This window comes from Bacillus sp. AFS073361 (genome assembly GCF_002567005.1).
Lineage (GTDB): Bacteria > Bacillota > Bacilli > Bacillales > Cytobacillaceae > Neobacillus.
Window position 1 is genome coordinate 1 of sequence record NZ_NUZU01000039.1, and the last position, 57,671, is coordinate 57,671.

The following is a 57,671-nucleotide window of genomic DNA, read 5'->3' on the forward strand; positions in this document are numbered from 1 at the left end:
GCAATCCCGTGTCCGCCATTTGCAAACATAGCGGCGTAAACCAATGATGTTTCTTCCAATTCCGTGATGCCTTCGCTGTCTCGTAATAGATCCATCAACATTTGAATACCGGCATTACTTACACGTGCCGCCCGCTTCATGGATGCAATTTCTGCTTCATTTTTCACTGACTTTAATTGCTCAATAATTGTAGAACGCTGAACATCTGCATCACCGAATGCATTATTTATTGGGAACCAGAATTCTAAATCCATATACGTATAGCCACTAATACCAATTTTCTTTGGTTTGTCTTTCGCCGCACGTTCTTTTAGGAATGGAGCCCATTCAGAACGAATTTCCCGGATATCGCCTCCCATAACACTCATGGCTGAACTACCATGTGCAGAAGGAATTTCGCTGCTTGGAAGGAAGAAAACAGGATCACGGTCAGGCACCAAGTACATTAACATCGGCTGCGGATAAACCCCATCGATTGTTCGATAATTTACCAGCCAGCGGATATTGGACATGCGGTAACAATCCCCGAATACGATTAAAGCATCTAGACCTTCATCCACAATTTTTTGTTTTGCAATTTCAACTCGGGCTTTGTATTCTTCATTCGTGATCGTTTCACCTGGTCCCTGGAACTCTCCATAACGGATTAATTCTTCAAATCTATCAGGCAACCATTTTAACGCTTTTTCTGAAATCATTTTGTTTATTCCCCTCTCAATATTTTTTTAATTATTCAGTGATTCTTTCGTTATTAAGAGACCCTGTTTTATTTAAATTCTGATTTAAGTGCCCACGCTGTGTAGGCTTCAACGGCATCTACATTTGTTTTGTCAACAACAACAGTCGGAACATTCTGAATTTTATCGATGCTATATCCTAATATTTTAGTCATGAAAACCGATTTAATAAACTCACGTCCCATGTCAACAGGACCAACATTAACTGTAGCTGTCAACTTTCCTTCACGGATAGAATCAAAACCTGATTGAAGACCGTCAGCTCCGATAACCATAATACCCTTTTTACCATCCCAGAATTTCAAGCCGCGTGCTTCCACTGCTTGTACGGCTCCAAGAGCCATTTCCTCATTTTCTCCATAAATCAAATCCACATTAGGATGTGCTTGGATCAAATTCTCTGCAGCCTGCATTCCTTTGTCGCGAACATAATCACCACGCTGTTCTCCCACAACTTTCATATCAGGATATTTCTTTATAGCCTCGAGAAAACCAGCTTTACGTGAGGTGGACCAATGCCCTGGCAATCCCCAAACCAGTAGAATTTTTCCTTTTCCTTTAAGTTTTTTTGCTGCATACTGCCCTACTAGGTATCCAGCCTGATAATGATTGTTATAGCTGATTACCGATGTCGCTTTTAAATCTTTTTCATCCCACATCTCTGCTGGCATATTGAACATAAAGATGGATGTTCCCTGTTTCATTGCTTTCTCATAGACAGCATTCATGGAGTCAAAATCACCAGAAGAACTAACTAAAATCGCATCAAACCCTTTAGAAGTCCAGTTTTCAATGGTTGCAACTTGAGATTCCACGGATTGATGCTCACTTGGTGCTGACATCTCAAATTCAATTTTCACACCGAATCGATCACTTAATTCATTCATCATGGTGTTAGCCCCATGCTGTATAATATCGTAAAATTCTGAAGCTGCTGGAGGTGTAAATCCAATTTTGAGTGTTTTTCCTTTTGCTTGTTCCCTCACAAACTTCTCAAAATTCCCATCGCCCCATTGATAAGCGGTACCGCTAGAAGCTGTACCCGATGAGGAAGCGGTCTCATTTTTACTTTTACAACCTGACATAATCAGAGATGCAATGAGGACGAAGATGATTAAAAGTTTCATTGACATTTTTCTAAATGACATGTGCTTGAACCTCCCCTAAATTTTCTAAAGCATTATTTGTCAAGTATTCACTATAATTTCATGACTAAGAATAGACACTATTCACCTCCTTTAAATCAAGCATTTTTATAATTTCCTTTAGGTTTAAGAACTTTTTTCTCCTTTTCCACCCAATGTATTAATTGTTACAGCTACAAGAATAATGGCACCAATAACCATCGTTTCCCAATATGGATCTACATTTAATAGATTCAAAGAATTATTGATTAGAGATAAAATAATAGCCCCGAATACCGTTCCAATTAGACTTCCTTTACCGCCTGTCAAACTTGTACCTCCGATGATTGCAGCAGCAATGGCTGTTAACTCGTAGTTCTTTCCCATTTCCGGGTGAACAGTGGCCAGACGGGAAGCAAGGATAATACCTACAATGGCAGCGATTAATCCAGATAAGGCATAAACCTTAATCCGTAATAAATCTACTTTAATACCAGATACCCTTACCGCTTCCTCACTACTTCCAAGCGCAAGCACGTGACGACCAAACCGCATCTTCCGATAGACAAATAGAAGAGCAATGAATAGGATTAATGCAAGTATGATAGGAAACTGCACATTCAAGATTCGCCCTTGTCCCAGAAATTCGAAACCACTTTTCATATAATTTCTGAATGGTATCGCCTCAGTCCAAACATAAAGAATACCTCTGACAATAACCATCATGGATAGTGTCGCAATAAATGGCGAAACGCTTAATTTGGTTATGACGAGTCCGTTCACGATGCCAATAATTAGACCGAGCAATAAACCGCCTATTATTGCAAAAACGATGTTTACGTCATTAAAAAGTAAACACGCTGTCATACCGCCAGAAATCCCGACGATCGATCCAACTGATAAATCAATACCACCTGTAGATAGAACATATGTCATACCAAAAGCCAATATCATGACGAATGCGGATTGCTGAAGTACATTCGTTAGATTGATATAGCTTAAAAATCGGTCAGAGGCAAATGACATGACGATAATGATGATCGCTAAGAAAGCAATAAGCCCGATGATTTGTCGATCCATTCCCAATTTCCTATGAGAAATTGGAGATATGCCTGGCTGAGAATGGATAATTGGTTCTTGACCATTATTTGCCAATTTCGTACCCTCCTTCATTAAGTGCTACTTTATTTATTGGTTAACTCGGATTAATATTAATGTGTTTTCGCCGATGTAAAGCGTTCTGCCCCTACTGCTGTGACGATAATCAAGCCTGTGATGATCAAACGATAGAACTGATTTACGGCTAAAAGATCCAATCCATTGGATACAAGGGCAAGGATAATGGCACCTCCGGCGACACCAACTACATTCCCTTTCCCTCCAAACATACTGGTTCCACCAATTACTGCAGCAGCGATGGCATCCAATTCATAAGAAGTACCCATTAGCGGCTGTACAGAAGTAAGACGTGAAGTTAACAAAATACCAGCAACCGCAGCAAGTAAGCCTGATAGCGCGTATACGCGAATTTTGATACTTTCAGTATGGATCCCCGAAAGATGTGATGCTTCTCTGTTAGATCCGGTAGCGATAACTTTTCGTCCAAAGGCGGTTGAATGAAAAACAAAATGACAGATAATAAAAACTATAACCGTTATCAAAACAGCCATCGGTATTCCTGCAAAACTTCCCTGGGCCAGAAACTTAAATCCAGGTGAGGTCAAATTTCTAATTGGCTCATCAGACGTTAACAGAAATAATAGTCCGCGAGCTATATAGAGCATAGCGAAGGTGGCCAAAAACGGTGATATGCGAAGTCTCGTGATGATAAAACCGTTAAATGCACCGATTAATGCACCCATGATTAATCCGGCCAAAATAGCGATAAACGCGTTTGTACCGTGCATCATCAACCATCCCGTAATCCCTCCGCAAAGACCCAGAACGGATCCCACCGAGAGATCGATGCCTCCCATCGATAGAACAAACATAGTTCCAAAAGCAACAATCATGACAAATACAGATTGCAAAAGTAGATTTGAAATATTCTCAGCTGTAAGGAAGGTCGGGGATGTAATAGATAAAAAGATAAACATTAGTAAAAGAATTAATAATACTCCGATACCTTCGAGTTTAAAAAATGATAGCGGTTTCTTTGATATAACCAAATCTTTAGTACTCATCCTGTATGACCTCCCGAAGCGTACATCATAATATTCTCTTCTGTAGCTTCCTCACGTGAAAACTCTTTAACAAATTGGCCTTTGTGCATGACATAGATGCGATCACACAGCCCCATCAGCTCTGGTAGTTCGGAAGAAACCAGGAGAACCCCTCCTCCATTTTCAACAAATTCCGATATGAGGTTGTAAACTTCCACTTTTGCCCCAACATCAATACCTTGGGTTGGTTCATCAAAGATTAACACCTTTGGTTGTGTGAAGAGCCATTTTGCCAGAATGACTTTCTGCTGGTTCCCACCACTCAAAAACTTTACCTTTTGTGTATCTGTAGGCGTTTTTATCCGCAGACGCTGAATATAATCTTTGGCAATTTCTGATTCTTTCTTTTTCTTAAGCACAAACTTATTGGCTAAAACTCGTTCCATAGATGCCATTGTAATGTTATGCTTCACCGAAAGGTCAATTAACGCACCGTGTGTTTTTCGATTTTCAGGAAGAAGACCAATACCAGCTTTTATGGCATCCTTTGGAGAACGTATTCTGTAAGACGTTCCTTCCACTTCCACTTTCCCTGAATTGATTGGATCTGCACCTACAACAGCCCTTACTGTCTCCGTCCTGCCTGAACCGGCAAGTCCAGCGATCCCGACAATTTCTCCTTTGCGGAGATTGAAGGTAATATCTTTCAGTATACCTTCCCGATATAAATCGGTAACGCGCAATACTTCCTCACCGAATGGCACTTTCTTTTTAACAATATAATTGTCTACCTCTCGGCCAACCATCATCGCAACGATTTCATCAATATTTGTATCGCTCTTGTTCACGGTGGCAACATTTTTTCCATCACGCATGATGGTCATGCGATCAGCAAGCAGGAACAACTCACGCAAGTGGTGGGAGACGTATATGACTGAAACACCCTGTTCTTTCAAATTTCGAATGAAGTCAAATAATACTTCCCTTTCATGATCAGCAAGTTGAGCGGTTGGCTCATCCATAATGACCACTGAAGCCTGAACTGAAATCGCTTTAACAATTTCGATTACCCGGTTTTTCAAAGCACCAAGTTCTCTAACTGGCTTATGAAGATCCTCTACCGTTGGAAAGAATTTTCGGTATAGCTTTTCAGTTTCCTCATACATGGCTTTTTCATCCATTGATTTAACTCCAGCTCCCTTAACGATTTCCTTACCAAGGTATAGATTCTGAACTGCAGTTAAATCAGGTGCGAGAGTTGGCTCCTGAAAGATAGTGCTGATTCCAAGTTCCTGAGCATGTTTTATGTCTTTTATTTCAACGACTTTTCCCTTTACTCGAATCTCTCCGCTTGTCTTTTGGTATAACCCAGAAAGAATCTTAATGAGAGTGGATTTACCAGCACCATTTTCTCCAACTAAAGCAAGCACTTCTCCTTTGCGTACATCTAGAGAAACTCCATCGAGGGCCTTAACGCCTGGAAATTCTTTAGTGATTCCAGTTAAAGAAATTAGCACTTGATCGTCTTTCACTACCATCTGTATTCTCACTCCTATCTAATAATAGATTTACCTCTAAAAACCAGGGTGCAATATTAATCTTAAAAGCACTATTTTTTCATTGTTCAATATTTCTTTTAAGTAATCCCCTTCTTTCTAAAAACAAACAAGATGATTTTTTTGTTTATCCCATTTCTTGTTTATTTTTGTGTTATTAATATTTGCTTGTTTAAAATATATCCCATAATGAAAGCCCTAACAAGGTGACGATATTTAGGTTAGGGGGGTAATATTCTGTTAAGTTATAAGGGTGAAAAATATAAATGAATATAAACTACTAAGTTACCATAAATACAAAAAAGGAATCCCTCACCTAATATGAGGGATCCCTGAATCGGCTACACTTAACTGGACAAAAAAGATAAGGGCAAGTAGATTTCGGATTAAATCTGGACATACTGCTATTAATCTCAAGAGGAACCGTCTAGAAACTTTATGTGGAGAGGCGGGTATGCTAGCCTTGTTGGGCGGAGCCAGGTATTTTTATTAGCTGGCTTTCTGGGCGGGAAAAGCATGCCCGCAGAGGCTTCATGTCAAATTTCGGCATTATCCCACTATTTTGGTAGTCTACTACATCTTATTCAGTTAAGGAGAGAATAAAAGATAAACAAAGTCAAATATCGGGTTCATTTAAAGAAAAAGACAACAGAACCCCAGAAGAAAATGAATTGATTCAACTTCGTAAAGAAAACCAGCGTTTATTGATAGAGAATGATATTTTAAAGCAAGCTGCGCTGATACTAGGACGAAAGTAAATGTGATCAATAACAATCGACACAAATACTCGATATCAGCATGTGCGACGTCCTACAACTCCCAAGAAGCACCTACTATTATGAAGCAAAACAGCAATCCAACTCAGAGGATGTACTTACGGCTGCCATTATATAAATCTTTCTTAAAATCCGTCAGAACTATGGTACACGTAAAATTAAACACGAGTTGAAAAAACTTGGTATTATGGCATCCAGACGACGTATTGGCAGAATCATGAATGAAAATGGGCTATTATCAAGATATACAGTTGCCAAGTTTAAGCCTCATGTTGATAAATGCAATGAATCCGAAGTTAAAAATGAGTTGAATAGGAAATTCGATCAACAGAAGCAATTATCTGTTGTTGTAGTAAGTGGTTTAACATACGTAAGAGTCGAAAATCGATGGCATTACATATGTTTATTTGTCGATCTTTACAATCGTGAAATTATCGGTCATAGTGCAGGTATTCATAAAGATGCAGAACTTGTTTATCAAACGTTATCAACAATTAAAGCCGATTTAACGCAGATACAACTATTCCATACAGATCGAGGTAATGAATTTAAAAATAAAACAATTGATGAGGCTCTGGGCACGTTCGAAATCAAACAGTCATTAAGCATGAAAGGCTGTCCATATGATAACGCAGTTGCCGAAGCAACTTTTAAAATAATAAAAACGGAGTTTGTAAAATGGCAGTATTTTGAAAGTTTAGAACAGTTGAAGCTAGAATTGGATGATTATGTGCATTGGTTTAATCATATTAGAATTCACGGAACTCTAGGTTATTTAAGTCCTATTGAGTATAAAAAGGAGCACCTTAAAAAAGTTGTCTAGTTTAGTGTTGACATACCACCCTTTATAATAAGTTTATAATAAATGATAAGTTCCTAATGCTAATATTAGTAGCCAGTTTTACCTTTATAAAAGGCAACATTTTCTATCGTTATTAAAGGTGCATCTAATTCGATATAATCAGGGATTTTTTCCCCCGCTAAAGTTTTTGCGGCCGCAAAGATTCCCATTGGCATTACGATTGGATACGCAACGGTTGCATCAATTTCACCAGATTCAATTGCTTCTAATGCTTTTTTTTGTCCGTCAACACTGACTACTATTATTTCATTTTCTCTACCAGCAGCCTTAATTGCCTTTATCGCACCCATAGTCATTACGTCAGCATGCGAAACGACGGCATCTATTTGTCCTTTAGGAGTCCGCTGTAAAATGCCCTCCATCATTTGTTCGGCTTTATCTGTGGAGAAATCAGCGTGTATACTATCTATAATTTGAATATCGTTATAACCTTTAAAAGCTTCTAAAATCCCTTTGTGCCTATCAATAGTTGTAGTAGAAAAAGCAGTACCTTTCAATTCAATTACATTGCCTTGCCCTTTTAACAAATTGACAATATGCTGCCCGGCTTTTCTGCCAACTTCAACATCATCAGCCTTTATGAGTGATAATACATCAACAGGAGTCCATCGATCGATTGTAATAATCGGTATTCCAGCAGCTCTAGCCCGCTCTAGCGCTGGATTTACGGCATCTTTTTCTACTAAATCAATTACAATGACATCTACTTTTTTGGAAATGAAATCATCTACAATGGAGGATTGGATAACAGGGTTACTATCTCCGTTTCCAATGACTAATTCCATTTTAGGAAAATACTTTCTTACTGTTTCTGCAGCCATTATTCTCGTCCCTAATCCATATGGAAAGAAACCAGAAACAATGAGCCCTACTTTACCATTAATAGATTCCCCAGGTGCCTGTAATGTCAATGATTCCTGACATATGTCTCCACAAAACATGCCAAAGTCTATGGGTTCTTCGCTCTTTTTTGGGGAATGATTATATTTCACTTTCGTTTCTGTCTCGTTATATACTGGAGAATCTTTTCTCTTTACATTTCTCTCACAAGTCGATACGAATAATAAAGCAATTACTAAAATTAAAAACGTATAGCCTCTTAATGATTTCACTACTCTTTTCTCCCTTTTGTTTATTCCAAAGCTATTTATAATTATTAATTTGGAAAATGGTGCTCAACAACTGATAATATGAGGATTGTCCCCCTTATCCGAATACTGCAACCTTGAGGCGGTGAGTAATTTAAAGTAAATTAAGAATAACTAAAGGAATTTACGTTTTAATGGATAGCTTTATATTTCTTCTTAAATTCCGAAGGCAGACTTCCCCACCTTTGCTTAAATAAGCGGCTAAAGTGTTTAGGATCTTGATACCCTACTAACTGGGCGATATCAATAACTTTTAAGTCTTGTTCGAAAAGCAATTCCTTAGCTGTTTCCAAACGAAGATCTGTAATGTAATCAAATACGGTTTTGCCAGTTTGCTTCTTAAAATACTGACAAAAATAAGTGGGATTCATATAAATATAATCAGATATGTCTTGAAGGGTAATCTTTTTACTAAGATTCTCGTTTATCCATTTTTTCGCCTTCATGATTGGAGTAAGTGCAGGATCTTGGTTATAATCAAGTTGTTTTTGATGAATGTTGATAAAAGTTTGTTTTACTAATTTTTCTAGTTTATTCATATTAGACTCAGTTTTTATAGCTTGTAATATTTCATCAAAATCTTTTAGGCTTAATCCCGCTTCAGTTTCTTCCATATTTACTTTGAACATAAAAATGATCAAGTACTCTATTGCATGTTGGATTACAATCGGGGAACGTAACTTTTTAATTTTATTAAATAACTCGCTTATTTCCTTATCTATTTTATGTGTGTCTGACCGTCCAAGCATTGTTGTAAGTTTACTTGCGAATTCCTTCATGTTATTAGCGGCAACCAAATGATGATCATCAGTGCCTTTCAATTTGTGAAGTAAGCGAAAGGAATAAACTTGGTTCCCACCATAAATCATTCTCATCCGAATTAAAGAGTGTAGTTGTCTTTTCATTTCTGGCAGTACAAATAAATCTTCGAAGAGACTACTTTGAGCAATTGAAAAGCTAAAAGGAGTATAATTATTTAGGCATAATTTCAGTTTTCTAGAAAAAGTATCTCCTGCTACAATAAAATCAGTATACTCTTTACTAGAACTGTAAAGCAGCACCCAAAAATGTAATCCTCCCTCTCTCCACCACCATCCCAACTGTTTATGTTGTGAATTTTTATATTCCTTTACTACTTCATCTATAATATTTTCAGTCGCAAAGGCAAAAGCTCCCCAGTCTTCCTTAGAGTATTCATTTGATTTAGAGGGAAACTCATCAACACTAATAAAAAAAGCCTGATATAACCCATTGGGGAAATCCTTTATCCAATACATAGTGGCAATGTCTTCTGTTTCAGATGATATGGATTCACTTAAAAGCTGCGTCTGTTTTGTTAAGGTCAGCATTTCGGATTGCTTTATTAATTCTTTCAATTTATGATTAGTTGTTCTCTTCTCATCAATACGTTTTTTTACTTTTTGAAGCACTTCAAAAAATTGTTTGCGGTCAATCGGTTTTAAAATATAATCAAGCGCTCCCTCTCGTATAGCAGATTGCACAAACTGAAAATCATCGTAACCGCTTACAATAATAGATAAAAAATTATTATCCCTGTTCATATTTTTGATATCATTTATTAGTGTGAGACCATCCTTTTCTGGCATTTTTACATCTGTAATCAACAAATCAAATTCCATTCGATTTCCCTTTAAAAATTCAATAACTTCAATACCATCGGAAAATATCCCAACAATATCCCATTGGTCTCCGTCCCTTTGTAGTAATCGTTCCAAACCATTACGAATTTTTGCTTCGTCATCTACAATAATTGTTTTTATTTTATTCATGGAAGTAATCATCCTCTCTTCTTTCGTATTTTATAACTGCTTCAGCCCCTTCTATAACTGGAAAACGAATGATAATATTAGTTCCATTACCACTCTCAACGGTAAGTCCATATTCTTCCCCAAACAACATCATGATTCTAGCATGCACGTTAATCATCCCAAAACCTGAATCACGTCTGCCAATAGGGTCCGATTTTAATAGACTATGGATCTCTTGCTGTGTTTTTTCATCTATTCCAGTCCCGTCATCTTCAATCCTTATGATGACATCCTCCGTTCCTTGAAGTGCACCAGGAATGGTTCTTATAATCACCCTAATGGTAAGCGTCCCTCTCCTAGCTTCGAGGCCATGCTTAATACAGTTTTCTATAATAGGCTGTAATATGAACTTTGGGGAGTATAATTGATGTAAATTAATATCCGATTTGATACTAAAGTTCAGTCGATCCTCGAAACGGAACTTTTGGATTGTTAAATAATTCTCAATATGTTCCACTTCCTTTTGAAAAGGAACGATACGATTCTTATTTCCTAAGGAAAATCGCAGCATCCTGCCTAGTAAAGTGACCATTTCACTAACGGTATCATCATCGATTGTCATACTTATGGTTTCCAACGTATTGTACATAAAATGTGGATTAATTTGTGATTGAAGTGCATATAATTCCGCTTGTTTTTGACGTATTTCAATATGAAAATTTTGTTTAATCAGCTCTCGAATTTTGGATATCATGGAATTAAAGCTTTGAGCTAATATTCCGATTTCATCTTTTGAGTCTACTTTAAGATCGACATTAAAATTTCCCTTTTCGACATCTTTCATTAATCTACTAAGCTTATAAATGGGACGACTTACTCCCCATGCCGTAAAGGCAGAAATGATAACAGTTCCCAAGCTAATAATCACAAAAAACACAAGCGTTACACTTTTAATGACATCTGCCTTTTGAGTTATATATTTCATTGGAATTTTATAAACGATTACCCAATCCATTTTCTCTGATTTACTTACACTAATAAGTTGCTTTTCACCGTTGGAATTGGTACTAAAACTTCCTTTTAAGGTAGGATAATTGGAAATGTCTTCGACCATTCCAATATGTGTAGGGTCCGAATGATAGATGATCTTTCCCTTCTTACTCATCAACAACAATTGCGCTTCATTTTTCTTATTAATATCCTTTAGAGTATTCTCAATAAAAGATAAATTAACAGCAATGGCTAACGTTCCGATATCCTTCCGATTTTCATAATCTTTAATCTTTTTGGTCATGAGAAAAAATGATGGCTTGCTCTTAAAACGAAGGTCTACTTCATCCTGTAAAACAATCGATTCGTTTCCTTTAAAAGATGGTATTTTTTTAAATCCAGAAGAATAAGGGAGTAACGTACTTGAAAAGAAACGATCATTTGACCATAAAAACACACCTAAAACAGGACTTATATCTGTTAAATAGGTATTGGTCAGATAACTGTTAACTTTGTAGTAATCTATTTGTAAGGCCGATTGATTAATATATGTATCTTTTCTCAATACTGATATAACATCGTTTGAGTTATACAGAAGTTCGGGTAAATTTTCTAATTCGGACATTTGATTATCAATATTTTTATTCATCTGATCTAAAATCTTCGGAACATTTTCCCCCACTTGCTCTTCAATTAATTTGGTATATTGATTATAAGAAAAGTAAACAAGCACTGTTATCGGTATTAATGTTAATAAAATATACGTTATAATGAGCCTTTTTCTAAGTTGATAATTTTTTGGACTCCACCAACGAGAACGTAACATTTTAAAAATCATATTGGTTAATGTTTTCCTTCGTAAAAAGAATAGGTTCTCCCATAATAATTTCATTATCTTCCACCCTTATGCTTCCTATATTAGGGATTTCTTGTTTATCAGTAGGAAATTGGCCATTTAGTAAGTTCTCCGCTAATGCAACTGTTAGGTACCCAAGCTTTTTGGGACTCCAGAGAATAATATCCTCTATATCTCCTGCCATAATATATTTCCTCATGTCATTAGGTAACGAGAGCCCCAAAACTTCGACATCCATTCTATTTGCTTCCATAACAGCCTTGGTAATAGCAGGAGTAGCTAATGGACTTACACTTACGATTGCAGATAAATTCGGATATTTTTCCAAAAGTAATTTAGTATTTTGATAAGAAATATCATAACTATTGTCATTGACCATAATGCTATCTAACTTTAATTTTGAATAGTATTTTTCTTGTTGGATTTTCATCCATTTGATCCATTTTGTTGTATTAGAAGAGGAATAGCTGTTTGTAATTATCGCATATTCCCCTTTTTCATTTAAACGTGCTGCCAAGTTATTCATTAAAGTAGTTCCTAAGGTGTCGGGCCTTACGACATTGACATAAAAATCCCTTCCTGTTGAATCTGTATCAGAATCCCAGGTTATAACCTTAATTCCTTTTTTACGAGCCTTGTTTAGTACAGGTAACAACTTAAATGGATCGGTCGCAGAAACGGCAATGACATCAACTTTTTTATCTATCAATTGTTCAATTACTTCTGACTGTTTACTTACATCATCTACTTTCACACCTGTAAATATTAAGTTAATGCCTAAATGTTCAGCTGCTTCCTTAGCTCCTTTTTCAGCTGCATCATAATAGGATGAATCACCTATAAATCTTGGGACTAATGCAATTGTGTGACGTTTAATAGGATTTTCTATTTGTTTATCTTTTGTTTCTTTGTCTTTTTCAATATAGATCACTTCCTTGGAAGAATGATCCGTTTCACAACCACTTACCATTAATATAAAAACAAGTAAAAAGTAGACTAATCGCATAGGTTCCCTCCAAAAAAGTGATTACATTAATCATAAAGCTACTTTCGATAAGGTAAAACTATTCCAATTTTAAATAATTTCTGATAATTTTCTATAAAAATTGTATTCGATTACATAATGGTCGTCTAATCGATTTCAGACATAATTTTCTTCCATTCAACTGCTTATTTTTTTCATTCGAACAATCAATTCATTCATTGGAACAAAAAAAGTATGTTTTAGTATAAAAATAAGAGATAGCAATGGCTATCGCTCTAGCTTTGTTACGCACTTAGCTGCGTTTTGAATAGATATAGGGCGGATGTCCCCTCAATTAACCTTTTATTTCGCTTGCATCGAAAATTTGTACCTGGATTGGTTCACTTAATAGTTCAGGGAAGATATTAACCAAGTTTTGAAAATAAGGGGTGCTTCGTGAACACCAATCGCCGCTTCCCCCCCCCCCCCGCAGCGATAACCTATGGAATTGGACTAACCCAGTGTTTTGGTGCAGGGACTTTTGAAATTTTTTGCGACCCCGGATGTAATGTTTTTCCCATTCGCTTACCCCCTTGATAAGTTCCCATAAAAAACAGAATCATAAAAACGAACTCCTTTTAAAAAGAAGTTCGTTTGTCTACCAGCATAAAATTAATGACTTCCCTAAGTTTTAAGGAACTATATTCTCAGCAACTTCACTAGATACTTCTATTGAACGATATGGAAACAAATTCGTTAAAGCGTAGTATACAATCGCCCCAACAAGCGCAGATGAAGTAAAACTTAAATCAATGCCGCCGACGACAGATACGAATGGACCGGTGAAAATGCTGGTACTTGTAAACAACAATCCAACAATCAATCCAATCGTCCATGAAATAATAGCAGGTATATTAAATCCGCTAGAGTACCAATAGCTGCTTGACGAAGAACTATTGTGTAAATCTAATGGTTTATACCGCCCTTTTACCAAGTAATGTCCGACAAGATTGATCGCTAACCAAGGTGAAACACCTACGATAATGATAATAACAAACCCGTCGATTAGGTGTATCATATTGGACACATCTTGAACTCCGATAAATACCAAGAGAAAACCGACAATTGCCATAATTATGGTGGTTGTTACCCGTTTGAGCGTCCATCCGAGGGATTCGAGAGAAAGTCCGGCACTGTATAAACACAACCCACCGTTCGGCAGAGCACCAAATATCCCTGCAATTGTAATTGGAGCGATCCACCATGATGGAGCCCCCCCAATAATTCCTGTTACGAATGGGGTAGATAAATCCTTCACCGTTGACATCATGAATGATGCAGGTACCATTGCTAACCAACACCCGACAAACATTCCAAGGGATGTGGCCCCTGCCAATTTCGTCGAACTATGACTATTGGGAATATATCGGCTATAATCCCCAACAAATGGAGCATACGAAATAGGAACCGAAGCGATTACCAGCATGGCGAGTGCCCAAGTCGGCCAAAAACCACCTAATACATAATGACCACCTTCATAACTAACGTTGAACTTTGAAGCAAATATAAACACAGATAGAATGACAATACTTCCTACAAGGTAGGTTCCTATTTTTTCAAACAAAACTACTACTTTATGACCCATTATTGCTACAATAGCGGTTATGACACTGACGATGATACACCCTATCAATAATGTACCGGTTCCTTCTGACCAGCCAAACAACCGGTGACCTCCCGCGGCGAAGGCTTGAGCCCCTGTCCAAACCATAAGAGCATAGAAACCAATCGCTATTACAATATTAAGAAACGAACCAATAATACGTCCCTTTACCCCAAAATGAGCTCCACTTGCTAGTGCCCCATTCGTACCTGTTCTCTGTGACAAAATGGAAATTGGTCCGATTGCAATCGAGCCAATCGCAAGCCCCACCGTCATTGCCCAAAATGCTGCCCACCAGCCAAGTCCGAACACAATCGGTAATGAACCGATTGCCATAATGCCAAAAGCAAACTGCGAACCACATAGGACGTAGAACACATTGGATGCCTTTGAATTCCGCTCATTCTCCGGAATCATATCAACACCGCGTATTTCAATTGAAGAATGTTCTTTCATCTTAACCGTTTGGTTGCTCAAAATACATACCTCCGTTTAATGGTCATAATTTCTTTAAAAAGTACCATCTCTCGCAAAGAAGTTGTATTAAATCGCAGTAGAGTGATTCCATCTTTATTCAGTTTTTTCCATATTCAGTGATACAAAAGCATCCTTTTACCACAAGGGAATAATTAGTTTAGTCAATCAAGCTAGCTGTGGTTTAGCAGCTTTCATTTCATCGATCACAATGTCTCCATCTTTTACAATTAATTTACCGTCTAGATATAACGTACAATTTTTCATTGGTAAATCAAGATGGCATGGGGTATCGTTGTTCCCCCCTAACTCAGAGTTTGGCCCCAAGGAGAATAAGACATTTCCATAAAAGGCACGCCCATCCATGCCAAACACTTGATCATCGAAAGCGAGACTATGCCATTGTGCCCTTTCGTTAAGTCCCCAGCCAATGTGGGATATCGCGTAAGCTCGCGGGTCATTAAAACTTTCGATATAATCCCTCATCAGCATGGCGTCAAAACCGCCCTCAATGCCCGTAACAAATCCACCTTTTATCGTTAACTTTACTTGGTCTTGAAAATATCGGTTAAACGGGAAAAATATGTCGCCTTTATCCAAAACTACTACCCCGTCCACTCCGCCATCATTTGATGTGGCAGCAGAAAAACAACTTGGCAAGTGGTCCCATCTGCCTGGTTCATCAGCAAAACCGTATTCCGTAAGGATTGGATATTGACCTAGCTGATAGGTAACATCGCTGCCTGCCTTATTGGTGAATCTTAATTCTTTTGCATTCCTTAATAATTGGGTTGCATATAACACTCTTTCTTTGTCGCTTTCCTTTGGAAACATTCTTTTAATTACATCGAAAGGTTCGACCACCAACAGAATTCTTACTCCTGCATCCTGCAGTTCCAATTGTTCTTTAGAAAAAAGGAGGAGAACTAAGTCAATAACAAGGTCGGCTTTCTTCAAGCATTCAACTGCAACTCGGTTATTGGTTAACGGTGTAATGCCAAACGAACCAGAAGCTCCTTGTTTAGCTGGCGGCAGTTTCAATTCAAAGGCGTTCGCCCCGATCTCGGAAGCTGCGGTCAGGAACGCTTTCGCATAATCTGCTCTAATCTCGCCCGAGGTTAATACCGCCATCGTTTCAGACTGCTTTAATTTACACAATTCAAGTTGTTTTTTAAACAGAGAAACCATTTCTTGAAATTCAACAGTCATTTATTAACACCTCGTTTATTTTTTTGTAATTCCTTCTATAAATGAAACAATATAATCAACTGTTTGTTCTGGTGCATCTTTATACACCATGTGGCTTACTCCTTTAACCCTTTCAACCTGCATCGAAGGGTTGATCGTTTTCAAAACTTGAAGTTCGTTTTCACGAATGGTATCTCCATGTTCTGCCGCTAATAGGAATGCAGGGACTGAAAGCATTTTAATATATACTTGAAAAGGCTCCAATAACAGAGATTGGTAGGATTCAATAATCGCTGGCAAACTATTATTTCGATATTCTTCCGCTCTTTCAGCTATTTGTTCATCTGTAAATAAAGGAAAGAAGCTTCGGAATAATTCCATATCCCCTTGATCAACAGCCTCCTTTTGTTTTAAAAACATCGACAATGGATTAGGATAGATCTCTCTTTGTCCTGGTCCGTTAATAGGAGGATCGATTAATACGATTCCGGAAATGAGAGACGGATATTGGCTGCCAAATGCAGCCGCAATTCGGGCTCCCATCGAGTGGCCAACCAATACTGGACCAATGGGATTATCTGTTAAAGCGTTAACAATATTCAGTAGGTCCTCTGTATAATTTTTTAATAGATAGCCTTCCTTAGGACGATCGGACTGCCCTCTTCCCCTGGCATCCATTGATAAGGAATAATAGTTTTCAGGCATTAAATTTAGGACTTTTGCAAATGAAAGGCTGTAACTAGTAATTCCCGGCAAAAAAATGACGGGGGTACCAGCCTTATCTCCTTTAGTAATGAGGTGAATTTTTGCATTTAGACCGTTTACAAAAAGGTCCCCAAAAGAATGATTTTGCTTCATATTTATATCTCCTCTCAGGCGAACGAACCTAAATTAAAGCTCTATTCTTCTATTAAGCGACTTCCATTTTTAACTAGTGATTACACTTCTTTTGGAAGACCAATAGATTTACGTATTTGGTTCATAAAAGGTGTTCGGTCGTATTCATGGTATAGACGCTCACGAAGCAATGGAGCTGGGAGTGCATTGACGTTTTCAAAAAGACCAACACGACCGGCATGAGAATCTGTGGTAATATCCCAAATAAAGTTCATCAATAAGTTTTTCTGCTTGGATGTTAAATCCCGTCCAACAAGAAGTTCCTCCAGTTTCCCGCCAATAAATGGATGATCATAGTCTTTTTCAGAGAATCTCATGACCAATCCCTGTCCGCATAATTCCTGAAGATGATGGATAATCCGCGGATAGTGTGTAATTCCATAAAGGCGACCGGCGGTAAGCATATTGACATCTGGCCACATCACGTCATCTTCAGTTGGTTTAGCTAGTTCTTCTGAGGCCAATACATATGCTCTCAAGGTTTGAGCATACTGAATCACTTCTGATACGATAGAACGTACACCCGGAATCTTCCCTGTTCCCAAAGCATCAACAATCAACTGGGCAGCTCCGGCATACATTTCCGCTTTGGTAGCCAAACGAGAGAGAATATGCCAGTGCGCTCCTAATACAACCCCTCCATATAATTCATTAAGTTCTGGTACTCCATAGTTAAAAATTCTCCACTTTTCCACGAAAACATTATCAAAAATCAAGAAGGAATCCATTTCTTCTCCTCGTGATTTGACCGGGTGATCATAGGTACTTGCCGCATCGCAAGAGACTGTTTCCCGACAGACAATATGAATACCTGGTGAATTTATCGGTACTGATAACCATAATGACTCTTCAGGTAACAAGCCAGGACGCATCAGATTAGAGAGGATCATCTCATTTCCTTGGGACGAAATGGAACCTACCGCTTTCGCTCCGCTAATATAGATTCCTTCTTCCGTTTCCCTCACCACCCGGAGTAAAGCAGGAGTAGAATCGCCGCCTTTTATTTGGCTCCCCAATTCGACATCAAACAGGCGGGCACCAGCTGCCGCGGCTTTTGAACGGTCATTTTGAGGATCAACTAATACCTCAGGACCGATTACGTTATTTTTTTGGGCATAGTCAATATAGTGGAGGACATTATCTGCATATTCAGGCCTTTTGCTGCGGAACTTTGAAAGATATGCCGCCATTCCCACAGGCACGAGAGGCGCCAAATCAAATGGGCGGCCAAACACCCCGAAGGTTTCCTGAGCAATATAATCCGTTAATTCCCTTCGGCTTTTCAAATCTTCTTTTGTTCTAGGAATCATCCAGGCTTTGGTCACTCGTTCCCCTATGTCTGACCTGATGTACGTTAGCTTATCCTGTGTTTCTGGGTTATGCTGGGCATCAAAGATGTTAGCCATAATATTTATACCACCGCTAGTGGCTGGGTGAGTGGTTACATCCTGAATCAGTTCACCCTTATAATAAACGGTCCTGTCATCACGAAGACTCTCCTTATACATCTCGCCTGTTTTTAAATACTTTGAAACTACCGAAATATTTTCCATCCTTCTCCCCCTAAAAAATATTTGCGAGAATCCTTACCTATCACATTTTGAAGTTAACAAAGTTTAAACAGCTTATTATATTAGCCTCAAGTTGCTAAACTTGTCGAATTTATCATAGATAAAGTCTAAGATTAGTTTCAAAAAGTGTCAATATTCTAATAAATTCGCGCAATATAGTATAATGAAATGAACAATTTAACTTAGTATAGAAAGAAGCTGGTTAGCTATTTCTAATTCAATTTCCTTAGGAACTGCTGTAGACACAGACTGAAGAAACTCTACAGTAACCCTATCTTTAAAAATACAATTAATCACAGCCTGGTCTAAATTCATTTCAATAAATTGATTGGCAGGGAAAATAATTGCTTTAGTAAAGTATTTGTTAGTAGAATTTTTCAGATTGACCCAATACTCCCCTGCAGGCGGCAGAATGAGGGCCGTATCTGGCACAAATAGTCCTTTATCATCATTCAAACTCTTGACAATCCTGCCGCACAATTCGTGTTGTTTCCCCATAAGATCAGAAGCAAGCTTAAGATCACCATTATTTATCGCCTGGCGCACTCTAGTGCTGGAGATACGCTCATCAGCCAAATGAGTAAATTCGAAAATATCCGTCTCAAATCCCAATCTGGCACCTATTTGTTTTAAAACTTCGGGGGTTCCTGAACCTTTATGGCCAAACCTAAAGTCTTTTCCAACGAAAAATTTTTTAGGGTTTAAACCCAATAGAACGCTGTCCACAAAATCATCGGAGCTAATGGTTGAAAAGGTATGATCAAAAGTATATTCAATGAGGATATCGACTCCAAGAGCAGCTATTCTCTCCGCTCTGGTGTATGGACTGGTAATAAGAGACGATGGTAATTCAGTGTTGTTAAAAAAGGTTTTCGGTAGAGGGTCAAATGTTATGACAATCGTGGGGTAGTTATTTTTTTTACCCTCCAATACAGTACTTGAAATTAATTGCTGATGGCCTTTATGTACGCCATCAAAGGAGCCAATCGTTATATAAGAGCCATGTTTTAATTCTGCTAAATGCGGGTTGAATAGATTTTTATAATATTTCAGGATTTTCCCTCCTCACTATCCATTGTTTTAGTTATAAGGGAATCCAAACTGGCCTTCTTTTTCATTAATCAAAAACATTTAAGGCCTAAAGCGTTGATTGAAAAAGTTTTACTTTTATTAAAGCTGTACATGACCCCTAGGGTATTTAGCAGATATTGTTGTTATGATTTCCTCGGTAGTTAATACATCGGCATATTTCTGGCGCATATCGATAAGACTTTGTTCATGGGATGCTAATGAACGATCCCCTACCGCATCCTCCACAACGATAGGTCTGTATCCGTATTGCAGCGCATCAACAGCTGTAGCACGAACACATCCACATGTTGTACAACCTACAATTATCACAGTATCAACATTCTGTGCATTCAGACGTGCAATTAAATCGGTCCCAAAAAATGCTGATGCATATTTCTTAACAATTAAGCCGTCACCATAACGAAAATCTAATCTGGGATCAACATTCACTGCACTGGTACCTGCTTTTAAAGTCTTTAGTCCCTCCATCTTCTGGTACCATAATCCTGAATCAGCAAATGTATCATCATCATAAGAAATGGTAGTAAAGAATACCGGCAGATCCTTATTACGGATAATTTCCAAAAGTGCATTTACTTTATTTATTTGCGGGGTTAACTCAGAACCCATAGGCATACTAGGATCAGTAAAACCTTCAATCATATCAACAACGATCAAAGCTGGTTTCTTACCAAAACCCAATAATTTTCCAAAACCTCTTTCTTTATACAATTCCTCATCACCTTGATGATGCACCACAACAACTCTCCCTCCATAACCCTCCAAGATTGGTAACATACCAATCTTGGAAAGTCATTCACTTGAATTAGTTCCTTACAGCTGTATTAAATTCTCCAAATTGTCTATTAAAATGAAGCAAGGGTGATTTAGATTCACCTAATATCACATCTTCCACGAACCCAATAAAAATAGTATGATCACCAGCTGTCACTGTTTGTTCAACTCTGCAATGAACATTGGCTAGAGCATTTTTGACATCATAATTAAAACTGCCCTTACTTTCTGCAAACTCCTCAAAAAACTTTGGTGCACCTGCTTTTGCCCCAGATCTTGCTACGTCAATTTGATCCTCAGCAAGCACGCTGACACTGAAACGTTGGTTATTAATTATCGCTTGTGTACTAGCTGCTTGTGTAGCTAGGCTTATTAAAATTAAAGGTGGCTCCATTGAAATTGAACAGCACGCACTTACAGTTAAGCCCCAAGGCCGGCCCTCGATTTCAGTCATGACAATTGTTACTCCAGTAGCAAGCCGGCTCATCGACTCTCGAAATTTATTTTTTACTTCATCCATTATAATTCCCCTCCTCAATTGGAAGTTTAGAGATGATATCCCCTGATAGCAGCTTACCTGCATTTGGCACATACGGGTGCAGATCAAGAGTTTTAAGAATGTTGTATACGGTTGCAACAGCTGCTGAAAGCACTGGTTTTCCAATTTCATTCTCAACAAGTTGAATTGCTTCTAATGAAGGCATCTGAACACAAGCGGATAAGACAACCGCATCAGCTTGGCTAATATCTAATTTTTTAACAATCTCTAGCAAACGCATAGGGTCTTGACGTCCAACTTCTAAATTATCTGGGATTTCCAGACTAATCGAATCTGTTACTTGTATGCCGCTTGCCTCAATATAGTCAATCACCTGTTTCGTTAAAGGCTTCATATAAGGGGCAATAATAGCGACTTTTTGAGCTCCTAATGTTTTAATGCCATCTACCAGAGCACCAGCACTGCTAATAACCGGTGTAGCTGCTCCATTTTCTTTTGTTGCATTAAATAGGCGCTGTTCAGATTCCATATGATAACCGGGCCCCTGACACATAATAGCGACAAGGCATGCATACGCAAGAACATCACATCTAGCATCCGAAAGTTCGACAGCGCAGCGGTCACTTTCTACATCCATTGCTTTTAATTCTTCTTTTGTAACATGTTTCATTCGCATCCTACTTGAGTGAAAAGTAAACGACAAATTCGGATCAACTTGTTCTCTCCAACGAAGCATTGCTGGAATTTCCGTTTCCATCGTTGTATTGGAACTAGGAACAACTAATCCTATTCGGTAATTTGTTTTCATTTACACGCCTCCAAAATAGTTAAAACCTATTAAGCTATTATTCTTATAAACTTCACTTACAAAGGAAGTCCGATCGACTTACGAATATGGTTCATAAATGGTGTTCGATCATATTCATGATACAAACGCTCACGAAGCAGCGGTGCCGGCAAAGCATTAACGTTTTCAAATAGAGCAACGCGGCCTGCGTGGGAATCGGTAGTAATATCCCAAATGAAGTTCATCAATAAGTTTTTCTGCTTCGAAGTTAAATCGCGTCCAACCAGTAGTTCCTCTAATTTGCCTCCAATAAAAGGATGTGCATAATCTTTTTCAGAGAATCTCATGACCAGTCCTTGTCCGCATAATTCCTGGAGATGATGGATTATTTGCGGATAATGCGTGATACCATAAAGGCGTCCAGCTGTAAGCATATTGACATCCGGCCACATAACGCCATCCTCAGTCATTTCAGCTAATTCTTCAGAGGCTAAAACGTAGGCTCTTAACGTTTGAGCATATTGAATCACTTCCGATACGATAGAACGAACTCCTGGAATTTTTCCTGTTCCAAGTGCATCCACGATTAGCTGTGCAGCACCGGCATACAATTCAGCTTTGGCAGCTAGACGGGATAACACGTGCCAGTGTACTCCTAATACAACGCCGCCGTACAATTCATTGAGTTCTGGGACACCATAATTGAATATTCTCCATTTTTCTACGAAAACATTATCAAAAATTAAGAAGGAATCCATTTCTTCTCCGCGTGATTTAATCGGGTGATCATATGAACTGATAGGATCTGAAGAGACCGATTCACGGCAGACAATGTGGATGCCTGGTGCATTGATAGGAACAGCTAACCAAAGAGATTCTTCCGGTAACAGCCCTGGACGCATAAGATTGGAGAGAATCATTTCGTTACCTTGGGAAGAAATCGAACCTACTGCCTTTGCACCGCTAATATAAATCCCCTCTTCAGTCTCTTTCACTACCCGGAGCAATGCAGGTGTGGAGCTGCCTCCTTTTATTTGGCTTCCTAATTCAACATCGAATAGGCGGGCACCTGCAGCGGCTGCTTTGGAACGGTCATTCTGAGGATCTACTAGTACTTCTGGACCCATCAAGTTATTTTTCTGAGCATAGTCGATATAGTGAAGAACATTTTCAGCATATTCTGGCCTTTTACTGCGGAATTTCGAAAGATGTGCGGCCATACCCACTGGAACAAGAGGAGCTAAATCGAATGGTCTGCCAAACACACCAAAGGTTTCCCGAGCTACATAGTCAGTCAATTCTCGGCGGCTCTTAAGGTCTTCCTTCGTTCTTGGAATCATCCAAGCTTTACTGACTCGTTCACCTGACTCTTGATTGATATACGTTAGCTTATCCTGAGTTTCCGGGTTATGCTGAGCATCAAAGATCTTAGCCATAATATTGATACCGCCGCTAGTAGCTGGATGAATGGTCACATCTTGAATTTTTTCACCCTTATAGTATACTGTCCGGCCATCACGAAGACTTTCCTTGAACATTTCACCCGTTTTCAAAAACTTTGATACTACCTGAGTATTTTCCATTTGTACTCCTCCTAAAAATAATAGAAAATCATGAACACCGATAGTTTGAAGTTATCAAAGTTGTATTATTCCTTTAAAAGTTAACTCAATCTACCAAACTTACCAAAGCTTCCATGGTTTTATTTTATCTCACTGCACTATTAGTGTCAATATTCAATATTATTAAATTTTTCTAAAAATAAATAAAACCATGATTACCTAAGGATAATCATGGTTTTATTCAAATGCGTTGCTCATGGTTTCATACCATTAAGAACCTTATCCAGATTCATTACGTCTGCATACCTTGCGTTTAAATCTAATAATGTTGAGTTCTGTAGGGTTTGATTTCGATCTCCTACAGCCTCTTTAGGAATGATTACTCTATAACCTCTTTGAAGAGCATCTACTGCAGTGGCTCTTATACTCCCACTTGTAGTTGTCCCAGCTAATATTAATGTATCAATTTGTCTATCTTTCAAGAAATCATCTACTTGATCATCGTACAAAGAAGATATATATACAGTCGCGTTAATCAAATCATATGGATAGTCAGATAAATCTGGATGAATATTGACCCATGTGCTTTCGCGGTCTAAAATTTGAAGCGAGGGAAATTTTTCACACCATAATCTAGAAACCTTATTTTTAGTTTCATAAATCGTTTTACTAAAGATTATTGGAATCTTATCGTTAAGAGCTTGTTCGATAAGTTGTTGGGTGGCAGTGATTTGATGATCCATTTTAATAGCTAATTGGGAATGCGGTTCAGTAAATGCTATGGTAAAATCCCGAATTAACAGAGCAGGTTTTGTACCAAATCCAATTTGTCCGGAAAACCCCTGATTAGAGAAAAGCTGTTGAACCTCATCAAGAATATATCGCCTTTGACCGCCAGGGGTATAAATAACCTTTAAGCCATATTCTTCAATATTTCCATTTTTCTCCATCCGTCTTAATGTACTCGGCGACACTCCCAATAGCTTGGCAGCGTCAGATATATTTAACAGGTTCTCAAACATATGTAATCCTCCCGGCTTAAGTCAGCAATAAACTTTCTAAAGTTACAATAAATTATCCATTATGTATTAAACTTACCATAATTATAGCATAGCAAATTAATTACTGGAACTTATCCCCAATAAATAGTAGGATATTCTAGTATTTTTCCTACATGCGTTTGCTTACTTAAATATTTTCACTATCGCTTATAACTTATGAACACTATAAGAGGCCTCTCACAGTCTTGTGAGAAGCCTCTTAATTCGGGGACAGAAGAAACTCAAATAGATGTAATCTATTACATCAAGTGTTAGTTTACCCTTTACTTTTGGAAAAATCAGAACTAGATGTAGTAATCCTTCTGTATTTACCTGGCGGGTTACCTGTTAATTTTTTAAATAGAAGATTAAAATAATTTGGATTCTCATAACCAATGCTAGATGCGATTTCTCTTACAGATAGATTAGATTGCTTAAGTAATCGTTTTGCTTCTTCTATACGGCAATAAATCATGTATTGTATGGGAGGCACTCCCATTTCTTCCTTGAAAACATGAGCTAAATGGTAGGGGCTTACATAAACTAGATTAGCCAAATCAGTTAATGTCAGTTCTTGTCTAAAATTTTCATCAATATATTTCTTTACCTCAAGGCAGACTGGAGAAAAGGAATGATAATCGGAATCTTTCAAGAGACGAGTAATTTTAATAATAACGGCTTGTAATATTAAAGAGATTACGACTTGATATCCAGCATGTTTCGTCCGATATTCCCTTAAAATATCTTTTAAGTAGTTTTCAATCTCCTTTTTTTCATCTGTCAAATGAATAATAGGTAGATCATTAGAAAAGGTTAAACAACCTTTTTCATTACCATTAATATGCAGATTCGAAACACAGATATTAATCCCTTTGAGAGGTTTGTCTGTACAAGATTTACTTTCGATATGACTAAAAGGGGGAATAAATATAAGGTCTCCTTCTTGTCCGATAAAAGGTTTTTCTTCATAGATGAACTCTCCGCACCCCTGTTGAATATACACAATCTCTGTATAATTAGGATCGGAATGTTTTTTAATCCAAAATGGACTGATTTCATTTATTCCTTTAATATTGATAAACTGGGGAGTATTTAAAAAAACAGAAGACTTTCCCACGCCGGTATGTCCCCTTTCATTATAAATAGCATTCTAAGTAATCCATTGACTAGATGTACACTTGACTGCTTTATTTAATAAATAAGGAGCTCTTAAAGTAAAAGAGGCTCTAGAACTTGAGCCTCTTTATTTTCACAGCTGGTTGTTTATTTTACGGCACCTTGAATAGATTTTTGGTGATTTTATTTACCATGTATCTAATACATTTTCTTTCGATTTTTTATGATAGTGCTTCAACAATTTCCTTCATATGTTTAATAGATTGCTTTGTGAAGTCATCAAAAACATTAGCTTCCCCTTGAAGGCCTGAAGCCACATAAGGATTTGATACGGCAGGTAGGAACTCCATCGTAATATAACCCTTATAACCAAGTTCTTTAAGCAGTGAAATAACTGGTGCAAAATTTGTTTGTCCTAGTCCCGCTGCCTCCCTTGTATTATCAGCGATGTGGACATGGGCAAGATAACGTGAAATCTTCATTATCGAATCCCTCATATCTCGTTCCTCTATGCTCATGTGGAACAGATCCGCCATAACCCCTACACCTTCTACATTCACTTCCTCCACAAAACGTAAGGCTAAGGTTAGGTTATTAACTAAGTAGGTTTCATAACGATTTAATGCTTCAATGGCTATGGTGATTCCTTGTTCCTTCGCATACAGCCCTGCCTCTTTCACACTTTGAATGGCATTATTCCATTCTTCCTCAAGCGTCGTTTCTGGGCTAAGTTTACCAACACAAGTAGGAACGACAATTAGAGTTGATGCATGTAAAGTCTTCGCTAAATCAACCGATCTTTTCACATATTCGACTGCCTTTTTTCTAATTTCGTTGTTTGGTGAGGAAAGATCCCTTTCAGGGGTAAAAATTCCACAAATAGAACTGCATTCAAGTTCATACTTTGATAAAAGTTCTTTCGTTTCCTCAATATCAATGGTATACGGCTCGCCAGCGAGTTCGACACCTTGATACCCATATTTCTTCAGCCTTTTTATGCTATCTTCTAAACTTTCATTTCCGTATATCCATTGTGTGGCACTATATTTGAACATTTGAATTCACCTCTTAGATTATGAAAAAATCAGAGTTCCCGCATGAACCGAAGAGAACTCTGTCTACCTATATATTAATCTGAGATTTTAACTACTGTTTTAAGGATATCCTTATTATGCTCTGCCGTTTCAATTCCGTGTTTCACATCTGCAAATTCAAAATGATTTGTGAAGATTGGAGTTGGATCAAAACGCTTGCTTGCGATTAAATCAATCGCTTTAGAGAAGGTGTCATATGTTCCTGCATAGGAGGAAACAATGGTTAATTCACGGCTGTAAATTTCAAATGGACTTACAGGAATTGTTACATCTGCAGGAGCTGCTCCAAAAACCAGTATTTTTCCGCCTTTTCTCACTAATTTAAACGTTTGCGCGTAAGTATAGGCAGAACCTACCGCTTCAATAACAACGTCAGCACCGCGTCCGTCTGTTAATCTTTTAACAGCTTCTATCGGGTCTTCTTCACCTGCATTGATAACATAATCAACACCAATATTTTTAGCTGATTCAATTCTCGCAGGATTTAGTTCGGAAAGGATTACTTTACTAGCACCTTTCAATTTTGCAAGTAAGGCATGAGCGATACCCATTGGACCTCCGCCAATAATCGCGACTGTTTCACCGTATTGGACATTAACTTTATCCTGACCGCTAATTGCACATGCTAATGGCTCAATATAGGCTCCATGGATCCAAGACATAGAATCTGGCAACTTATGAATATTACTCTCTGGAACTCTTACAAATTCGGCAAATGCTCCGTTAATGTGTACCCCTAATTGAGTTATTTTTTCACAATGCAATTTTTGGCCATGGCGGCAATAATAGCATGTACCACAGCTAATATTGATATCTGCAGTTACACGATCACCTGGCTGTACAAAGCTCACTTTAGAACCAACCTTTGTCACTTCACCGGAAAATTCATGACCTAAGATCAGTGGAAGTTTTGCTGGAAAACGACCTTCATAAATATGCGGATCAGTACCACATACTGCGGTATATTTTACTTTTATCAATACATCCTTATCCCCAAGTTCAGGAACAGGTACTTCTTCTAATCTTAAATCCTCTTTACCATATAACACGGCAGCTTTCATTACTTTTTGATCAAACCCAGCTTCCAAATTTTCATTGTTTACTACTGTATCTTGTGCCATCTTATTTTTCCTCCTTAAAAAGGTTTTTTAGGAAATTAATTGACTCTTCAGTGTATTGATCATAAAACTCATCACATCTAGTGCCATTAAAAGGATCGGCAAACGGAGGCAATAGCTCCATCGTTAAATAACCGCTATAATTAATATCACGTAACGCCTGAGCGATTGGCTCAAAATCGATATGACCGCGACCTGGTGCGGCTCGATTACTATCAGCGATGTGAAGGTGATATAATTTATCTCCAACCATTCTAATGGTGTCGGCAATATCGACTTCTTCAATATTCATATGATAGGTATCACCCATCACACCTACGCTTGGCAGATTTACACGATTGACCAGCTCAAGTGATTGCTCTAATCGATTGATTAAGTAGTTTTCATAGCGGTTCCATGCTTCTACTGTTAAACGAACCCCATGTTCTCCCGCATAAATACCAGCTTCCCGTATTCCTTCCTCAGCCCATTTTAATTCTGTTTCTCGATCTGCCTCTCCATAAATTTTCATACAAGCAGTTGGAGTGAGAGAGATTCCTTTTGCCCCGATTTTGCTGGCAAAATCAACGCAGCTTTTTAAATACTCGACTGCATTTCTTCTAATATTTTCTTTACTAGAAACTAAATCTCTTTCAGCGTTATAAATGGCACAAATAGTGGAAGCTTCAATATTATATTTTTCCAATAATCCTCTAATGCTGTCTGCATCCATTTGCTCTGGCTCGCCAACAAATTCTACACCGTCATAACCGTATTTAGCGAGTCTAGCAATACTAGTTTCAATATCTTCTCCTGCATATACTAGCGTGTTGTAAGAGTACTTAATCATTTGAACATCTCCTTATCACTATTTTGTCTATGTAACTTTCCTGGATTTCAGATTTTTTAAATAGTGGCCGCATATAAAAGCGGCCACTATTTCACTTTTTTTCTTGAAGTTTGTAATCTAGTTTTCTTACTGGTTAAGCGATGTTTATTTTGCTGCCTTTTGGATAACTTCTGGGGCATCCTGACGATAAGCCATTTTCCAAACCTTTAAGACGTTTTCCTTTGTAACTTTCATCGATGGAACAACATAGTATGGATCTAATTGTTTGCCAAGTAATGAATATCCGGCAACAAGAGCTTGCGCAGCTCCGTTTTCATATGGTAACTGTGCTCCAAGACCTTTTACGTTCCCTCCAGAAGCAATTTGAAGCGCCACATTCGTTCCTAAATCAACTGTAGTGATAACTAAATCATTTTTCCCTGCTGTACGAGCTGCAGCAAGTGTTCCTTCCGCTGGTACATCCCAAATCGCAAAAATTCCATCTAAATCTTTATTTTTTGTTAACATACCAGAGGCAACTTTTTCAGCATCGTTAGGAGTGATAATTCCACCATGGGCAACAATTTTAATTTTTGGATATTTTTCTTTAATGGTCTTCTCAAAAGCATCTTTACGCTGGTTATTTACAAAGAAATTAACATCGTGGAAAATGACACCGATCTTTCCTTTTCCTTTTAATTCATCACCCATAATTTCGCCGGCAAAGATACCGTTTCCATAATTATCTGATGAAACAACGCTTACATAATCTTTTCCTGCTTGAAAACCTTTTGGCACATTATCCATGAAGACTAGTTTTACGCCAGCTTCTGCTGCCTTTTTAAAAGCAGGAGCCGTAGCAACTGGATCAACGGGTAAAGCTACGATAACATCTGGCTTTTTAGCCATGATGGTTTCGATATCTGAAATTTGTTTTTCAGGCTTAAATTGTGCATCCGTAACGGCCACAACATCTATACCCATTTTTTCAAAAGTTTCTTTTACACCATTGATGATGGCAGTTGAAAAATCGTTTCCTGCATAGTGCATGGAAATAGCCGCTTTGAATTTACCCTCTTTAATTTTCTTTACATCCTCTTCAGATAATTGCAAAGTTGCTGCAGGTGTGGCTGTTTCTCCATTTGGACCTGTACTTAAAATTTTCTGATCGGTTGGTATTTCAGGGTTAATGGTAAGCGGATAAGTAATTTTTGCGGATTCTTCTTTTCCATTTTTTTGCTCACCTGAAGCAGTTGAACTTTGTTTTCCACACCCCATAAGCGCTAAACTACTGACTAAGAGTATCGTAATGATTAGTGAAGTAAGTTTTTTCATAGTAACCCCCAATAATAGATTTAGATAATAATAATGTTTTATTATTTAGCTGCCCCTTTGATAGACTTTGGTGCTTCTTGATGGTAAACAAGTTTCCATGCATCTAATACATTTTCTTTCGTTACATTTAACGCAGGAACAGCCACATAGGCAGGTGCTTCTTTACCAAGTAAGGAATAACCAGCTAAAACCGCTTCTGAAATTCCCTGGTCATATGGCAGCTGCGCACCTAGGCCTTTAATCAAACCGTTTGATGCAATGTCTAAGGCAACGTTTGTCCCTAAATCAATAGTTGTAATGACAAAATCTTTCTTTCCTGCCGTACGTGCTGCTGCTAAAGCACCTTCCGCTGGAACGTCCCAAACGACAAACATTCCATCAAGATCACGATTTTTGGTGAGCATTCCTGATGCTACCTTTTCTCCATCGTTAGGACCAATGATTCCGCCACGTTCCACGATTTTGATTTTTGGATATTTTTCCTTGATTGTTTTTTCAAAGGCTTCTGTACGCTGTTTTGTTACAAAGTAATCCGCATCATGATAGATAACACCGATTTTTCCTTTTTCACCAAGTTGTTTCGCCATGACCTCCGCTGCTTGAACACCATTTCCATAGTTGTCAGCAGAAACTACACTCACATAATCCTTGCCGGCTTCTAATCCGTTGGGTTTATTATCCATAAACACGACTTTTACTCCAGCATCTGCCGCTTTCTTAAAAGCGGATGCAGTTGAAACAGGATCTACTGGGATCCCAACAATAATATCTGGCTTTTTAGCTAAAACCGTTTCGATGTCTGATACTTGTTTTTCAGCTTTGAACTGGGCATCTGTTACGGCAACCACCTTAATTCCCATTTTTGCAAAGGTTGCTTTTAAGCCATTGATTTGTGCTGTTGCCCAGTCATTACCAGCATAGTGCATGACAATCGCCGCTGTGTATTTTCCTTCTTTAATCTTTTGTACTTCTTCTTCCGTCAGCTTCAATGTTTTTGCAGAAACGGCGGCTTCTCCACTCGGACCTTTACTTAAAATCTCTTGGTCTGGAATCTCTTGATTTATAGTGATTGGACCTGAACTAGCGGTTGTTTCTTCTGTTGTTGTGTTCTCTGTTTCTTTGCTACCGCTGCTAGTCGTGCTATCCTTGCCGCAGCCGACGAGTGCGATGCTAGTAATAAAAAGAATCATAGTGAAAATAGATAGTATCTTTTTCATAATTAGCCCCCTTTACGTGCTTTTTATTGATTAATCCTTTGAATAAAATACTCAAGCATTTGTACCGATTTTATGTATCACATCCTCTCTCGCTGTGTAACCGATTACATTTTTTCTGCTTTTTTGACTTTGAAGATGGAATAGACTTTTAAATAGATTAATTGGGCGAACCAGTTCCATTTAAACTCCCTGTATCCGCCCGGATTCTATTTTTCAATTAGGTTATTACTTACACCCAATTCCTTTTAACTTTTCTGTCAAATAATCAATGGATGTTTTTGCATACCAATCAGGATCTGCTTTTCTAGTACCAAATCCAATCTCCATTGAGAGGTAGCCCTTGTAATCGATTTCCTTTAATGCTTTTAATACGGAATCCCAATTTACCGTTCCTTGTCCAGGTGGTAAACGATCGTCATCCGAAATATGAACATGATGCAACTTATCTTTCATTTTATAAACATAATCACTCGGTACTTCATTACGATATAGGGCATGGAATGTATCAAACATCACTTTCACATTGGATTCACCTGATTCTTCTGCCAACTGCAGGGCATCATCTGCCGACTCAATTAAATTACAATCAGCAGCTTGAGGTTCAACTACTAGTGTGATTCCAAGGTCTTTCGCATATTTTGCCACATCTTGCAAACCTTCGCGGCTATATTTCCATGCTTCTTGTTTGTTCATACCAAAACCAAACCAGCCGGCAAGCCACATCACAGTTGGGCATTCCCAGTCATGCGCTAATCGAATGACTTCTTTGTAATGATTGATTGTAAATTCACGCTCTTCTTTCAAAGCTGAACTTGGATTTATTCCAGGTCCTCCTCCAGGAGCGGGAAGCATAGCAGCAACATTAAGTTTATTTCTTTGTAAATGCTGAAGAATTTCCTTACGTCTCTGCTTGGATAAATAATCAGGCCATGCATGCGGACTCGCACAACCGATTTCAATTCCATCATAACCAAATGCAGCAATTCGACTAATCACTTCTTCTAATGGATAAAATGGCAGCATGGATGGAAATGAATTATAAACCCAAGTATTAAATGAAAGTTTCATTTTATTGATCCTCCTCAAAAATTAAGTGCCAAAAGGTTTTATTATTTGTTACCGTTTATGCCCAAACAAACACAGCTTTCTCAGTCTTTCTTTCATCAAACATACGGAAAGCTGTTTCGGCTTCTTCCAATTTAAATTGGTGAGTAACCAACTTTTCTACTGGCAGATTCTTTCTTACAATAAACTCCGCAATCTCATCAAATTCTTGAATTGGGAAGTACCAAGAACCCATTACAGAAATCTGTTTTCGAATTAATTGCGCACTTGGTTTGATTGTTGTCTCTTTACTTTCGCCAATAAAAGCGACACGTCCATGTGCCCTCACGCAATCTAATGCATCATTTTCACCGTAAGGGCTTCCGGAACAATCAATTGCAGCATCTGCACCAAGACCCTTTGTAATACGAGCGATTTCTTCTTGAACATTCATTGTTTTACCATTGATGGTATAATCCGCACCCAATTCCTTCGCAAGCTCCAAGCGCTCATCCAGCATATCAACAGCAATAACGGTTGCTCCTAATCCTTTAGCGATCATCACACCAGCGCCGCCCATAGGTCCCATTCCAAAAATAACTAGGTAGTCTCTTCCTGAAATCCCTAATCTCTTTTGCGCGTGGTAAAGGGTTCCAACAGCGTCAGTTGAAACAGCGGCTGTTACGAAACTCATGCTATCTGGCAGTCTCATACAGTTTTCAGCTGGAACCACCATGTACTCTGCGTCACCGCCGTGAGAGTCAAAGCCGATACACTTAAACTCTTTGCAGAACATTTTGTAGCCGCTCTTGCAATGTGCACATTCACCACAGCCAAGAGCTAAGTAAACAGCAACTCGGTCACCCGCTTTGTAATTGGAAACGCCAGCTCCTACTTCTGTGATAACTCCTGCAGGTTCATGCCCTGGTACCGTGCATCCGCATTTTGTTCCTTCAAAAACGGAAGTTCCATAATATAAGCTCATATCGCTTCGGCAGATCGCTGATGCTTTTAACTGAACTAATACTTCCCCTTGCCCAGGCGTTGGAATTTCAACCTGGCGAATCTCTACCTTTTTATCTCCTGGAAAAAATACAGCATTCATTGTTGTCATTGTACTGTCTCCAATCATTCATCATTAATTTTGAAAAACAATTATCCTATCATATTTCCTTGAAATGAACTGCGGGAGGGAACAGCCCCTCCCTTTGTAAGCAAGAGAACCGGCCCCATGCTTCAAAAAAATTAAGCCCACCACATCTCGGTAATTTTCTCTTTGAAAATGGCCCCTTTTAAGAGAGTAATCGCTTTGCTTAGTCCCTCGTCGGTGGAAGCCAGCATATCCTCATGTTCAATGGAAACTACATAATCATATCCCACCGCTCTTAAGGCACTGATAATGTCTTTCCACATTTTTTCGTCCGAGCCGTATCCGACTGACCTAAATGTCCAAGAGCGGTCTAAAATTTGGCTATAATGCTTTGTATCTAAAACACCATTAATCTTAATATTTGCTTGATCTAAATAAGTGTCCTTCGCATGGAAATGGAAAATTGCGTTTTCCCTGCCAAGCTTTTTGATGGCCTCGACCGGGTCAATTCCTTGCCAAACAAGGTGGCTCGGATCAAAGTTTGCTCCAATGTTTTCTCCTGCATGTTCCCTTAACTTTAGTAAGGTTTCAGGATTATAAACGACAAAACCTGGATGCATTTCAAAAGCAATTTGCTGAATGCCATGCTCTTTCGCGAATTTCGCTTCCTCTTTCCAATAAGGAATAACCACTTCGTTCCATTGCCAGTTCAGCACTTCTAAATATTCCGGAGGCCATGAGCATGTAACCCAGTTTGGATTTTTTGCACTTTTATGATCACCCGGACAGCCGGAGAAGCCATTGATAACAGGCACTTCCAAAAGTTCTGCAAGTAATACTGTTTTTCGCCAAACGTCATGTGACTCTTGAGCAATATTTACATTTGGATGAAGCGGGTTACCGTGGCAGCTTAAGCCGCTGATCGTTATTCCCCTAGTTTCAAGCGCTCTCAGGAATGATTTTCTTTTTTCAGGAGATTCAAGCAATTCATCCGGATTACAGTGATGATTGCCGGGATAATTCCCTGTCCCCAATTCAACGGCCTCCACACCCATGGCTGAGAGTTTATCCAACATTTCTTCAAAAGGCAGGTTCTGATACAAGGGGGTAAATACACCTAATTTCACGCAAGTACCTCCTTGCTAGCCTGAACCTTCACCCATTTCTTCTGCTGGTTACTTTCTAAGATTGCGTCTGTGATACACATCGAAAGGTGTCCATCTGCAAATGTCGCAAAATTTGGCTTGTCTGTTTTCAGGCTTTTGCCATCGCAAACAAACGAGTAGAAATTCAACATCATATTTTTCAAAGCATCTGGCCAGCCTTCATTATGCCCTCCAGGATGATGAATAGCAGACCTTGCCTCCTGCGAAAACAACGCCGGATCCGCTAATAGAACTTCATTTGCTTTATCCCGGTGCCCAATCCATAGCTTCTCTGGTTCTTCCTGGTTCCAGAATATTGAAGCTTGACTTCCATTAATCTCAAAGCTCAATCTATTTTTCCGTCCCGCACTGACTTGAGATACAGTAAAGACTCCTCTAGATCCATCCTCAAACCGGACAAGAACAGATGCATAATCTTCTGTATTAATTGGTACATCTTCATATTTCATATCTTCCGCCGTCTTTGCCCCAAAAGTAGCTACGTTTCCTGTCGGTTTCTTTCTTACTGGAACAACAGTGGCTAAATCGGCAAAAACTTCGACAATCCTTTTGCCTGTTACAAATTGGACGGTATCACACCAATGGGAACCTATGTCCGCTACTGCGCGTGACTTTCCGCCTACTTCCGGCGCCAAACGCCAGTTGTAGTCTGTTTCATATAATAACCAGTCCTGCAAGTAGCTTCCGTGAACCAAGTTCACTTTCCCAAGATCACCTTCAGTGATTTTCGCTTTTAAGTTTTGTACACTCGCATGCTGTCTGTAATTAAAGTTCACCGCATGAATGACGCCTTGTTTTTCTGCTAACTCCAATAATTCTGCAGATTCATCACTGTTCATAGCCAGTGGTTTCTCTGAGACAACATGCTTTCCAGCTAAAATAATCTCTTTATTAATGGCAAAATGAAGATGATTTGGTGTGCAATTGTGCACGACCTGGATTTCGCTGTCTTTCAGCATTTCTCGGTAATCACCAAAGGCCTTCGGAATTCCAAGCTCAGCTGCCTTTTTTTCAGCCATTTCTTGACTGGTTTCCGCCAAACCAGCTACTTCTACAAAACCAAGCCTTCTGATGGCTTCTATGTGAGTCGGCCCGATAAATCCAGTACCGATGATACCAACTTTAATCTTCTCCACCTTTCTTCCTCCTGTTCAAAAGTTGATCGTGTTGTTCAAGGATGCAAATTGATAGACCTTATAGGGTCATTTTGCTTTTATTGAAAAGAATACAGCCGCTTTTATCATTAATTCCGCCAATTTCCGAGGAAATTCCGCCAGTTTTCTCATTAATTCCGTCAATTTCCGAGGGAATTCCGCAGAATTCTGCTATTATTCCGCGGAAACCTCTATTAAAAATTACCTCTTCATCGCTTTCTTACCGAATGCCACCGCTAGGATAATGATAATTCCTTTGATAATCATTTGCTGGCTGACATCAAGACCCATGATAATCAAACCATTATTGATCGTACCAATCATTAGGGAACCAACTATCGTTCCGATGATTGTTCCTACACCGCCAAACAAGCTTGTCCCACCAAGGATAACCGCAGCAATAACAGAAAGCTCATCCCCTTCACCGAAGGAAAAACGTCCGGCATTCATACGGCCCGCATAAAGGAGACCAGCTAAACCAGCCATTAAACCAGTTGCAAGGAATACCATTAGCTTTATCTTCATTGTCTTTACGCCAGAGAATCTTGCAGCATTTTCATTTCCGCCTGTTGCTAATACCTGACGGCCAAAGGATGTCTTACGAAGTAAGATATGGGCAATCACTGTAAATACTAGAGTCCAAATAAGTAAAACTGGAATTGGACCAATGTCCCCTGAACCAAAGATGAAATTGAAATTTGCGTCTACAATCGGAACTGGAGCAGTATCTGTAACCCACATCGCAGCACCTTTAATGGCTCCCATCGTTCCCAGTGTTACCAAGAAGGAAGGAATCGCTACTTTTGTTACAAGCAGACCATTGATTAATCCAACCACAAGACCTGTACCAACACCGCCGATAAGTCCACCAATGATGCCATAACCAGCTTGGATGGCTAATGCACCTACTAGAGAAGAAAGGGCAGCGATGGAACCGACAGAAAGGTCAATCTCCCCTGTACTAATAACAAATGTCATCGCTAACGCCATCAAAGATATCGTCGCAGTTTGTCTAACAATGTTTAATAAGTTACCTGAAGTTAAAAACCCTTCATCACTTAAGCTGATAGAAAAATAGATTAATACGCCCACGAAGGCAAAATAGACAATATAATTACGCCACTCGAATCCTTTCAACGCAGGAGTTGCTGGCTTTTGAATACTAGAAACCTTGGATTGCATATTGTAATTCCTCCTCTGATTTAATCTCCCTGCGGGTCATTTCCTTTTTGATTTTCCCATCATGCATAACGATCACACGGTCACTCAAAGCAAGCAGTTCTGGGAGCTCGGAGGAAACCACAAGGATCGCCTTGCCGTTTTCGGCCATAGCTCGAATAATTTCAACAATTTCCGTTTTTGCACCTATATCCACACCAATTGTTGGTTCATCCAACATCAAGACAGTAGGGTCGTTCGCCAGCCATTTGGCTAGAACAATTTTTTGCTGATTACCGCCCGATAACAACCCGGCCTTTTTAAAAATATTATCTGTTTTAATATTTAACTTCCTTACAAATTCATTACTAATCTCATTGGACTTCTTACTATCAATAAATGCTCCTTTTTTCACCTTCGAAAGTATTGGAAGAATCATATTATCCTTGACACTATGTTCAAGAACCAATCCTTGCATCCGGCGGTCCTCCGGAATCAGTGCAAGTCCGGCTTCTATCGCATTCTTTGGATTCTTAATGGATTGTTTTTGACCATTGATGTAGATGTCTCCACTCTTAATTGGGTCAATCCCAAAGAGATTTCGAAGTAATTCCGTCCGGCCGCTTCCCATTAACCCAGCAATTCCGACAATTTCACCCGGCTGAATTTTTAGATTAATATCTTGGACATGTTCAGCATTTAAGTTTCTTACTTCAAAAATCGGCGGCACGTCTGTTGCATAGAACCGTTCTTTCCACTCAAATGCTTGGTCAAATTGCATACCGACAATATGTGAAATAACAGTATCAAGATCGGTTTCACTGCATTTTTCTGTTGTGATATAACGGCCATCACGCATAATCGTGATTCGGTCACATATTTCAAAGATTTCATCCATCCGGTGAGAAATATAGATGATGGAATAACCTTTTGCTTTCAATTTGTTAATAAAACTAAAGAGTACTTCCGTTTCATTTTTGGTTAAGGACGAGGTTGGCTCATCCATAATCAGAATCTTTGCTTCTTGGGAAAGTGCTTTGGCAATTTCCGTCATCTGCCAGTAGCCAACCCCCAAATTTTGAACTACATCATTTGGTCTAATATCTACGCCTAATTCTTCTAGCAATTTTTCTGTTTTCTTCTCACAATCCTTATCATCGAGCAGCCCTAATGATGTTTTCTTTTCACGAGTAAGATAGATGTTTTGGGCGACGGTAAGGGTAGGAATTAAACTAAACTCTTGGAAAATCATCGATATATTATTCTTTTGAGCATCATCATAACTTTTAATGCTTACTGATTTTCCTTCAATTAAAATCTCGCCGCTGTCTGCGGAGTATACCCCTGTGAGGATTTTCATTAACGTCGATTTCCCGGCACCATTCCCCCCCATCAAGGCGTGAACTTCACCTTTTTTGACGGAAAAATGAACATCATTTAAAACGGTAATCCCATTAAAAGCTTTATTAATACCTCTCATTTCGAGAATCGGCTGTTCCATCCAAGTCCACCTTCTTTTTATGTTAGAGGCTGCTTTCAAAAGCAGCCCCTATCCTTTTTTTAAAATTATTTCATCGCATTTTTTACTGTGTCAGGAGCGTCTGTTCCGTAGATTAACTTCCATTCATCTAATACATTTTCTTTCGTAACTTTGATGGATGGTGAAGCGACATACGCTGGTGCTTCTTTTCCTAATAAGGCATAGCCGGCAAGGATTGCTTGAGCTACACCTTGGTCATATGGGAGCTGTGCTCCAAGACCTTTAACAATTCCATCTTGTGCAATGGAGATGGCTACGTTTGTGCCTAAGTCAACTGTTGTAACAACTAGATCATCCCTGCCAGCAGTTCTTGCCGCAGCCATAACACCTTCAGCTGGTACATCCCATGGAGCGAAGATACCATCAATATCATGGTGTCTTGTCAACATAGCAGATGCTACTTCTTCTGCCTGATTTGGACCAGTAATCCCACTTTTTGCGACAATCTCAATATTTGGATACTTTTCTTTGATTCTTTTTTCAAAAGCATCAGAACGGTTTTTGGTAACAAAGAAGTTTACATCGTGATACACAATGCCGACTTTACCCTTTCCGCCAAGTTTTTCAGCCATAATGTCTGCTGCGGTTGCTCCGTTACCCATGTTGTCACCAGACACAATACTGATGTAATCTTTCCCTGCAACTAAACCTTGTGCAGCACCATCCATGAATACTAACTTTACGCCTTGGGCAACAGCCTTTTTATAAGCTGGTGCGGTAGATACGGCATCAACTGGAACAGAAATCATAATGTCCGGCTTTTTCGCTAAAACGGTTTCGATATCATTTACTTGCTTTTCCGCTTTGAACTGTGCATCTGTTACAGCAACGATCTTGATGCCCATCTTCTTAAATGTATCCTTCATCGCACCAACTGCGGCATTCATATAGTCAGTACCAGAGTAGTGCATAACAATCGCCGCTTTATATTTACCTTCTTTAATCTTCTTTAGCTCATCTTCCGTAAGCTGCAATGTCTTAGCTGAAACGGCCTGTTCTCCGTTCGGCCCTTTATCTTGTACCACTAAATCAGGAATCTTTGGATTGATCGTTAATGGACCTGAAGCTGTTTCTGAGTAGTTTTCATTCTTCTCCGTGCTCGCTTGTTCAGATGTAGATTTTTTTCCGCCACATCCTGCAAGAAAAACACTTAAAACAAGTAACAGTAAAACTGTAAAAGAAAAACTCTTTTTCATTTAATTACCCCCACTATAGTAGTTATTTAGTTGAAGCTCTTTATTTGTCGGTACCACCTTACAATCTATAAGTGTGGCACCACCCCCTTTTCATAAATGTAAGCTTAATAGAATATTACTAGTAATGGATTACATTCATTTAAGTTATAAAACCAGGCTTCTATGGGCTTCAAAAAATGTAATAGATTACATTTTTTTCTAAAAATTTTTCACATACTGCTGACAAGACTGTCTTACAATCAACTGGTTAGCTAAAAACATTTGCTCGTGTTTGATTTCCTCTTTGTTGATGAGCTTCAATAGTACTTCCGCCACTTTCTCACCAATTTCAAACGCGGGCTGGGCAATCGTTGTCAGACCTGGTTCGAATATGGACGAGAATTTCAGATTATCAAAACCGAGAACCGAAATATCCTCTGGCACCTTAAGTCCCTTAGATTTAATGGCTTTAATGACTCCCATTGCCATTTCATCATTGGCAGCGAAAATCGCAGATGGGAGTTGACCAATGGCAAAAAACTTCATCATAAGGTTAAAACCGCTTTCAAAAGAGAAATCACCTTCCTGGACTAACACAGGATCCACGATAAGGTTGTTGCTTGACATTGCTTGATAAAATCCTTTGAGACGGTCTCGGTTCAAGACACTATTGAGAGGTCCAATAATGCAGCCAATTCTTTCGTGTCCCAAATCGATTAAATATTCCGTTGCATTTCTGGCACCGCTTATGTTATCAATCGAAACAGTTGTGATGTTGGAACCTTCCATATACTCACACGCAAGGACCAACGGAAATTTTTGGGCCGCCTCTTCAACGGTTGCTGCATCCGTTTGGGCAGTTAATAAAGCGATTCCATCTGCTTTTTTTTGATGCAAAAGGTTTAAAAACCACTTTTCTCTTTCCAGATCATTGTCTGTATCGCCGAGTATAACTTGATATCCATTTGTAACCGCTACTGCTTCAATTCCCCTAAACACTTTTGAAAAAAACGGATTTGTAATGTCAGGCACAACAACTAGAATGGTTTTAGCAGAAACTATTTCCTTCTTTGCTAACATCTACAATCCCTACCATCTTTGTAATTTGTCCTTTCTTGTTTCTATATTTGAATTGTAATCGATTACAAAATTGTCGTCTAATCATCTTCCGACAAGGTTTTTTTTCAACTGAAATCGTTTTCTATCCTTTTAGACACAATCATCGTTCATTCGAACAATAAAATCATAAATTTTAAAAAAAAACAAAAAAATTGAGGTCCGAGTTTATCGGACCTCACAACGATTTATTTTTTTGTAATTCTGCTAACTTATTCTTGGAAACTTTTGCTGTCTCCTCATAATTTTTAAAATATGCTTTGTACGTTTGCCCTGTCGTTTCAATCCTCTTTAAATATTGCAAATTAATAATATAGGAACGATGGGAGGCTACAAAACGGGAATCAAGGAGTTCTTCAAGATTCGTTAGCGCCTCATTTACCTCTACTTTTTGATCAATTGTATGGATGACGGCCTTTCGGTCCGCGCGTTCAATAAAAATAATGTCGTCTAACGGGATAAAAGAAAACTGATTGGACTGTTTAACCATTAAATCCTTCTTAACGGTTGGGCGCTCGCTTTCTGCTGGAGTCTTAGCAAGTGCAGCTGCTCGTCCTAACGCTGCATAAAGACGGTCACGGTCAATGGGTTTGACAATGTAATCGATTGCATTTACACTAAAGGCTTCTAAGGCAAACTCATCATGCCCGGTGATAAAGATAACTTGCAATGACGGAACTACTTTTTTACAAGATTTCACCGCTTCCATCCCATTCAACAATGGCATATTAATATCTACCAAAATGATGTCTGGCTTTTCTATCGTCACCTTGCAAATTAAATCCTCACCATTAACGGCTTCTCCAACCATTTCATAACTCTGCAAAGGTTTAATGAGATGCTTCAATAGTTTTCTCGATGGTGCATGGTCCTCTGCAATTAAAACTCTCAAAAGATCACCTCATATTAAAAGCTTCTATTTAAGTGGAACATTAATATAAAAATTAATAGCTAACAAATTACTATTTGAAATCGCTGTCAAACTAACTACTCTCAGTATAAGGCAGTTTAAGCAGGATAGGAAGTATTTTATGATTAAATAGGTATGGTGGTTTTTTGCAGTTTTAAAGAAGAATTACCGTGGACTATACTAAAGCTATGGCTTCAGGAAAATCCATGACTATTCTTTCGGAAGGCAGGGTATAACAATGGAAATCACCCCTAACGAAAATTTATATAAAGAAGTTTTACAAACCATGTCTGAATGCGTCATTATTCATAAAAAGTCGGGAAGAATCATTGCGCTTAATGAAAATGTTGAAAAAGTACTTGGTATTAAATCCGATTTATTAACGGAAGCAAATGTAAGCAAATTAGATTATGTAAAAGAAGACGGATCCTCCCTGCCCTATTCAGAATTACCTGGAATCATCACCCTCGAACAGGGGATTCCTTTCCATGATTATGTCTTGGGAGTAAGCGATCGAAATAATGGGACTAAATGGCTTTCCATTACTTCAAAACCACTTAAATTACATAATGACGGGGAACAAGCCGCACTAGTGACCATATCGGATATTACCGAACGAAAAAAGATGGAACAAACAATCATTCAGGCTAAAGAAGCGGCGGAAAAAGCAAACCTAACCAAATCAGACTTTCTTTCCAAAATGAGTCATGAACTCCGGACCCCTTTGAACGGAATCCTTGGTTTTGCCCAGCTATTAGAAATAGATGAAACCCTAAATGAGGAGCAGCAGGACTTTGTCCAAGAGATCTTAAGCGGAGGGAAGCATCTATTAAGCTTAATTAATGATATTTTAGATTTATCCAGAATCGATACGGGCCAATTAAAAGTTTCAATTGAAGAGGTAGATCTGCTGACCATTATCAATGAATGTATCCATATCGTGCTGCCGCTTGCCATGAAAAAAGGAATTACAATTCATAATCAAATGGACCATTCGGAAACCGTAACCGTTCTTGCCGATCCGATTCGCCTGAAACAAATCCTTCTTAATCTTCTCGATAATGCCATCAAATATAACCGGGAAGACGGCAAAGTCATGATTTTCTCTTATATGAAACAAAACGAGGCTGTTATTCATATCGCGGATACAGGAGTCGGGCTTTCAGTGGAAGAATATCAGAAAGTGTTTGTCCCATTCTATCGGATTGAAGGGACACAAGAGGAAGGTACGGGCATTGGATTGTCTTTAGTAAAGCAACTTGTCCAACTTATGAGTGGAAAAATTAGTGTAACGAGCCAAAAAGGAATCGGCAGCGATTTTCGCTTTAGCCTCCCCCTTCCCCATGATTTAACGACCGCGATGAAATGGGGGGAAGAAGTGATGGATTTACCAACAAAGAATCCTGAGTCAGATCACTATGGTTTGCTATATGTGGAAGATAATGAATCTAACTTACACCTTGTGAAGAACATCCTGAAATCCCAGCCATCCTATACGATCTTAACTGCTCGTTCCGGAAAAGAAGGATTAGCACTGGCTAGGACTGAAAAAGTAGATTTAATTCTACTAGATCTTAACCTCCCAGATATGCATGGCTATGAGGTGTTTGACCTTATAAAACAGGATGAAGACACGAAGGATATAGCGATTATTGCTGTCAGTGCCAATGCCATGCCTCAGGACATCCAGCAGACATTAGGCAAGGGGTTTGATAATTATCTGACAAAACCTATTAATGTAAAGGAGTTCTTAACAACTATTTACGAAACTTTAACTAGTACAATTAATCAAAATATACCCGAACATAAAATTTTAAGTACCGGACCAAATGGAGAGGAAGCGGTATCTGCCAAGACATTGCAGTTGTCTATGAAAGATTTAAAAAAGCTAAGAGAAAAGAACTATACAGCTGCTATTGCCATGCACTATACCGGGAATAATTGGGCAAGAGCACAAATTGAAGGATTGAAGACAACTTTTAATAAAATGGGGATTAGGGTCGTGGCTGTAACTGATGCCGAACTGAACTGGGAAAAGCAAGTTGCAGACATTCAAGAGATATTAGCAAAAAAACCGGATATTATTGTTAGTCTTCCAATCGATCCGTTATCAACTGCGGGTGCCTTTCAAACCGCAGCTCAATCAGGTGTGAAGCTGGTTTTTATGGACAATACACCATACGGGTTGGAAGCGGGTAAGGATTATGTAAGCGTCGTTTCAGCCGACAATTATGGAAACGGGTCTTATGCAGCCGACATTATGGCAGAGAAAATAGGTTTTAAAGGCAAGATTGGGGTCATATACTACGATGCTGATTTTTTTGTAACGAAACAAAGATTAATGGCTTTTGAAAAAACGATTAGAGAAAGTTATCCTGACATTCAAATCGTAGTCCGCAGCGGTTTCACTAGTCCGAATGATGGGAAAGAGCTTACAGACGCTATGATTTCTCAACACCTCGACTTGAAGGGAATCTTTGTTGTATGGGATTTGGTAGCGGAAGGTGCTATGGACTCAGCCCGTGCCCTAGGAAAACATGATTTAGTTATTACGACAATCGATTTGAGTACCAATACCGCTATAGAAATTGCTAAAGATGAACTTATCAAGGGCTCGGGTTCGCAGATGCCTTACCATCAAGGAGTGGCCGAGGCGATCCTGGCCGGTTATGCACTGCTCGGCAAACCAGCACCGGCTTATGTAGCTGTACCGGCACTAAAAGTAACGAAAGAAACTCTCCTTGAGGCATGGAAACTTGTGTATAACCAAGATCCCTCAGAATTAAATGGGTACTTAAATATTCTTTGATGACCGTGATATAAACAGGGAATGAGTATGCTAATTCATCGTTACACCTCTTTCCCTAATTTTTTTCTGTATAGTTTAAACTGTGATGAGGAAAGCCCATTCGATGAAAGAATATCTGATATTCCAATGTTTTTTTCATTATCCTTTTTCTAATTAACTCATTAATTGATATGATTCTTTTAAAAGAACTAAAAACTCTTGATTTAGTTCGTCTTCACTATGAAATCTAAAGTTATTGTGAAATCTGTTTTTTGAAACTTGTTCAATTTTAGTAATCTTCTCGTGTTCAATTTGATGGTTTGTTACTAAATTAAAATCTAACCATTTCTTTTTTGGATGAACTCCTCCGAAGGCAGATTTATTCAAAAGATGTATAGAAGTCTTTTTAAACTCAATTTCAAAAGGTCCAATTTCTTTCAATAAATCGAGTATTTTTGAATATATTTCATAAACATTAGATTCCTTATTTGAGAATAATTCATCTTCTGACATATCACCATCTCCTAGTAGAAGTATAATGGAAACATGTAGTTTTAGTTAAGGAGGGTTGATAAAGTTGGGGGAATTTCTAAATTTTTCATATCAGGGTTTTAGGTACAAACTTTATGTTCCGAGCGAATATCAAGCGGAAAAAGATACTCCTTTGATGGTGATGCTTCATGGATGTGAACAAGATCCGGATGATTTTGCTGCTGGAACAAATATGAACGAGCTTGCTGAAAAAGAAAACTTTCTCGTACTCTATCCTGACATGAATCACCTGTTTAATCCTTCGAATCCGGCTGCTTATAACCCTTTTGGCTGCTGGAACTGGTTTTTGGATAAAAATCAGCACCGTGGAGAGGGACATCCCAAGTTAATTAATGCGATCATTAATCAGATTAAAGGTACATACCGCATTGATTCAAGTAAGGTGTACGCAGTTGGTTTATCTGCAGGTGCGGCACTTGCTTGCATTCTTGGAGTTACCTATCCAGATGTATTTAGCGGTATCGGAGTGTGTGCGGGACTTCCCTATGATGCTGCGAATGTATTTTTTCTAACCGATCCAATGGCTAAGGCTGCTAAAGAAAGCATGCAAAAAGGCGTTTCTGACCCCTATGCATGTGGTAACAGCGCCTTTCAGGAAATGGGAAAGTTCAAGAAGAAAATGCCTGTTATTGTTTTCCATGGTATCTGCGATACAGTTGTACATCCCATTAATGGACAACAGGTTATCATACAGTGGGCACAAACTAATTTTCTTGTAGAAGGTGGTAGTGGAAGAGCTGATATTACACCTCACCAGGTCAAATCAGACCTTATCAATGGAAAAAGTTGTACTAAACATGTATACAGTGATGGGGGCGGTGAACTTTTAATGGAACTATGGATAATCGATCAAATGGGGCACGCATGGTCTGGCGGGAGCTTAAATGGTTCATATACCGACCCATTAGGGCCAAATGCAACAGAAATCATTTGGAATTTTTTCACCAAACACCATCAGCACACTGTTGATAATCTGGTCGAAACACCTAAAAAGAACTTTTTTCGTGACCTTTTTACAAAGCTTTTTAAGAAAAGAGGATAAAACTATTCATCTTATTCTCTTAAGTCCACCTACTCCAACCACATCCTCGAATGCCACCCGATTAAACTCGCAAGGCTTTACTGCTTCACGAAGTTGATGAGTAATTGGATCAACGTAATGAAATCAAACGTTGCATATCGAATGCTAAATGTAAAAAAGACGCAGGACCTTTACGCTTTTGTATGTTCATCCGAATATGTTCAAAATGTACAATATTATGTATATAAATTTGCACCGTATTTGTGGTGCTTTTTGTTTAATAAAATAGCCTAGTTCCGTATGACTAAGCTACGAAGTGGTCTGGCACTCTAGGAGGCAGACCACTTTAGAAGGAAAGGAGAAGGATATAAAAACATTGCATATATAGAGAACTCAGAAAATAAGTCTCGCTACTATTTCTGTGAAGATAATTCGAAGATTCATCCTTTGTCTATTCATTTACCAATCGCCTCCAGGAGCTTAATTGAATTATTCTCCATTTCGCACATTGATTCAAGCGGGTACTCTAAATAACACTCGTCCGAGCACATAAATTCATGTGTTCTCCCCCAACAAATTACTCTCATCCAACATTTACTTTAGTATGTGCTGTGAACGATAGAGACCTGGGGTTGTTCCGATATTTTTCTTGAATACTTGATTAAAGTATTTTTGATTTTCGTAGCCTACCTGTTTACAAATCTCGGATACCTTTAAATTGGTGGTTCTTAACAGTTTTTTGGCATTATTTAATCTGACCTTTGTAATATATTCAAAGATGGTGCTGCCAACTGCCTTAGAAAACAAGTTACAAAGGTAGGCAGGGTTCTTATGGAATAGCTTGCCTAAATCATCTAAAACAATGGGTTCTTTATAATTAGCATTAATGAAACTTTTTAAATCGATGATTATTTTTTCATTATATGACACGTGATTTTCATTTAAATTAGCAGTGGATTGCCCAATAAATTGTTCTAGCCAAACTCTGATTTCTTCAAAAGACTGTAGTTGATTTAATTCTTGGTAAACTAAGTATCGTTCGCCGCCGCTTTTATTTATTTCATATTCACTTTCGATATATTCCAAGAAATGATTAACGATTTTAAAACAGACGTATTTTGTTTTTTCTGGGGGGAGGCTACTCTTTTGGCAATCGAGAAAAACTTGGTCCATGAAAAGATTCATGTTGCTAAGAAGGTCTGGGCCTTTTCCATTAAAAAATGTATCAATTTTTTCAATAATACGATTACCAAAGGAATGATTGAACGTTTCTAATTCTTTATAATAGGTTATTAACTGGTTTGAAAATATACCATTTTTCAACGCTTCTTTTGCTTCACTATAGGCTTTCTTTATGCCCGAAATAGTTACATAGATATTACTTACTCCAACCATCGGTCTTATGTTCATTTCATGAAAAAGCAATGACACAAGATCCTGAACCAAGTCATTCCCTAGCTCTGAACCAGCGTTTGAAATCATGATGACGATTTCACTATCAATCGTATAGACAAAGTTCTGTATCTTCCTGTTTTCCAATAGGCTTTTTAAACACTCTAAGGAAGCTTGAATTTTTTCAGTGGCATTTGAATCATCCCAGTCAACCCCCCTCAATCCGATGTTTAAAAAAGAAAAACTTTGTAGCTTTTGGTCATTTACCGGTACAACAAATCTTTGGCCTAAAATGTAATCAAGGACACGCTTTTCTTCTAAAGCCATTTGATATTCATTCATCCGCTCAGTTGCTTGTTTTTCATTTTTTATTTTTTCTAGTTTTAAAATGGCATTTTTAATAGAATGAACAATTTCTTCTACTTCAATAGGTTTAACTAGATAGTCGATGGCCTCGAGTTGAATAGCCCTTTTGGCGTAATCAAACTTTGAATAACCGCTTATAATGATAAAAACAGCATCAAGATTAAGAGCCTTTGTCTCTTGAATTAAATCCAATCCATTTAATTTAGGCATTCTTATATCTACTAACACAATATCAGGCTTTTTATTCATGATTTCTTTAAGTGCTTCTTCTCCGTCTAAGGCAGATCCTACAATTTCAATGTGATGATCCTTCCAGTTAGTGGCTGATTTTAAGCCTTCAATTACAATTTTTTCATCATCAACAATTAAAAGTTTATACATAATTGATAACTCCTTAAAGATTGTTATGAGTAATTCCGTCGTTCTTTAGGCCAACCTTAAGATAAACGGTAGTTCCATTTCCTATTTCACTCTTAATCTTTAATCCATATTCTTTTCCATAATAAAGTTTCAATCGTTCATTAATATTTTTCAAAGCATAGCCCTTTTTGTTAATATCTACTTCATTCATGTCAAATCCTTTTCCTGTATCACGAATAATGAAAAGTAGACCATCTGCGACCTTCATGCCTTCAATCATGATGGTTCCGCTTTCCTGATGTTCTAACCCATGGTAAACAGAGTTTTCTACAATGGGCTGTAACAGCAATTTAATGATACTTTCTTCCATGATTTCAGGTTCAATCGTAATTGTGTAGTGGATTTTTTGGTCAAAACGAATATTTTGGATATCCATATAACTCTTTACTTGATCCATTTCATTCTTTACGGAGGTAATATGACTTCCATCATTTAAGGTAAGTCTAAATATTTTTGACAAATTAATCGCAATTTTTGCTATTTGTTTCGCTTTTACTTTCTCTGCCATCCAATAAATAGTGTTCAATGTGTTATATAAAAAATGTGGATTAATGTGGCTTTGCAAGGCTAATAGCTCTGCTTCCTTTTCCTTAATCTGTGATTTATATAACCTTTTAGTTAAATCATTATTCCAATTATAAAGGTGAACAATCTTGTTCCCGATTTCTCCAAGTTCATCCTCATTATTAAAATGAATACCTACTACAGTCTCTCGTTTTTCCATTTTTTCAGTAACCATGCGCAGCAAACTTAACTGATTTGTAATTCTCCTGGTAATAAATAAGGCAATAATTAAGGAGAACATTAATGCCATCACTAATAAAGAAATCGTTACTAATCGAAGTTGATTGACCTCACGAACAATATTTTCATAGGGGATAATACTAACAACATCCCAATTTGTTTTTTTGTTTGTATGATAATTAAAGAAATATTGCGTTCCATTCATTACTTTTTTAATGGTTCCGCTTTTCTCACGACTTTGAATGATTTTGGCTACCTGAGATGAAGAGAAACTATGATTGCTAGAGAACAAAATTTTATCCCCATCCAGTATTAAAATATCGCCTGGAGGGTTACTATTTTTAAACATATTATCAAAATACGCTGGATCAAGATCAATCAGAACCAGCCCCATTTGTTCCTTCGTTCCAAGATCTCGAATATTTCTTCCGTATAGTAAAGATTGGTTAGCACCTTTAACAAGTTTTGTATTACTTCCATTTAACCATTCACCCTGCCATTCGCTATGGAGTAAACGCGGATAGATATTGGACTTTTTTATCGTTTGATAGATATCATTCTTCAAATTTTGTTCCCCGCGGTTTACTTTCAAAAAGCCGTGATTTTCATTCCCAACGTAGATGGCATTAATATAGGGATTGTTTACCACCGTTATATTATTCAAGTTTTCTAGAGATGACGTCTCCAACCTGTATAACTTTGCATCTGTTTTTTTATAGAATAAATAGTCCTGAATTTCATCCGAAAGAAAAATGTCATTAGATAGATTCTCTACATTGCTTCCAAATGAGTTAATATTCCAATCGACAATAGTTAAGAAGTTATCAATCGTGGAAGATACTTTATTTTCTATTACTTTATTAAAATAAATGAACGTAAAAGGACCAATAACAAGTAAAGGGATTAGGGCTGAAAACAAAGCTAATAAGATAATTTTACGCTTAATTGGAGAGTCGATGAGTCTCATTAGGTTAGTCATTATGTTTCTCCAGCTTTAAGAATTTTGTCCATGGTTGTGCTTACTCTGGTGATAGCACTAGGAAGCACCTGGCGTGGGAGTGGCTCTGAATACATTTACAGTCTTATCCATAACAACCTGAACATCACTTCCCGAATCAAGAATCGTATTTTGAAGCGACTCTTTTTCTATCAATACTGTTGTTACGGTAAGCGGTTCTGATGCTTCGGTAGTTAACAAAGCTTCTACTTGCGCAGAGAAACAAGAATCACTTATCTTGGCATGAACCTCCGTGGCAACAACATGATTATTAGAAATATAATTTCCATTACCCGAAACAATACGTATGATTACAGGTGTTGCACCTACCGGCTTGATGTTCTGAGTATTAATTACTTCAGAAAAGTGATTAGCAATTACAGAATTATGATTGCCACTGATATAGAGGAGACCATACAAATCATCTAAACCATTGTCTATTCCCAGAAAAGGAGTCCAAGGTTCATGGTCACGTAAAAAGTGATTTGAGGAAACCAAATTTTCCGAACAATTCCCCCTGAATACCACCATTCCTGGATAAAATGAATGAAGTCTATTATTTGTGATACTAGAACGAGTCACACCATCAAAATAGATACTGCTCGCACCTCGTGGAAAAACATTATTCGCTGTAATCAAAAGTCCACCAAAATTTTGAGCGTAAATTGAATATCCTTTAAAACCGGCTCCTATCAAGTTATCGGTTATTTTTGAAGCCTGTCCCCAACCTCGCAGCTCTACACAGTTTCCACATTCAGCTATGAAATTATCATGTATAGTCAGTGCATCTGCATGATAAATAGTAATTCCATGCTCTAAATACACCAACCCCATGCCTGTAATCCGAAATGAGTCACAAGCACTTGCAACATAAATTCCCGTTTTCCCGTTGGTGTATGTGTTCTCCGGATTTGTTTCTCCTGAGCCATCTTCAATAAAATGCAAACCATCAATACAAAAGTCAGAAAACTCTACTGAACTTATTCGGGGATTTCCACTTCGTTCAACATAAAATGCAGCTCCTTTATATTCCTCGTCATTTACTTCAAGGGGAATATCTACGAGTATGCGACTTCCTCCCGGCCACAATTCATGCAAATCCGCCCATTCATTCTCAGAAGTATTAAAACGAATACTCGAAGATGTAAACCCGTGTCCAGAACCCATAATTTTAAGATAACTGATGTCTATAACTACTTGACTACTAAGATGATAATCTCCCGGTGGAATATAGATAACCGCACCCGGCTTTCCGCCTTTATTCAAATCAGCGTCCGATTGCCTACTTTTAATATCTGCTATAATGCTATTGATTACCTCACCAATATTCTCATAGGGATTACCGACAGACCACTCTGTTACGTCGTAATAATTTTTACTAGCCATAAATAAATTCTCCTATCAATTTAGTATGTTTGTGCATAAACTACTTATTCCTTGATATAGCTGGAAGTAAAGCCTTACGAATTCGTACTTTCCTTTTTCTGATTATTTTCGCTCAGAAGGATTATTACTAGACAAGAAAAATCAGCATTTTCATATTATTCCCATCATTTAAGGTAAGTTTAAAGATTTTTGACAAGTTTAATGCAATCTTTTGCTATTTGTTTCGCTTTTGCCTTCTCTGCCATCATCAAACATACTTTTACCTCACTCCACCATTTGCCTTTTTTTCATTCAAGATCAAGTCGTTATTCTTTTACTGCTCCTAAAGTCATGCCACTTACAATATAACGCTGTATGAAAAAAGAAAATATCATAACAGGCAGACTAAATGAGATGGCAGCAGCTGTCATTGGTCCTAAATCAAGATTATAAGCGGTTAAAAATTCTGAAATCCCTACTGTTGCCGTTTTGGCATTCGTACTGGTCATGAGTAGCGAGAACAAGAAATCATTCCATGCTAACATAAAAGTAAAGATAGCTGTCGTTGCCAGTCCAGGGAGTGACACCGGAAGAATAATTCTGATAAAGGCTCCAATCCAGCTGCATCCATCCACCCTGGCCGCTTCATCAAATTCTTTTGGAACTGAGTCAAAAAAACCAATCATTAACCAAATAGCAAACGGAACATTTAAGCTGGTATACACCAATATTAAGGCAAAATGGGTATCAATTAAGCCCATACTTTTTACAATCATATACATAGGAATTGCAATACTAATCATAGGTACCATTCTGATCACTAAGGTGAATAACAAAAAGTAGCTTCCTGTTATGGAAGAAAATCTAGAAATTCCATATGCAGCCATGGCCCCAAAAAACACACTTAAAATGGTGCTGGCACCCGCTGTAATTAAGCTATTTAGAAAATATTTTCCTATAGGCAAGTAATCAAACATTTTTATATAATTTTCCAGTGAAAATTGCGAGGGCCATAAAGTCGGCGGCACCGAAACTGCCTCTGTGGATGGTTTCAATGATGTTAATAATAGATAGATATACGGACCTAAGAATAATAAAGCCAGCAAGCAAGTGGTAAACAAAACAATCAGCGTCCATATTTTATGTTTAACATGTAAAGTTGCAAACCAAACTGGTTTTTCTGCAATCGTTTCTTTTAATGGTATATGGGCCATTTCTATTTCACCTCTCCTATCATCATGAATGTCTTCTCCTAGGTGACCACATTTTTGTAATAAAGAAAGAACTTAGGAATAATAAAATGATGATAAAGATGACTGCCATTGCGCTTGACTGCCCAACCTCTCCATAACGGGTCAATGTCTTATACATATATGTACTTAGCAATTCGGAAGAAAAACCTGGTCCCCCTTGCGTAAGCACCCAGACAATATCGAATGTTCTGGCAGCATCAATAATGCGAATTAATAATGCTACTGTTGCTACTGGGATAAGAGAAGGGAAAGTAATGTAACGGAACTTATGCCATTTATTGGCCCCATCCATTTCAGCAGATTCATATAAACTAATCGGGATTCCTTTAATACCTGCTAATAGAACGAGCATAATGAAAGGCGTTGTTAACCAAATGTCTGCAATAATCGTAGAATAGAGTGCAAAACGGGAGTCTGATAACCAGAGTATTTGATGCGGGTCAGAAAGTATTCCAAGTTTATAAAGCCCCCAGTTGATAATGCCGAATTGGTCATTAAGCATAAATTTCCAAATGATTCCTGTAACTAAAGGTGCCAGCATAAGCGGGCTTAACAATAGTGTCCGAATAAATTGGCTTCCTTTAAAAGCATTGCTTAGAAGCAAAGCAAGGATAAGCCCGATGATAAACTCGAAACCCACCGCTACTCCTATATAAACGACTGTGTTCCAAAGCGCTTTTAAAAATCGTTCGGAAGTCAACGAGTTTGTATAGTTTGCAAAACCAACAAATTCTCGCAATGAAGGATTAATGATATCAATCTTATAAAAACTGTCTCTAATTAAAAGAAAGATTGGATAGACCAGAAATACCAACATAAAGATCCCTGCAGGAAAGAAAAAGATCGTCGATAATGCCCCATTTTTCAGTCTCAAAAAAACCGCTCCTTTCTATCAATATATTTTTTAGAACCCCTTCATGGATTAGATATCTGTATGAAGAGGTTCTATTAAGTACGTTTCAGTTTATTGTGGCGGCAATAAGTCTTTGATTACATCTGCTGCCCAATCTAGTGCTTCTTGAGGTGTTTTTTCTCCAGAAAGTGCATATTGCACGGCTGGGATGAGTGCTTCACTTTCGATTTCTTGCCATTCCTTAATAGCAGGTCGATTTTGCGTTTGTGGTCCGCTTAATGTCGTCATAAGCGGTTTCAAATGTTCATAGCCCTGCTGTGTACTATAACTTTCAAAAACGGATTTTCTCGCTGCTACCCCCAATGATTTCATAAATAGTTCATTCTTTTCATAGATGAAGTTGAGATACTCTTTGGCAATCTCTTGTTTTTTGGAAGAACTAGGGATAACCTGGTACCAAGGACCTGGGACAGCACCTATTCCTGCTCCGCCGCCAATCATTGGGGCACTTCCAACTTTTCCTGCTACCTTTGATTGTTTAGGGTCATTTGAAGGGACATAGAAGTGACCCCAAGCAAGCATCATGGCAGATTTTCCATTCCAAAATAGCTCAGAAGTTTCTGCAGATGCCATTTCAAGTGCACCTGATGGAACCGATTGATCTTTTTTCAAAAGGTCAACTAAAAATTGCAAGGAATCAACATACGGTTTTGTATTAACAAGAACTTTGCCATTATCACCAACAACCAATGGTTTCGCACCTGCTTGGGCTGCATGATCCAGCCAGCTGGCTACCGCATCCCCATTGTTCGCACCAAATACCGTAGTTCCGTACAAATCTACTTTTCTATCATTATCTGTATCTCTAGTAAAAAACTTGGCTACATCCCGATATTCATCCCATGTTGTTGGCGGATGTAAATCATATCCATACTTTGCTTTAAAATCGGCTTTATTCTTTTCATCTTCGAAAAGGTCTTTACGGTAGATTAAATTTTTGGCGTTCGTCCATACCGGCATTCCATAAACCTTATTCTGATAACTTCCGCCTTCTACTAATCCTGGGAATAAATCATTTTTAAGGTCATCTGTCATGAGATCTTCTAATGGCAGAAGTCCGCCAGCTAGAGCAGGAAACCAAAGTATATCGATGGTTGCAACATCGAAAGCCCCTGCCCGTGAAGCTACCTCTGCCTTAAGTTTGTCATAGACTCCTGTATATGGAACGGATTCAATTTTAACTTCGTAGCCTGTTTTCTGTTTAAATTCTGCGGCTGTTTCTTTTGCAACCTTAAAGGCCGGGCTTCCCCCTTCAACGAGGACCGTAATGGTTTTATTATCACCTTTTGTTTCTGAACTTCCTGTTTTTTCTCCCGAACAACCCGATAAAAAGATAGATAATACTAAAAGTAATGAAACTACCGTTAGGATTCCCTTTTTCTTCACCTTAACCAGCCTCCTTTATTTTTGACTGCATTCTTAATAAATGGTAATCCCCCTAATGGGCTATTAGGCTACCATACATTCATTGATAATTTTCCTCTAATGTTTCTATTCTTTTTCAAAAACTTGATAGCGGTTTCATTTCTTGAAGTAAAAATGATTATCTTTTATTTCCTTTTGCCCCCTCTAACGTTTTTGTAAACTCTCTTTACACTTTTATTGTAATAATTAAGGGGTTTTAATAAAATTCTAACTTTTTTAGAAAAGGTTATATATATTTAGAACTTTTTCAATAACAAACTTCCCAGGATAATTAGTAGTAGATTGTTCCACTTTTTTATGAGGTGACAGGCACAGGGCATAAGAGATAAAGGAAACACGAAGAGCAAAAGCAACCGAATGGCTGCCTGAGAGAAATATTGAAAAAAGCCCGGATTCGTATTGGAACAAACCCGGGTTGGTATGGAGTCAGGAAAATGTTTATTTTAGTTCGGAAGAGTTAATTTTTGGGTTACCTTTTTAAAACCAGCAGTGAACAGCACTCCACATGTGCCGTATGCGGGAACATGTCCACTGGCTGGATATATTTTACTTCATATTTAGCACTTAACGTTTGAATGTCCTTCGCCAATGTTGAAGGATTACATGAGATGTAAATGAGCTTTTTTGGTTCTGCTTGGAGGATAGTTTGGATTAACTGCCCCTCAAGACCTGTTCTAGGTGGATCGACGACAATGACATCGGGCTTCCATCCCTTTTTGACCCATTTAGGAAGGACTTCTTCTGCCTTTCCAGGTACATATTTTGTATTAGTCAATCCATGCCGCTTTGCGTTTTTCTTTGCGTCCTCAATCGATTCTGGGATGACATCCATTCCACGAACTTCTCCTGCCTGATCGGCGAGCCATAACCCGATGGTTCCCACTCCACAATAGGCATCTACTACTTTTTCTTGACCAGTCAGCGCAGCTGCTTTTTTCACTTCATTATAAAGCTTAACCGTCTGAACAGGGTTTAATTGGAAGAAAGTCCTTGCAGAAAGCTCAAATTGAAGGTCTCCTAGTGTTTCTTGGATAAACTCTTCACCCGCTAACGGAAGTGTTTCCTCACCAAAAATAAGGGAGGTTTTTTGTCCATTGATGTTCTGAACAATTGATTTCACATTCGGGAGACGCTTTTGGATTTCCTGAATGATGATGTCCACTTTTGGTAATTCTTTTTGAGTTGTGATTAGGACTATTTGTAGTTCGCCTGTTTGAATGCCAACCCGAGTAACAATGGTTCGAACAATTCCTTTTCTGGACTTTTCATTATAAATAGGAATTTTTAATTCCTCTAAAATCCGTTTAACCGCAGATGTTGCTTCATTTGTTTGTGAGTGCTGCACAGCACATTCCTCAATATTAATCAATTGATGGGAATTAAGGCCATAAAGCCCCGCAAGGACCTTGCCATCCATTGCCTTCACTTGAAAACTGCTCTTGTTTCGATATCTCCATGGGTCTTCCATTCCAATCGTTTCTCGGATATCCAGTTTGCTAATGTCTACTTTGGTATGGCGCTCTAGTGATTGAATGACGATATCACGTTTTTCCTTTAACTGTTGATCATATTTCAAGTGCTGCAATTGACATCCTCCACATTGATCATAAACCGGACACAGCGGCAGAACACGATGCGGGGATTTAATACGAATTTTTTTGATTTTTGCTTCAGCAAATTTCGGGCTAATCTTCGTCGCCTCTACGACCACTTCTTCACCGGGAAGTGCACCGGGCACAAAAACAACCTGTTTTTTATAATAACCGACACCTTCCCCATTAATACCGAGCCGTTTAATCGTAAGCGGAAAGGTTTGCTTCAGTTCAATTTTAATATTTTGATCAGTTTTCATCTATTTCACTCCATAATATTCCATAAATTCATATAGATCGTTTCATTTTAATTTCCCCGTATTATAGCATGATTCACACAGAAAAACCGAATTCCAAAAAGAAATTCGGTTTCTGTGGGTGATATATCTATTTTTTCTTCGGAAAATCATCAAGGCTTTTGAATTTGTAGCCTTTTTTCTTTAGATCCTGAATTGCCTTTTCAAGAGCATCGGCGTTATCTTTTGAAACAGTGTGTAATAGTAAGATACAGCCCGGATGGACCTGCCTCATGATATTGTCGTAGGAATATTGCCAGCCTCTTTGCGAATTCACATTCCAATCGACGAAAGCGAGTGACCAGAATACATGTGTATAGCCCTCTTCATTAGCAATCTGCATTGTTCTTTCACTAAATACCCCCCGCGGCGGACGAAGGTATTTCATTTCTTTTTGCCCTGTTAATTCTTTGGTTTTGACCCTGACCTTTTCGAGCTCTTCACGAATCCTTTGATCACTTACGGTTGTCAGGTCCGGGTGATGCCACGAATGGTTCCCGACAATATGCCCTTCTTTGACCATCCTTTTCACTATATCCCCTGCCGAAAGCAAATAATGCCCTGTCACAAAAAAAGTCGCAGGTACCTTTTCCTTCTTTAAAATATCAAGAATCTGAGGGGTATATCCTTGTTCATAACCGTTATCGAAAGTTAAGTATAACGTCTTTGAGTCTGGGTTACTTTTATAAAAAGCACCGTATTTTTCAATTAACTGATCAAGCTCAGCTCCTGCTTCTGCCGGCTGTTCATTTACCCCTTTTTTAAAGCCCCAATGGATCGGCTGATTGGATACAGCCGCATATGTACTCTGCGGTATAAATAAGAGCAGCATACTAGAGATGCACAATAATCTTTTCATCCATGTTCCCCCTATTTTATTTTTTTTAGTGTTTGTAATTAGGTGGAAAAACATGATTGGTTAAAATAGGAATTGTTGGTTGGTGGTAGATTCGTCCTCTTTTTATACCTGTATAGGAAAGAGTTCTTTTAGGTATATTGGATGCGGTCGTTCTAG

Annotated in this window: 47 protein-coding genes and 1 pseudogene (1 of these 48 running past the window's edge); 3 read left to right on the top strand and 45 right to left on the bottom strand. The window is 38.3% G+C overall.

The genetic code is table 11. The features are described 5' to 3' along the window. From COJ96_RS20455 to COJ96_RS20475, 5 genes are all read right to left on the bottom strand, one after another. Window positions 1–698 (bottom strand): aminopeptidase P family N-terminal domain-containing protein (locus COJ96_RS20455; protein ID WP_180230197.1); only part of this gene is annotated, 698 nt, incomplete at its 3' end. Window positions 699–766: 68 nt separating this feature from the next. Beyond that, on the bottom strand, window positions 767–1,885 hold the full coding sequence (locus COJ96_RS20460; protein WP_098575644.1) for a sugar ABC transporter substrate-binding protein: 1,119 nt from the start codon (window positions 1,883–1,885) through the stop codon (window positions 767–769). A 123-nt stretch (window positions 1,886–2,008) separates the two neighbouring features. Further along, on the bottom strand, window positions 2,009–3,016 hold the full coding sequence (locus COJ96_RS20465) for an ABC transporter permease (RefSeq protein ID WP_180230198.1): 1,008 nt from the start codon (window positions 3,014–3,016) through the stop codon (window positions 2,009–2,011). 56 nt (window positions 3,017–3,072) lie between these two features. After that, window positions 3,073–4,044 carry an ABC transporter permease gene (locus tag COJ96_RS20470; protein ID WP_098575646.1) on the bottom strand — a complete coding sequence of 324 codons (972 nt, stop codon included), beginning with the start codon at window positions 4,042–4,044 and terminating at the stop codon, window positions 3,073–3,075. Then, window positions 4,041–5,561, bottom strand: coding sequence for a sugar ABC transporter ATP-binding protein (locus COJ96_RS20475; RefSeq protein ID WP_098575647.1), 1,521 nt, complete (start codon window positions 5,559–5,561; stop codon window positions 4,041–4,043). Before COJ96_RS20475 ends, COJ96_RS20470 begins: the two co-directional genes overlap by 4 nt. A 590-nt stretch (window positions 5,562–6,151) precedes the next feature. Here COJ96_RS20475 and COJ96_RS20480 point away from each other — a divergent pair. After that, window positions 6,152–7,178: pseudogene (locus COJ96_RS20480) on the top strand (IS3 family transposase); the annotation flags it as partial. Between the two features lie 65 nt (window positions 7,179–7,243). On the opposite strand, the gene COJ96_RS20485 reads toward COJ96_RS20480, so the two are convergent. From COJ96_RS20485 to COJ96_RS20625, 30 genes are all read right to left on the bottom strand, one after another. Continuing rightward, entirely contained in the window at window positions 7,244–8,329 is a 1,086-nt protein-coding gene (locus COJ96_RS20485; RefSeq protein WP_098575649.1) for a substrate-binding domain-containing protein, read from the bottom strand. Window positions 8,330–8,496: 167 nt separating this feature from the next. Continuing rightward, window positions 8,497–10,155, bottom strand: coding sequence for a response regulator transcription factor (locus COJ96_RS20490; protein WP_180230199.1), 1,659 nt, complete (start codon window positions 10,153–10,155; stop codon window positions 8,497–8,499). After that, a complete protein-coding gene (locus COJ96_RS20495) occupies window positions 10,148–12,016 on the bottom strand; it encodes a sensor histidine kinase (RefSeq protein ID WP_098575651.1) in 1,869 nt (622 codons plus the stop codon). Before COJ96_RS20495 ends, COJ96_RS20490 begins: the two co-directional genes overlap by 8 nt. Continuing rightward, the gene (locus tag COJ96_RS20500) at window positions 11,952–12,986 is read right to left on the bottom strand and encodes an autoinducer 2 ABC transporter substrate-binding protein (RefSeq protein WP_098575652.1); all 1,035 of its coding nucleotides are present in this window, start codon (window positions 12,984–12,986) and stop codon (window positions 11,952–11,954) included. The genes COJ96_RS20495 and COJ96_RS20500 overlap by 65 nt, the downstream gene beginning before the upstream one ends. A 649-nt stretch (window positions 12,987–13,635) precedes the next feature. Continuing rightward, window positions 13,636–15,084, bottom strand: coding sequence for a purine-cytosine permease family protein (locus tag COJ96_RS20505; protein WP_098575653.1), 1,449 nt, complete (start codon window positions 15,082–15,084; stop codon window positions 13,636–13,638). 165 nt (window positions 15,085–15,249) lie between these two features. Next, window positions 15,250–16,290 (bottom strand): 2,5-dihydroxypyridine 5,6-dioxygenase NicX family protein, encoded by a 1,041-nt coding sequence (locus COJ96_RS20510; protein WP_098575654.1) that lies wholly within the window; start codon window positions 16,288–16,290, stop codon window positions 15,250–15,252. 15 nt (window positions 16,291–16,305) lie between these two features. After that, entirely contained in the window at window positions 16,306–17,127 is an 822-nt protein-coding gene (locus tag COJ96_RS20515) for an alpha/beta fold hydrolase (RefSeq protein WP_098575655.1), read from the bottom strand. Window positions 17,128–17,207: 80 nt separating this feature from the next. After that, on the bottom strand, window positions 17,208–18,719 hold the full coding sequence (locus COJ96_RS20520; RefSeq protein WP_098575656.1) for a 4-hydroxyphenylacetate 3-hydroxylase N-terminal domain-containing protein: 1,512 nt from the start codon (window positions 18,717–18,719) through the stop codon (window positions 17,208–17,210). Between the two features lie 195 nt (window positions 18,720–18,914). After that, the gene (locus COJ96_RS20525) at window positions 18,915–19,793 is read right to left on the bottom strand and encodes an FAD synthetase family protein (RefSeq protein ID WP_098575657.1); all 879 of its coding nucleotides are present in this window, start codon (window positions 19,791–19,793) and stop codon (window positions 18,915–18,917) included. A gap of 114 nt (window positions 19,794–19,907) precedes the next feature. Beyond that, on the bottom strand, window positions 19,908–20,567 hold the full coding sequence (locus COJ96_RS20530) for an isochorismatase family protein (protein WP_257148576.1): 660 nt from the start codon (window positions 20,565–20,567) through the stop codon (window positions 19,908–19,910). Between the two features lie 67 nt (window positions 20,568–20,634). Then, window positions 20,635–21,123, bottom strand: coding sequence for a flavin reductase family protein (locus COJ96_RS20535; RefSeq protein ID WP_180230200.1), 489 nt, complete (start codon window positions 21,121–21,123; stop codon window positions 20,635–20,637). Continuing rightward, window positions 21,116–21,910 (bottom strand): maleate cis-trans isomerase family protein, encoded by a 795-nt coding sequence (locus COJ96_RS20540; protein ID WP_098575660.1) that lies wholly within the window; start codon window positions 21,908–21,910, stop codon window positions 21,116–21,118. Before COJ96_RS20540 ends, COJ96_RS20535 begins: the two co-directional genes overlap by 8 nt. Window positions 21,911–21,966: 56 nt before the next feature. Continuing rightward, window positions 21,967–23,472: a 4-hydroxyphenylacetate 3-hydroxylase N-terminal domain-containing protein gene (locus tag COJ96_RS20545; protein WP_098575661.1), complete on the bottom strand. Its 1,506-nt coding sequence runs from the start codon at window positions 23,470–23,472 to the stop codon at window positions 21,967–21,969. Window positions 23,473–23,705: 233 nt separating this feature from the next. Continuing rightward, on the bottom strand, window positions 23,706–24,473 hold the full coding sequence (locus COJ96_RS20550) for an isochorismatase family protein (protein WP_098575662.1): 768 nt from the start codon (window positions 24,471–24,473) through the stop codon (window positions 23,706–23,708). 295 nt (window positions 24,474–24,768) lie between these two features. Next, the gene (locus COJ96_RS20555; protein WP_180230201.1) at window positions 24,769–25,608 is read right to left on the bottom strand and encodes an AraC family transcriptional regulator; all 840 of its coding nucleotides are present in this window, start codon (window positions 25,606–25,608) and stop codon (window positions 24,769–24,771) included. A gap of 220 nt (window positions 25,609–25,828) precedes the next feature. Continuing rightward, window positions 25,829–26,662 (bottom strand): sugar phosphate isomerase/epimerase family protein, encoded by an 834-nt coding sequence (locus tag COJ96_RS20560; protein WP_098575664.1) that lies wholly within the window; start codon window positions 26,660–26,662, stop codon window positions 25,829–25,831. Between the two features lie 74 nt (window positions 26,663–26,736). Beyond that, window positions 26,737–27,822: a zinc-dependent alcohol dehydrogenase gene (locus COJ96_RS20565; protein ID WP_098575665.1), complete on the bottom strand. Its 1,086-nt coding sequence runs from the start codon at window positions 27,820–27,822 to the stop codon at window positions 26,737–26,739. 1 nt (window position 27,823) lies between these two features. After that, window positions 27,824–28,648, bottom strand: a complete 825-nt coding sequence (locus tag COJ96_RS20570) for a sugar phosphate isomerase/epimerase family protein (RefSeq protein ID WP_098575666.1) — start codon at window positions 28,646–28,648, stop codon at window positions 27,824–27,826. Window positions 28,649–28,792: 144 nt separating this feature from the next. Continuing rightward, window positions 28,793–29,962, bottom strand: a complete 1,170-nt coding sequence (locus tag COJ96_RS20575) for a substrate-binding domain-containing protein (protein ID WP_098575667.1) — start codon at window positions 29,960–29,962, stop codon at window positions 28,793–28,795. 41 nt (window positions 29,963–30,003) lie between these two features. Further along, window positions 30,004–31,179, bottom strand: a complete 1,176-nt coding sequence (locus COJ96_RS20580; protein WP_098575668.1) for a substrate-binding domain-containing protein — start codon at window positions 31,177–31,179, stop codon at window positions 30,004–30,006. 51 nt (window positions 31,180–31,230) lie between these two features. Beyond that, the gene (locus tag COJ96_RS29350) at window positions 31,231–31,359 is read right to left on the bottom strand and encodes a hypothetical protein (protein WP_257148577.1); all 129 of its coding nucleotides are present in this window, start codon (window positions 31,357–31,359) and stop codon (window positions 31,231–31,233) included. A 45-nt stretch (window positions 31,360–31,404) separates the two neighbouring features. After that, window positions 31,405–32,247, bottom strand: a complete 843-nt coding sequence (locus tag COJ96_RS20585) for a sugar phosphate isomerase/epimerase family protein (RefSeq protein ID WP_098575669.1) — start codon at window positions 32,245–32,247, stop codon at window positions 31,405–31,407. A gap of 55 nt (window positions 32,248–32,302) precedes the next feature. Beyond that, on the bottom strand, window positions 32,303–33,337 hold the full coding sequence (locus COJ96_RS20590) for a zinc-dependent alcohol dehydrogenase family protein (protein WP_257148578.1): 1,035 nt from the start codon (window positions 33,335–33,337) through the stop codon (window positions 32,303–32,305). A gap of 131 nt (window positions 33,338–33,468) precedes the next feature. Beyond that, window positions 33,469–34,440: a sugar phosphate isomerase/epimerase family protein gene (locus COJ96_RS20595; protein WP_098575670.1), complete on the bottom strand. Its 972-nt coding sequence runs from the start codon at window positions 34,438–34,440 to the stop codon at window positions 33,469–33,471. After that, window positions 34,437–35,615 (bottom strand): Gfo/Idh/MocA family protein, encoded by a 1,179-nt coding sequence (locus COJ96_RS20600; RefSeq protein WP_098575671.1) that lies wholly within the window; start codon window positions 35,613–35,615, stop codon window positions 34,437–34,439. The genes COJ96_RS20595 and COJ96_RS20600 overlap by 4 nt, the downstream gene beginning before the upstream one ends. Window positions 35,616–35,834: 219 nt before the next feature. Beyond that, on the bottom strand, window positions 35,835–36,815 hold the full coding sequence (locus tag COJ96_RS20605) for an ABC transporter permease (protein WP_098575672.1): 981 nt from the start codon (window positions 36,813–36,815) through the stop codon (window positions 35,835–35,837). Beyond that, on the bottom strand, window positions 36,796–38,292 hold the full coding sequence (locus COJ96_RS20610) for a sugar ABC transporter ATP-binding protein (protein WP_098575673.1): 1,497 nt from the start codon (window positions 38,290–38,292) through the stop codon (window positions 36,796–36,798). The genes COJ96_RS20605 and COJ96_RS20610 overlap by 20 nt, the downstream gene beginning before the upstream one ends. A 65-nt stretch (window positions 38,293–38,357) precedes the next feature. Then, window positions 38,358–39,527: a substrate-binding domain-containing protein gene (locus tag COJ96_RS20615; RefSeq protein ID WP_098575674.1), complete on the bottom strand. Its 1,170-nt coding sequence runs from the start codon at window positions 39,525–39,527 to the stop codon at window positions 38,358–38,360. Between the two features lie 198 nt (window positions 39,528–39,725). After that, window positions 39,726–40,586, bottom strand: a complete 861-nt coding sequence (locus COJ96_RS20620; RefSeq protein WP_098575675.1) for a substrate-binding domain-containing protein — start codon at window positions 40,584–40,586, stop codon at window positions 39,726–39,728. A gap of 214 nt (window positions 40,587–40,800) precedes the next feature. Then, window positions 40,801–41,514 carry a LytR/AlgR family response regulator transcription factor gene (locus tag COJ96_RS20625; protein WP_098575676.1) on the bottom strand — a complete coding sequence of 238 codons (714 nt, stop codon included), beginning with the start codon at window positions 41,512–41,514 and terminating at the stop codon, window positions 40,801–40,803. Window positions 41,515–41,770: 256 nt separating this feature from the next. On the opposite strand from COJ96_RS20625, the gene COJ96_RS20630 reads away from it, so the two are divergent. Further along, window positions 41,771–44,341 carry a substrate-binding domain-containing protein gene (locus tag COJ96_RS20630; RefSeq protein WP_098575677.1) on the top strand — a complete coding sequence of 857 codons (2,571 nt, stop codon included), beginning with the start codon at window positions 41,771–41,773 and terminating at the stop codon, window positions 44,339–44,341. A gap of 153 nt (window positions 44,342–44,494) precedes the next feature. Here COJ96_RS20630 and COJ96_RS20635 read toward each other — a convergent pair whose 3' ends face one another. Beyond that, a complete protein-coding gene (locus COJ96_RS20635) occupies window positions 44,495–44,833 on the bottom strand; it encodes a DUF5655 domain-containing protein (RefSeq protein WP_098575678.1) in 339 nt (112 codons plus the stop codon). Window positions 44,834–44,897: 64 nt separating this feature from the next. On the opposite strand from COJ96_RS20635, the gene COJ96_RS20640 reads away from it, so the two are divergent. After that, complete coding sequence (locus tag COJ96_RS20640; protein ID WP_180230202.1) at window positions 44,898–45,914, top strand: extracellular catalytic domain type 1 short-chain-length polyhydroxyalkanoate depolymerase; 1,017 nt, start codon at window positions 44,898–44,900, stop codon at window positions 45,912–45,914. A 573-nt stretch (window positions 45,915–46,487) separates the two neighbouring features. Here COJ96_RS20640 and COJ96_RS20645 read toward each other — a convergent pair. From COJ96_RS20645 to COJ96_RS20685, 9 genes are all read right to left on the bottom strand, one after another. Then, a complete protein-coding gene (locus COJ96_RS20645; protein ID WP_098575680.1) occupies window positions 46,488–48,032 on the bottom strand; it encodes a response regulator in 1,545 nt (514 codons plus the stop codon). 13 nt (window positions 48,033–48,045) lie between these two features. Then, the gene (locus tag COJ96_RS20650) at window positions 48,046–49,794 is read right to left on the bottom strand and encodes a cache domain-containing sensor histidine kinase (protein WP_098575681.1); all 1,749 of its coding nucleotides are present in this window, start codon (window positions 49,792–49,794) and stop codon (window positions 48,046–48,048) included. Window positions 49,795–49,851: 57 nt separating this feature from the next. Further along, the gene (locus tag COJ96_RS20655; protein ID WP_098575682.1) at window positions 49,852–51,198 is read right to left on the bottom strand and encodes a NosD domain-containing protein; all 1,347 of its coding nucleotides are present in this window, start codon (window positions 51,196–51,198) and stop codon (window positions 49,852–49,854) included. 305 nt (window positions 51,199–51,503) lie between these two features. Further along, the gene (locus tag COJ96_RS20660) at window positions 51,504–52,391 is read right to left on the bottom strand and encodes a carbohydrate ABC transporter permease (protein ID WP_098575683.1); all 888 of its coding nucleotides are present in this window, start codon (window positions 52,389–52,391) and stop codon (window positions 51,504–51,506) included. Between the two features lie 22 nt (window positions 52,392–52,413). After that, window positions 52,414–53,304: a carbohydrate ABC transporter permease gene (locus COJ96_RS20665; RefSeq protein ID WP_251459207.1), complete on the bottom strand. Its 891-nt coding sequence runs from the start codon at window positions 53,302–53,304 to the stop codon at window positions 52,414–52,416. Between the two features lie 90 nt (window positions 53,305–53,394). Next, a complete protein-coding gene (locus tag COJ96_RS20670; RefSeq protein ID WP_251459209.1) occupies window positions 53,395–54,729 on the bottom strand; it encodes an ABC transporter substrate-binding protein in 1,335 nt (444 codons plus the stop codon). A gap of 508 nt (window positions 54,730–55,237) precedes the next feature. Continuing rightward, window positions 55,238–56,620 carry a 23S rRNA (uracil(1939)-C(5))-methyltransferase RlmD gene (rlmD, locus tag COJ96_RS20675; protein WP_098575685.1) on the bottom strand — a complete coding sequence of 461 codons (1,383 nt, stop codon included), beginning with the start codon at window positions 56,618–56,620 and terminating at the stop codon, window positions 55,238–55,240. Between the two features lie 127 nt (window positions 56,621–56,747). Then, complete coding sequence (gene pdaA, locus COJ96_RS20680; protein ID WP_098575686.1) at window positions 56,748–57,515, bottom strand: delta-lactam-biosynthetic de-N-acetylase; 768 nt, start codon at window positions 57,513–57,515, stop codon at window positions 56,748–56,750. 25 nt (window positions 57,516–57,540) lie between these two features. Then, a protein-coding gene (locus tag COJ96_RS20685) for a nuclease-related domain-containing protein (RefSeq protein ID WP_257148609.1) crosses the window boundary here: on the bottom strand, window positions 57,541–57,671 show its 3' end. 862 nt of this gene lie beyond the right edge of the window; 131 of the gene's 993 nt are visible here — the last part of the coding sequence; its start codon lies beyond the right edge, outside the window; its stop codon occupies window positions 57,541–57,543.

Bases quoted from the DNA above. Each gene is read 5' to 3' on its own strand.
- COJ96_RS20460 (WP_098575644.1), bottom strand. From the start codon at position 1,885: ATGTCATTTAGAAAAATGTCAATGAAACTTTTAATCATCTTCGTCCTC.
- COJ96_RS20470 (WP_098575646.1), bottom strand. From the start codon at position 4,044: ATGAGTACTAAAGATTTGGTTATATCAAAGAAACCGCTATCATTTTTT.
- COJ96_RS20475 (WP_098575647.1), bottom strand. From the start codon at position 5,561: ATGGTAGTGAAAGACGATCAAGTGCTAATTTCTTTAACTGGAATCACT.
- COJ96_RS20490 (WP_180230199.1), bottom strand. From the start codon at position 10,155: ATGAATAAAATAAAAACAATTATTGTAGATGACGAAGCAAAAATTCGT.
- COJ96_RS20495 (WP_098575651.1), bottom strand. From the start codon at position 12,016: ATGAAATTATTATGGGAGAACCTATTCTTTTTACGAAGGAAAACATTA.
- COJ96_RS20500 (WP_098575652.1), bottom strand. From the start codon at position 12,986: ATGCGATTAGTCTACTTTTTACTTGTTTTTATATTAATGGTAAGTGGT.
- COJ96_RS20510 (WP_098575654.1), bottom strand. From the start codon at position 16,290: ATGACTGTTGAATTTCAAGAAATGGTTTCTCTGTTTAAAAAACAACTT.
- COJ96_RS20515 (WP_098575655.1), bottom strand. From the start codon at position 17,127: ATGAAGCAAAATCATTCTTTTGGGGACCTTTTTGTAAACGGTCTAAAT.
- COJ96_RS20520 (WP_098575656.1), bottom strand. From the start codon at position 18,719: ATGGAAAATATTTCGGTAGTTTCAAAGTATTTAAAAACAGGCGAGATG.
- COJ96_RS20535 (WP_180230200.1), bottom strand. From the start codon at position 21,123: ATGGATGAAGTAAAAAATAAATTTCGAGAGTCGATGAGCCGGCTTGCT.
- COJ96_RS20540 (WP_098575660.1), bottom strand. From the start codon at position 21,910: ATGAAAACAAATTACCGAATAGGATTAGTTGTTCCTAGTTCCAATACA.
- COJ96_RS20545 (WP_098575661.1), bottom strand. From the start codon at position 23,472: ATGGAAAATACTCAGGTAGTATCAAAGTTTTTGAAAACGGGTGAAATG.
- COJ96_RS20550 (WP_098575662.1), bottom strand. From the start codon at position 24,473: ATGTTTGAGAACCTGTTAAATATATCTGACGCTGCCAAGCTATTGGGA.
- COJ96_RS20560 (WP_098575664.1), bottom strand. From the start codon at position 26,662: ATGTTCAAATATAGTGCCACACAATGGATATACGGAAATGAAAGTTTA.
- COJ96_RS20565 (WP_098575665.1), bottom strand. From the start codon at position 27,822: ATGGCACAAGATACAGTAGTAAACAATGAAAATTTGGAAGCTGGGTTT.
- COJ96_RS20570 (WP_098575666.1), bottom strand. From the start codon at position 28,648: ATGATTAAGTACTCTTACAACACGCTAGTATATGCAGGAGAAGATATT.
- COJ96_RS20575 (WP_098575667.1), bottom strand. From the start codon at position 29,962: ATGAAAAAACTTACTTCACTAATCATTACGATACTCTTAGTCAGTAGT.
- COJ96_RS20580 (WP_098575668.1), bottom strand. From the start codon at position 31,179: ATGAAAAAGATACTATCTATTTTCACTATGATTCTTTTTATTACTAGC.
- COJ96_RS29350 (WP_257148577.1), bottom strand. From the start codon at position 31,359: ATGGAACTGGTTCGCCCAATTAATCTATTTAAAAGTCTATTCCATCTT.
- COJ96_RS20585 (WP_098575669.1), bottom strand. From the start codon at position 32,247: ATGAAACTTTCATTTAATACTTGGGTTTATAATTCATTTCCATCCATG.
- COJ96_RS20590 (WP_257148578.1), bottom strand. From the start codon at position 33,337: ATGACAACAATGAATGCTGTATTTTTTCCAGGAGATAAAAAGGTAGAG.
- COJ96_RS20605 (WP_098575672.1), bottom strand. From the start codon at position 36,815: ATGCAATCCAAGGTTTCTAGTATTCAAAAGCCAGCAACTCCTGCGTTG.
- COJ96_RS20610 (WP_098575673.1), bottom strand. From the start codon at position 38,292: ATGGAACAGCCGATTCTCGAAATGAGAGGTATTAATAAAGCTTTTAAT.
- COJ96_RS20615 (WP_098575674.1), bottom strand. From the start codon at position 39,527: ATGAAAAAGAGTTTTTCTTTTACAGTTTTACTGTTACTTGTTTTAAGT.
- COJ96_RS20620 (WP_098575675.1), bottom strand. From the start codon at position 40,586: ATGTTAGCAAAGAAGGAAATAGTTTCTGCTAAAACCATTCTAGTTGTT.
- COJ96_RS20630 (WP_098575677.1), top strand. From the start codon at position 41,771: ATGGAAATCACCCCTAACGAAAATTTATATAAAGAAGTTTTACAAACC.
- COJ96_RS20635 (WP_098575678.1), bottom strand. From the start codon at position 44,833: ATGTCAGAAGATGAATTATTCTCAAATAAGGAATCTAATGTTTATGAA.
- COJ96_RS20645 (WP_098575680.1), bottom strand. From the start codon at position 48,032: ATGTATAAACTTTTAATTGTTGATGATGAAAAAATTGTAATTGAAGGC.
- COJ96_RS20650 (WP_098575681.1), bottom strand. From the start codon at position 49,794: ATGACTAACCTAATGAGACTCATCGACTCTCCAATTAAGCGTAAAATT.
- COJ96_RS20655 (WP_098575682.1), bottom strand. From the start codon at position 51,198: ATGGCTAGTAAAAATTATTACGACGTAACAGAGTGGTCTGTCGGTAAT.
- COJ96_RS20660 (WP_098575683.1), bottom strand. From the start codon at position 52,391: ATGGCCCATATACCATTAAAAGAAACGATTGCAGAAAAACCAGTTTGG.
- rlmD (WP_098575685.1), bottom strand. From the start codon at position 56,620: ATGAAAACTGATCAAAATATTAAAATTGAACTGAAGCAAACCTTTCCG.
- pdaA (WP_098575686.1), bottom strand. From the start codon at position 57,515: ATGAAAAGATTATTGTGCATCTCTAGTATGCTGCTCTTATTTATACCG.